The following is a 41,122-nucleotide window of genomic DNA, read 5'->3' as shown; positions in this document are numbered from 1 at the left end:
TTCTGGACGCAGTACCGCCACGCCGAACCCCACGCCTAACCCCACGCCGAACCCCACGCCTTCCGCCACGCCTACCAGCACGAACCTAAAGGGAACGTTTACAGCCTGAAAAAATAGACCTACAGCTAGAGGTGTAACTACTGTTAAAACTAATCCTTGGAAAACCAACTGACGTTGAATAGCATTTTGACGTAATAACTCCCATCGCTTCCGCCAATTCATTTCCCTTTTAGGAATATACCTACCGCCAAATCTGTCCACATACCACCGCAAAGCCTGGGGAAAGAAAAACACCCAGTACAAAAGGCGCAGATAATCTAAGGGGTTCCACAGCGAGAGAGGACGCCTCAACTTGGGCGCTAAGTCTAGGCGGGGTACAGGGGTCATTATTCAACCTCCATCATCACCCGCGAAGAACCTAACCCCCCAGCCCCCTTCCCTATGAGGGAAGGGGGAGTAGGAGTAATCTTGCTCCCCTCCCCTCGTAGGGGAGGGGTTGGGGGAGAGGTCAAAGTGGTGTTATTCATTGCACACCCTCCACATACCGCGAATAAGTTCGATAACACAATTGCATCAGTTTGCGAGGATGTCCGCCACTTTCTTGGATGAGTTGGATGATTTCCTCCTCAGTAAAACTCACAGAATTGTTAGCCAAACGGCTGGTAATAAAAGCACGGGCGCTGATTTCATCCCAAGGTTTCATATTTTCTTCTTGGCAAATACCTGCCAGTGGAGATGTTTTGCCGTTATCCTGACTGTCGTTAAATAGCTTGTCCAGAGGTTCGCTAGCAGCTAAAATCAGCCGCAAAGAAGCATCACGCCCTTCGGCTAAACCACGCAGTTGATCTCTTACTTGGCGAGTGAATCCGTCCCAGGTAAACTTTCCTAAATTATCTATAGCCAATAGCACTCTTTTATCTCGTAAGTTACGAGTTAGCTGATAGCCTTTACTCTCAGGTATACCTACCTTGTCGCACAAAGCCATATAGAATTCATCTTCATTATGAACTCCATCATTTAAGTCTAGAAAAACTGGTTGACGTGCTGATTGCAGGTGATTGTTCGCTTGTTGGTAAATCACCCATAACAAAGATGACTTGCCCATTCCCTCTTCTCCTATAAGAGCCACACTGCTACCACTGTTAAGAACTTCAAATACCCACTGGATTTCGCGTTCCCGTCCAAAAAACTGTTGCGGATTTTCTATTCTGCCGTTTTGGGGCATGAAGGGATTATGATTTTGCTGTGATAGATAAGGTGACTGTGATTCCTCCCGTTCTGCTGGATTGGTTAGTTCTGCAATTGGTTTTTGGGAAGGTGAAACTTGTACCGAATACTGTTGATATCGGTATTCTATTGGATTTTTAAAATTTTTCTTACTAACTATTATTTCTAAATCTTCTGTGATTTTTTTACATAAATTCGCGCCGGCTTCTCTCACATATTGATCGCTGTGATGAGTTTGAGCAACAATTTGTGAGTAAGTTTGATCTGCCCATATCCCTAAAAAGAGCTTTTCTTCTAATTCATTTAAAACTTGCTTTCTATTTTCCGCAAGCAGTCTATTGATGAATGCTAACGCTTCTTGTGAGTTCATTCAGTGTAATTGAATTGGCAGAGTAAATTTTAAAATTAGCTATTAGTGTAATACTTTACCCTACAAACCTACATTTGCCTACTTTCCCCTACAACAATTTAATCACTCAAGCTTCCTACTAACGCCTACCTATAGAACCTGTGTCTCAAGTGATTATGGTGTTACAGCAAAAAAGTTAAGGAGTTTGAGAAATGAAAACAACTTTTAGACAACAGCTTATACTTGCTCTTATCGCTGCCACTGCCACCATAGCAACTGTCGGAGTGCCTGCCATAATGGGGCGTGACAACAAGCCTTCTTCAGAACCAAAGCCCTCTTTTACTCTCACTTCTACAACATGTGACAAAGTTATTGCCGCTAAAGTATGCGTTGATAATCTCACGGTGCAGGTTAATAGTGATGAACCTAAAGTAGTGACAAATCGCGATCGCATACCTCTAAAAGCTAAAGATACTCTAAGATTATCAAACCTCAGCTATTGCATACCATCTCAAGCTCTAGTCAATCGAATAGAAGTAAAAGCGTATCTGTTTAAAAATGGAATTGAGAGTTATGAAAATGGCCTTTTCACTTCTAGTAACTTCCCGATTAATGCTAGTTGTCATAATATTGGGAACTTCCAAAAAAGCTGAAAGCTTGAACCAGGACAGCACCGAGTCAACATACCCATTATCAAATATGTTGGCAGCAACAGAATTGTTGACAATACTTTCTACTTTATCTTGGATGTTGGGCAGTAATTTCAGTTGCCTGTACACACAAGTCATCGAATCAAAACAAAAACCTCACCCTGTCAAGAAAGGACATCCCTCTCCTTAGTAAGGAGAGGGACAGGTTTTGCGTAGCATAACCAGGGTGAGGTTTTTGATTACTGAATCGATGCTCTAATATCGAATTCGTGGATCTACATAGGCATTTAAAATATCAATCAAAATGCTGGCACTCACGACGATCGCACCAAAAAAGACTAGCACTCCTTGGACTGTGGGATAATCGCGATCGGCGATCGCTTGATACAATCTATTCGCTAACCCAGGCCAAGAAAATGTTACCTCTGTCAAAATCGCCCCACCCAACAGAGACGCAAAAGTTAATCCTAAGACTGTAATTACTGGAATTAGGGCATTTTTTAAGGCATGGGAGGCTAAAATCTTATTTTCACCAATACCTCTGGCTCTAGCTGCTTCTACATAATCTGCTTGCAAGGTTTGCTTTAAGTTCACTCGTACAATTCGCTCAAAAATCCCACTGAGCAAAATTCCTAGTGTGAGACTCGGTAGAGCAAGATGGTGCAAAGATGTGAAAAACTGGGTGAAATTTCCACCGAGTAAGCTATCAATTGTATACAATCCAGTCACAGGCGTGGGAGCCGGAAGATTAGGCGGAAAGCGGTTGGAATTAGGAAACCAACCCAATTGGACTGAGAAAATCAACTGCAAAAGCATTCCCGCCCAAAACATGGGGAGTGCATAGGTGATGATCCCAAATAAGCGCCCACCGACATCGAAATATGTTCCAGGACGAGAAGCCGAAAGAGTCCCAACCGCAATTCCGATGATGAGTGCAACCGCCATACTACATACTGCTAACTCCACCGTCGCCGGAAAATATTGTCCAATTATGTCCCAAACATTCTCTCCCCGACTCAACAAAGAACTTCCCAAGTCAAAACGCAGTATGCTTCCCAAATAATTGAGGTACTGTAACCACAAAGGAAGGTTTAAACCAAGTTGTTTTCGCAATTCTTCTTTAGCTGCTTCTGGCGCACGTCCACCAAGAATTGCATCTGCTGGATCTCCTGGTGTTGCTCTCAGTAAGAGAAATACAATGGTGATAATCGTTAATAGCTGAAGTGGTGCGAGAAGCAACCGAGAAACAATGTAATATTGTAAAGCTTTAGAGCGAGACATAAGCAATTCAAAATTCAAAATTCAAAATGCAATTTTTGAAAGGATCTTGGCTATTGACCGGATGCGAAACATATTTACTTAAAAACCAAAAGTCAAAATTAAAAATATTGAACATAACCCTTTCAAAGTGACTTATAAAATCTCTTTATTCTCTCTGCGCTCTCTGCGTCTCTGTGGTTAAAACGTAATTAAATTAACTACAAAGGCGCAGAGAACACAGAGGTTAAAGGTTAAAGAGTAATTTCTTATCCCCTTGACTTTTTAACTACTTTTTAATTGTCTGGTAAATCAAAATTTGGGTGGGGTTAAGTTGTATGCTGTTCACACCTTTTTGGGCAAATACATAGTCTTTGCTTTGCCATAAGGGAACGTAAGGTACATCGCTAGTTACTTGCGTTTGAATTTCTGTAAAAATTTTCTGACGCGCTTCGGGGTTTTGTTCTTTGCGTTGCTGATCAATCAGTTTATTTATGGCTTCGCTATAGTAAAATGAACCCTGAGTTTGACTGCCTCCATCTTCGCATCCTTTAGCAGCTGAACCTTTGTCACAAGACAAAAATGGTTGGACGTAATTATCTGGATCTAAAAAGTCTGGATACCAATCAAGTAAAGCTGCCGGATACAAACCCTTAGCAATATCTTTAAAGAAGGCTGGCCCTTCGGCGGGGGTGACTTCAAATTGTAGGATTCCATCCATCTTGACATCGACAAGCGATTTAAGTGTCTGTGCTGCCAAAGTACGAGTAGGTGAACTAGAAGGATACCAAATTTGTACTTTTGCGGGATTTTCTTTGGAGAAACTAGCAGAAGTTAACAATTTTTTCGCTTGATCAAAGTTAGCATCACCATACTTATCTTTAAATAATGGTTGGGAAACATTGAACGTCGTGGGAATCATACTATAAAGCGGATCTGCTTGACCAAGCAACGCCCGCTCATTTAAAAGTGGACGGTCAATTATTGACGCGATCGCTTGTCTTACCTCTAATTTATCTAAAGGCTTTTGATTTCGATTTAATACCAGATAACTTACTACACTACCTTCAGCTGCGATCGCTTGCCAATCCCCTTTTTTACCACCTTCTTCCAAGCTGCGATTTTGATCTGGCTGTAGTGACAGATAAGCTACATCGACTGCGCCTGTACGGAAAGCATTAAACAAATTAACCGGACTAGTTTGAATTTGGAGGTTAACACCCTTGTTAGCTGGTTTTTCTCCCCAATACTTATCAAACGGATCAAATCGGATTGAATCAGTACCATACTGTCCTAATTTGTAAGGGCCAGTCCCCACAAAAATATTCGGCTTAAATTTACCAGCACCGAGTTCGTAAGCTTTTGGTGAAACTGCACATACCCCAGGAAACGCCAACAGTGAGGGAAACGCTGCAAAGGGCTTTTTCAGCTTAATTGTTAACTCATACTCGCTTGTAGTTTTTACCGAATCTACTATATCAGCTAGTAAAAATGAGGGTTTTCCTTTATTTTCAATAAAGCGCTGGATTGTAAACGCCATTGCTTGGGCATTGAAGGGAGTCCCATCATGAAAAACCACTCCTTGACGTAAGGGGATGGTATAAGTTAAGCCATCTTGACTGACTTTGGGTAATGCTGTAGCTAGCTGCGGCTTAATTTCCGTACTTCCTGATTCGTAGGTGTAGAGGCGATCGCTCATATTAAACACCAAACCTAAGGATGCTAACTCATAAGCATCAGCCGGATCAAGGGTTCTCGGCTTTGCTGTTGTACCTATAGTAATACGACCATCACCTGTAGGGCTATTTACAGAACCGGATGGCGGCGTAGAAAGCTTAGGACGAGGAGCGCAACTAACAACTAAAAATAAACATAGACAGAACAAAGATAGGAATTGTGTAATCCGACCCCACCGTTTCACGGACAAGGAAAACCAGGTCATGGCAATAATATTTTTGAGATCAGCGGTCAGTAATTTTACTACATTTGTGACTATTTTGCTGAATCTTCATAAATATAGTGGTTCTCGGTTCTCGTACCCTGCCTTAAGCCGCTACGCGTCTATGGATGGAACACCCGCTTTGGTTGGCAATGCCGATGGCTAAGTATATACGTATAAAAAAACAGAACTTACACACTCAAGTGAGAGAAAACTTGTTCTACATTATGACTCTGTAACCTTCTAAATCAAAAATTTGTGGCGGATGCTCAACTTCATGGTTAAAGGACTGACAAAAAATAAATTATCCAAAATTATTTGTACATTTCTAATAGGAGCGCAAGGTCTTGCGCCCCTACTATGGGATGTTTTTTAACTGGAAGTCCCTAAATTTATTGCTACTGTGCGATGTCTACGATGGTCACTGAGCGGCTGGTGAGCGCACTTGTACTGAGCGCAGCCGTAAAGCCTGCGGCATAGCTACGCCCTAAGCGCCAGCCTCTCGCAGAGAAGTAGTTAAACCATGTCGTTGGCGCAGCGTCTCGTAGAGAAATGCGGGCTACTTGGCGTCGCACTATTTGTGACAAAAAATCATTGACAAAATACAGAAATTTACATTTGTTAAGTACTGAAAAATTTTTATTTAATTAAGATTTTAAACATTGGCTGAATTTGTCGTAAATTCATAGTTACTAGCGAATAGATTTGTTAAGCTTTGACCTTAGTCCAAGTAATGTACATTAAGACGGGAGCATGTTACCGCTTGGACATAACTACCTGTTGAGCGATTTTTCATAGAGATTGGGTGCATGGTTTTACTTAACAAATCTAGTGTTTATACATTAGCGAAATCAAGCGATCGCGATATCGTGAACAGCAGATTGAAAGTCTAATAGTGAGACTAAGACCGTGAAGTATTTCTTTCTATCTGAAGGATGGGCAGTTGCTAGAGTCTGGGCATCTGATGGACTCTGGCAAATAACTGCATGGCGACGCCAACCAGATATTCAGCGAATGAATATTTGCATAGTGGAACAAAACGAATTGCTATGGCTTTATCGAGTTGAAGAAGCCGTTTTAACCGTGGAAGTTAAACCAACAACACCAGCAATCGCCAGTAGGACTATAGGTCAAGTAGTACTCAAGCGTTTGATGAGCGCTGAACAGGTAATTGAACGCCTGGGTACGGCTGAGACGAAATGTCAACTGCAAAACATCCAATTGGTGGTTCAGTAGGATAGGCATTGGGCATTGGGTAAATACTTACTGCAACTTTTCCTCTGCCCTGTGCCCGCTCATCTCACCTCGTAAAGAAAAGATAAGCAAATTTAATCTATGATGGGTATTGGTAGCGAAAAAACTTGGAGATGCTACGCGATCGCATCAATTTACACGCTTGCAAACAATTCCATCAATAGTTACACTTTTTAAAACATTCTCATTTTTGCTTGGCGGTGGCTACCCTACAAGGTAAACCTCCCGAAGCGAGTAAGCATTGCCTCATCTCCCACGCTGTCTGACTTATAAGACTAAGCTATGGTAGAACTCTGGCTCTGGCAATAACAAAAAACAAGAGAGAGTTTTCTGAGTGGCGACTTTCGTTTCTCAGAATCTCAGTAAGAAAATTGCTTTGTAAACTAACTCATCGAGGAGGAGCGTAGTCAATGGGACTACCCTGGTACCGAGTACATACAGTCGTTCTGAATGATCCAGGGCGGCTGATTTCTGTACACCTGATGCACACAGCCTTAGTAGCAGGCTGGGCTGGTTCGATGGCACTCTACGAACTAGCTGTTTTTGACCCTAGCGATCCAATTCTCAACCCGATGTGGCGTCAAGGGATGTTTGTCCTGCCCTTCATGTCACGTTTGGGCGTCACCCAATCTTGGGGTGGTTGGAACGTTACTGGTGGTCCAGCAACTGATCCTGGCTTCTGGTCATTTGAAGGCGTTGCTGCGGCTCACATTGTTCTTTCAGGTCTATTGTTCCTAGCCGCCGTATGGCACTGGGTTTACTGGGATTTGGAACTCTTTAGAGATCCCCGCACTGGTGAACCCGCCCTAGACTTGCCAAAAATGTTTGGCATTCACCTGTTCTTATCTGGTCTACTTTGTTTTGGCTTTGGTGCTTTTCACGTCACCGGACTATTTGGGCCGGGGATTTGGGTTTCTGACGCTTATGGAATAACTGGGGCTGCCCAAGGAGTAGCACCGGAATGGGGTCCAGATGGTTTTAACCCATATAACCCTGGTGGGATTGCGGCTCACCACATTGCTGCTGGTGTTGTCGGTATTATTGCAGGCTTATTCCACCTCACAGTCAGACCCCCTGAACGGCTCTACAAAGCCCTACGGATGGGGAACATTGAAACAGTACTTTCTAGCAGTATTGCAGCAGTCTTCTTTGCTGCTTTCGTTGTTGCTGGTACTATGTGGTACGGTAACGCCGCCACTCCGATCGAATTGTTTGGCCCTACCCGCTACCAATGGGATCAGAATTACTTCCGTCAAGAAATTCAGCGCCGCGTCCAAACAAACGTTGCCCAAGGTGCAACCCTTGACCAAGCTTGGTCGGGGATTCCCGAAAAGCTGGCTTTCTATGATTACGTCGGTAATAGCCCCGCTAAAGGCGGTCTATTCCGTACAGGGCCTATGGTCAAGGGTGATGGTATTGCCCAGTCTTGGCAAGGTCACGGCGTATTCAAAGATTCTGAAGGACGGGAATTGACCGTGCGTCGTCTCCCCAACTTCTTTGAAACCTTCCCAGTGATTTTGACCGATGCAGATGGAATTGTCCGCGCTGACATTCCCTTCCGTCGGGCAGAATCTAAGTACAGCTTTGAGCAATCTGGTGTCACTGTCAGTTTCTACGGTGGTGATCTAAACGGTAAGACCTTTACAGAACCAGCTGATGTGAAGAAGTATGCCCGTAAGGCTCAAGGCGGTGAAATCTTTGAATTTGACCGGGAAACCTTGAACTCTGATGGTGTATTCCGCACCAGTCCTAGAGGTTGGTTTACCTTTGGACACGCCGTATTTGCCCTATTGTTCTTCTTTGGTCATCTCTGGCATGGCGCTCGGACAATCTACCGAGACGTATTTGCTGGTGTTGATGCGGATCTAGAAGAGCAAGTTGAGTGGGGTCTGTTCCAGAAAGTGGGTGACAAATCAACCCGCCGCAAGGAAGCCCTTTAATTTCAGTGCTGAGTTATGAGTCCACAGTTTTGAGTTAAGGCTCTGACTCAGCACTAAGAACTTTAATTACTGGCTCGATAGGCAGGAACTTATAAATATGGAAAGCGTTGCGTACATCTTGATTTTTACTCTGTGTATAGGTACTCTATTCTTTGCGATCGCATTTCGCGAACCACCTCGCTTTGAGAAACCAAAAGATAAGTAGAGCCTATTACTAGACCTGGAAGCGAATTTAATGTTAGTATCCGTTGTTACTAATTGTGGTAGCAACGGATATTATTGTTTTTGTCCTTTGTTGGTTTTAACTACTAAGTAAATGACCAACCATTTTAATATTGTGATATAATTCCCAATCTTGGGAGGAGATATGTGTTAATACTAGCTTTTCTGCGCTAGGATGAAAAAGGATGTGTTATGTAAGCTGCCATAAAACTGCTTGTGTAACATACATCGCGCTTGTGGCACAACCTTTACGGAGACTAGAACCGGGAACAAATAAGCATGGTCAATCAGAATTTAACCGCTACAGAAATTGGATTCACTCACGAAGATTTCGCTGCTCTACTTGACAAATACGACTATCATTTTAGCCCTGGTGATGTTGTCCCAGGAACAGTTTTCAGTATAGAGCCGCGCGGCGCTCTGATTGACATTGGTGCTAAAACCGCAGCATATATACCTATACAAGAAATGTCTATTAACCGGGTAGATAGCCCGGAAGAAGTCTTACAGTCAAACGAAACGCGAGAATTTTTCATTCTTACCGATGAAAACGAAGATGGTCAATTAACTCTTTCCATTCGCCGTATTGAATATATGCGGGCTTGGGAGCGCGTGCGACAGCTGCAAGCAGAAGATGCTACTGTCCGTTCTGGTGTGTTTGCAACCAATCGTGGCGGAGCATTAGTACGGATTGAGGGATTACGTGGCTTTATCCCTGGTTCCCACATCAGTACCCGCAAACCTAAAGAAGAATTGGTAGGCGAAGATTTGCCATTGAAATTCTTAGAGGTGGACGAAGAACGTAACCGCCTAGTTCTATCTCACCGTCGGGCGCTGGTTGAGCGGAAGATGAACCGCTTAGAAGTTGGTGAAGTAGTAATTGGTACAGTTCGTGGCATCAAACCCTACGGTGCTTTCATCGACATTGGCGGCGTCAGTGGCCTACTGCACATTTCTGAGATTTCCCACGAACATATTGACACACCTCATAGCGTGTTCAATGTCAATGATGAAGTGAAAGTTATGATCATTGACTTGGATGCAGAAAGGGGTCGGATTTCCCTATCTACCAAGCAACTAGAACCCGAACCCGGAGACATGATTAAAAACCGGGATTTGGTCTACGATAAGGCAGAAGAAATGGCTGCTAAGTATCGTGAACAGCTCTTAGCCAAGCAACAAGGTGCTACTGCTGCGCCTGCTGCAACTGTAGAAGTTGTTGCAGAAGAAGATATTCCACCAGCTGCGGAACTTGAAGAAGAGATTCCACCAGCTGTAGAACTTGAAGAAGAGATTCCACCAGCGACGGAAACTGAAGAGGAAATTCCAGCAGCTGCAGAACTTGAAGAAGAGATTCCACCAGCGACGGAAACTGAAGAGGAAATTCCAGCAGCGATTGAACAATAATACATTTATAGTTTTACTTGTCTTTAAGTAAGAGTATTAAATCATTATATAAAGAGGGTTTTTCCCTCTTTTTTTATGTGGAGAATTGGCCAAAGTTAGGAATAAAAACTCATAACTAAATAAGTAGGGTGAAATATTGTGGCAACTATTAAATGTGGAAATATCACTTTTGATAATATCCAGGCAATTATATTTGACAAAAATGGTACTCTAGAAGATTCAGAAACGTATTTGCGATCGCTCGCACAAAGGGCAGCGAGGCTGATAGATGCTCAAGTTCCCGGTATTGGGGAACCGCTATTAATGGCATTTGGCGTCAATGGTAGTAGCCTAAATCCAGCAGGTTTGATAGCGGTGGCGAGTCGCCGCGAAACAGAAGTTGCATGTGCGGCATATATTGCCGAAACTGGAAGAGGATGGTTTGAGTCCTTAAAAATAGCCACTCAAGCTTTGGATGAAGCAGAGAAATACATTGAACAAACTCCTTCACCGCTGTTTGTGGGTAGCTTAGACTTATTGAAATACTTACGGGAAGGGGGTTTGAAACTTGGCATCCTCTCAGCTGCGACAACTGAAGAAGTACATAACTTTGTAGCGAATCACCAATTAAATGATTATATCCAATTGGAAATGGGAGTAGATGAGGGGCCGAGTAAACCAGATCCAGTACTATTTTTGCAAGCTTGTCAAGCCTTGGAAGTAGAACCAGGCGCTACATTGATGGTGGGTGATTCAGTTGGTGATATGCAAATGGCACGTAATGCTAAAGCCGCAGGTTGTATTGGTATCACTTGGGTGGGTAAATCGGATAACATCCGAGGTGCGGATGTGGTGATTAATCAACTTGATGAAATCCAGATTTTAGAAGATTAATTTATAACTGTTTTTATATTGCGTGAAGTACAGCAATTTATAGGGTAGCACAGCTGTCCTACCCTACTAGAGCAAAATATCTTGTTTATATCATACTATTTATGGCGTATTAATTGCTCCTCACAGTTGCTAAAGCCATGCAAAACACAAAAACGACGTTAAAATTTTGCCTGTGGACAGTAGAGGAATACCACTGGATTGCTGAGGCTGGGATTTTTGGTGCAGAGCGCTGTCTCACCGCTATGCGTCTACGTACTTTCTTACAAGAATTTGTCAAAATTTGCGAAATATCTATCTTTGGATAGATAGAATATACTTCTCAGGTGACATACTGTAATTATCGACACATTATTTTTGTAGCAATTCTCAATTGAAGAAAAATTCAGAAGTCAGAATTTAGGAGTCAGAATCAATTAATGTGGGATTCAAACCCACCACTTTTTTGTTGATCGCTAAATCGTTCGCGTAGCGTCTTCAAAGGAGAAGATTTAGTGGGGGTCTTAAACCCATTTATTCATCTGCCAGTCGTACAGAATTCAAGTGGAGAATTCTGACTTCTGACTCCTAAATTTATTTCTGATAAGTGAAATATGCTGATAAATAATTTCAGAGCCAGAAATTCATTGTTTTTTACTATTTTCTGTCTCCTTTAACCAGAGCATATTGCACACAACTAAGAATTGCTATAAATCCCCAAACCCCAAAGAGACTGCTGGGTAAAATTCCTTTGTTTAAAAATATCTTAGGAATTTGAAATTGCAGCTAATGTACACAGTAGATTACACGTTTTTGCGGAGTCCTTACTATGAAGAAAATTTTAACTGGTCTGATTTCCAGCTTGACGCTACTAAGTTTAAATGTTGTGGGTTTATCTCAGGTACAGGCTCAAACAGAAGGATTTACATTTCAAAAAGTTCCAGTAACTCTTTTTGGAAATGGTTGCCCAAAGGGAACAGCAGAGGGAATTTTGGTTGGAGATACTCTTTCAGTAACATTTTCCGAATTTGAAGCTAAAGCTGAACCTCCTAAGGTTGTATCAGCATCCTGCAATCTGCGGATCGGTCTGAATGTACCTTCTGGAATAAACGTTCAGCCGATTAACGTCAAGTATCTTGGCTTTGCAGATGTGCCTAAAGGAGGCAGTGCAAACCTGAATGTTAGAATACTATTTCAAGGTCAAATAGTTCCAACTACCAATAATCCAAACGCAACGTTTCCAGCTGGCTTCTCAGATGTTTGGAACAAAGATGTAGGTATTACATTAGGCACAATAAATGCATGCAAGAAGCCAGTGAGTTCGATTTTTGGTATCAATACAAATCTGACGGCAAGAGCTAAAGATGTATCAACTAAACCTGAAGGTCTAGAAACCCAAATCCAAATTGATACAATCGACACAACAATCGGCCCTGTATTGTACCAAATCAAGTTTGCTTTTACTCCTTGTTAAGTTTTTTTAAATGCATAATCTGCATTGAATTTTTTACAAAAGCTGATGCCTCTAAGAGGATGTTTTAAAAGTCCCGGTGGCTCAGGTCAACTGCGACGAAAAAAATAAGGTTTCAACCATGTCCTGAGATAATTACCCGTGCTTTATCAGGAGAGCAAAATACCGTTTTTAAACATCCTCTAAAGTTGCTTTACCAAACTTATACAAAGATTTCTTCCAATCGCCTTGAAGAAATCTTTGGCTCTCTGTTTGGAAAAATAGTATTGGTAATAAAATGGCAATTCTTAAATAAATGAATACGCTGATAAATAATTTTACAGCCAGAAATTCATTATTTTATCCTATTTCTGTCTGCCTTAATCAGAGCGTATTGCAAACAATTAAGAACTGCTATGATTCGCCAAACCCTAAAGAGGATGGTGGGTAAAATTCCTTTGTAGTAGAAGTATCTTAGGGAATTTTAAGTTGCAGCTAATTTGTACAAGAAATTACACGTTTTCGCGGAGTCTAAAAATATGAAAATTTTAACTGGCCTTATTTCTAGCTTGACGCTACTGAGTTTAAATGTCGTGGGTTTATCTCAGGTACAGGCTCAAACAGAAGGATTTACGTTTCAAAATGTTCCAGTAACTCTTTCGGGAAATGGTTGTCCAAAAGGAACAGCAGAGGGAGTTTTAAATGGAGACACCCTTTCAATAACATTTTCTGAATTTGAAGCTAAAGCTACACGTCCTAATGTTATATCAAAATCCTGCAATTTGCGGATCGGTCTGAATGTACCTTCTGGATTTAACGTTCAGCCGATTAACGTCAAGTATCTTGGTTTTGCAGATGTGCCTAAAGGAGGCAGTGCTGACCTGAACGTGAAACTACTCTTTCAAGGTCAAGTAATTCCAACCGACGATAATCCAAACCGAACGTTTCCGGCTAGCTTCTCAGATGTTTGGAGCAAAGATGTAGGTGTTACATTAGGCACAATAAATGCATGTAATAACCCAGTGAGTTCGGTTTTTGGTATTAATTCAACTCTGACGGCAAAAGCTTCAGGTGTACCAAGTAAACCTAAAGGTCTAGAAACCCAAATCCGAATTGATACAATCGATACAACAATTGGGCCTGTATTGTTCCAAATCAAGTTTGCTTTTAATCCTTGTTAGGTTTTTAAATGCATAGTTAGTTTTGCATTTAATTTTCCTAAAAGCTACTCACTCTAAAGCTGCTTTACCAATTTATCGAAAGATTTATTCTCATCTCTCTGAATAAATCTTTGACTCTCTGTCTTGATAAATAGTTAGGTCAAATCAAAGTAGCTGATAAATCTAACTAAATCACAATTTGCAAAACATCTGTCTTTGGATAGGTAAAATATATTTGTCTGTGATTTATAGTGTTCTCAAAACTTATCGTAAGGGCAATTCTCAATTGAAAAAGAATTCCGAAGTAAGAATTCAGAAGTAAGAATTCAGGAGTCAGAATCAATCAGTGGAAGGTTTAGTCCCATTATTATATTGTTGAACACTAAATCGAACGCGAGTGCATCTAAAAAGGAGAAGATTTAGTGGGGTCTTAAACCAATTTATTTATCCCCTTGTAGACTCGCTACCGCTGCGCTATCCGCTAGTAGCACAGAATTCAATTCTGAATTCTAAGTCCTGACTCCTGAATTATTTTCTGATAACTGAAATCCTCTGATAAATAATTTCTGAGTCAGAAATTGATTGTTTTATCCTATTTCTGTCTCCCTGAACCAGAGCGAATTACATACATTTTATGGCTGCTATAAATCCCCAAACCCCAAAGAGGCTGCCAAGTAAAATTTTTTTGTCTAGAAGTATTTTAGGAGTTTTACATTCCATCTAATATTTATAGGAGATAGAAGTTCCAATTATTGATAATCCAAACGCAACGTTTGGGCTGGATTCTCAGGTACTTGGAGCAAAGATGTAGGTATTGTATTAGGCACAATAAATGCATGTGAAAACCCAGTAAGTTCGATTTTTGGTATCAATTCAACTCTGACGGCAAGAGCTAGAGGTATACCTGCAAATCAAGAAACCCAAATCCGAATTGATAAAATAAACACAGCAATCGGTCCTGTATTGTTCCAAATAAAGTTTGCTTTTAATAGTTGTTAGATTTTTTAAATGCATATTCGGTTTTGCATTTAATTTTTCACAAAAGCTGAACTCTCTAAAGCTGTTTTATCAACTTATAGAAATATTTCTTCCAATCGGTCTGAAGAATTTTTTACTCTGTGTCTTGAGACATAAGTATTGACAACAAACCTGATAAGCTCTCCTTATTTGAGATGAAAGATATGAAAGTTTTAACTGCTCTTATTTCCAGTTTGACGCTACTGAGTTTAAATGTTGTGGGTTTGTCTCAGGTACAGGCCCAACCACAAGGATTTCAGTTTGAAAGTGTTCCAGTAACTGTTTTTGGAAATGGCTGCCCCTCGGGAAATGCCCAAACAAGTTTGAAAGCAGATACTCTGTTTGTAACTTTACCTTCATTTGAGGCTGTAGCTGTATATCCTAAGGTTGTATCAAAATCTTGCAATCTGAGAATTGGGCTTAATGTGCCTAAGGGGTACAAAGTTAAGCCCATTAACATCAAGTATGTTGGCTTTGCAAATGTGCCTAAGGGAGGCAGTGCTGACCTAAAAGTTAGATTAGTGTTTCAAGGCAAAGATGTTCCAAATTCTAGTAATAATCCAAACGCAAACTTTCCGTCTGGCTTTTTAAATGGATGGGTAAAAAATGTAGCTATTACACCAGATACAATAAACGCGTGTGCTAACCCAGTGAATTCGGTTTTCGGTATCAACACGAATTTGATAGCGCGTGCCAGAGATGCAGCAGCAGGGCAGCAAACCAAAGTTAGAATCGATCAGGGCTATCAAATTAAGTTTACTTTTACTCGTTGTTAGTAAGGGCAGATATAGCGGTGCGATGTAGAAAGTCAAATGTTAGAGGATTAAATAAATCCTCACAATAAATGAGTGAAAAGCCAGCGCACCAGCTTCAGCATCGTACTGTCCTGGTGCTTGGGTATATGCTTGTGCAACTATCTGATCAGCATCTACGATTACACAGCCTAGTGGTACATTCGGCAAACATTCTGGCAAGGCTTTTCTGCTGGAAGCTAAAGTAGTAAGCATAAATACTTACATATTGTCAATTAAATTGAATAAGACAGTGGAAAAGACTTCGCATCCTTTGGCTTCACATACACTCGCTGTTTGGCTTCTAACTCTAAGTCATTAAAGCGATCGCGTGTTAAATGCGCCGTCACTACTTGTCCATCATCGAAAGTTAATTCCACCTGAATTTCCCAACCCAAATGTACCAACCGGCTCACTGTCGCAGGTGTAGTGGTACCGTTGGCAACTTTTTCCAAAATCACATCTTGCGGGCGCAAAAATACTTGTGGGTGTGGCGTATCAAACCCGCTACTTTGAAAAATCTTCGAGGTGCTAGGTAATACATTCACTGGGCCAATGAAGCTCATTACAAATGCGGTGGCAGGATTATCGTAAATTTCTGCTGGTGTCCCCACCTGTTCCACACGCCCTTTATTCATGACCACAACTTCATCGGAGACTTCCATTGCTTCCTCTTGGTCGTGGGTGACGAAAACCGTGGTAACATGAACTTCATCATGGAGGCGGCGTAACCATGCCCGTAAGTCTTTGCGAACTTTAGCATCAAGTGCGCCAAAGGGTTCATCTAGCAGTAATACTTCTGGTTCCACTGCCAATGCCCTTGCTAATGCTACCCGTTGTCTTTGACCACCAGAAAGTTGTGATGGATAGCGATCGCCTAGTCCAGTCAATTGCACCAATTCTAGTAACTGTTCTACCCTTCCCTTAATCCTCTTTGGCTGTGCCTTGCGAATTTCCAAGCCAAAGGCAATATTCTGCCTGACGGTCAGATGCTTGAATAGAGCATAGTGCTGAAACACAAAGCCAATATTCCGCTGTTGCACGCTTTGGTATGTAGCGTCCTTACCGGTAAGCAGGATTTTGCCGCTATCTGGCATTTCTAAACCTGAAATTAACCGTAGTAGCGTAGATTTACCTGATCCCGATGGCCCGAGCAACGCAACTAGCGAACCACTTTTAATTTCCAGACTGACCTGATCAACTGCCTTGAAACTCCCGAATTGTTTGGAGACGTTCTCAACTACTATGCCCACACTCTACCTCTGCAACTAAATCTACAGATCCTTGCTAGGATTACTGTGTCTTACATATACCATACATAATTATTTATAGATGAACAAGATTTAGCTACCGCAGCTACCGCGATCAAGGAAGCTACAATGATGAGCAAAGTGTGAGGAGCCTTGGGGTTGAAGAAATTCCCTAACCTGTTTCCCAAAGACTCGCCAAGAATCATCCAAAGATCGCGGCTTGTTCTTAAGCAAGGAAAATGGCGAGAGGTTAGATACAAAGGCGAAGAACGCACCGCATCAGGAGTCTATAATTTTATTGTCACTCTAGAAGGAATAGTATTTATTCGTAGAGCCAGCGCTAGGGTTGCAGATAGAGCAATTGGTCATATAGATTTAGCAAAGGGAGAGGATGTAAAATACGCTGGTCGGCTTTACTTTTCAGGACGCACTAATAGAGGAATCCTCCGCAAGTGGACTAATGAATCTGGACATTATCGACCTGGTGCTGAATCGATGAGTAACGCAGATTTACTACCTCAAGAACTTTTTCAGCCAGGTCAATTCAAAAGTCTAATTAGTCTCAATTTAATCACTGGTAATGATTAAGACACAACAGCCTCTCCCATGATAGATAGAAGATGGCATTTGGTAACATTGGGGTGTAATTAAATCGGATCATAAATATTATCAGATATTAATAGGTATAAAGAATATGGTTAGCCGATTTATTACTGATAAAGATTTTGAAGACCATAAATCTTTACAAAAGAAGCTGATGAGTTTACCAGAAGAAGCTCAGTTCGATGAGATCAACGCTATCTTAGATCGAGATTCTGTCATCGGTCTAAAGTTAGCTAATGCCATACTGAAGAATAAAAGATACTTTGAGATTCTGCTTGAGCGAGGAGTAGCAGAAGCAAATGCTAGTGAAGTAGAACTTTGGGTAAAGTATTTACTCCCGCGTCTTGGCTTCCGACGTTTTATGGCCATCCTATCTGACAAGTTATCAGAACATCCTCAGGAAGTACGTAAAGCTTCATACTGGTTACCAAAATTTTTACCAAAAGGTAATGTTCAGGCTGCAAGATTGCTCAAAGAGCTTTTGAATAAGGAGAAACAGATGTTAGGTGAAGAGTACAAAGCTGTTAGGACTTCAGGGCAAGTTTACAAGTTAATTTTAAAAATCAAGAATACAGGTGAATATGCAGTTTTTGGTGGATATCAATTAGGTAGTCAGGGTTCTAAAATAATCGTTGAAATTCTAAATCCAGAAGACTTATATCCAACTGGTGGACTGAGGGAAGTATCACCTGGTGATATAGAGATTCTCGATCCACAACCTTACAACGATTAATACTAAGGGTAGTAATTGGGCTGGGTTACAAAAATTATACCTGTAAATCTTCCACTAACCAAATTCTCCATTCCCCATCTCGCTTTTCGTATCGAAACATTAAGGAATATTGCATTTCAGGAGAAACCTGAAGGTAAAGCGCCAAATCACTAGAAAGACCGTGGTAGTATGCTCTCGGTAAATGTGAAGATTGGGAGAAAGACCTTTGACACTACGGGTTGCTGTTATTGGGTCAGGCCCTGCTGGTTCATCTGCCGCAGAAACACTGGCAGCCTCTGGGATTGAAACCTACTTGTTTGAGCGGAAGCTAGACAATGCAAAGCCTTGCGGGGGTGCAATTCCCCTCTGTATGGTGAGTGAATTTGACTTACCACCAGAGATTATCGATCGCCGGGTACGGAAGATGAAAATGATTTCGCCTTCCAATCGCGAGGTTGATATCAATCTGGTAAATGAAGAAGAATATATAGGAATGTGCCGCCGGGAAGTGCTGGATGGCTTTTTGCGGGATCGGGCGGCAAAAGTAGGCGCAAATTTAATAAATGCCACTGTTCATAAACTTGATATACCAGGAAACAATACTGACCCCTATACCATTCATTACGTTGAGCATACAGAAGGTATATCACAGGGTATTGCCAAAACCCTGAAGGTGGATCTAATTATTGGGGCGGATGGGGCTAATTCCCGCGTTGCCAAAGAAATGGACGCTGGGGATTACAATTATGCGATCGCTTTCCAAGAGCGAATTCGCTTACCCGAAGACAAAATGGCCTACTATAACGACCTCGCCGAAATGTATGTCGGCGATGACGTTTCTACTGACTTCTACGCTTGGGTTTTCCCCAAATATGACCACGTAGCTGTCGGTACTGGCACAATGCAGGTTAATAAAGCCAGCATCAAACAGTTACAAGCTGGTATCCGCGCCCGTGCTTCCGAGAAACTCGCAGGCGGTAAAATCATCAAAGTAGAAGCCCACCCCATTCCTGAACATCCCCGTCCCCGTCGTGTTGTTGGTCGCATCGCTTTGGTGGGAGATGCTGCTGGTTACGTTACCAAGTCCTCTGGTGAAGGTATTTATTTTGCCGCTAAATCTGGGCGGATGTGTGCCGAAACCATTGTAGAAGCGTCTAACAGTGGTAGCCGTATTCCTACAGAAAATGACCTCAAGGTTTATCTGAAGCGTTGGGATAAAAGATACGGACTCACTTACAAAGTGCTGGACATTCTGCAAACTGTGTTCTATCGTTCCAACGCCACCCGCGAGGCGTTTGTAGAAATGTGCGATGACCTCGATGTCCAACGGCTAACATTCGATAGCTATCTGTATAAGACGGTTGTCCCAGCTAATCCCATCACCCAACTGAAAATTACTGCCAAAACTATTGGTAGTCTAATTCGGGGTAATGCCCTTGCACCTTAATTGCGTGCAAAGGACTGGAAATTACTTTTGTGGGGTGGACATTCTGCACGCTCATGAATCAGGGCGGGCAAGATGCCCACCCCACAATATATATTTTTATCATTTGATAAGCTGTCGCGTCTTTACTTTTGCAAAGCATTCTTGATTTATCAAGAGTTACGGTGTCCAAAAAGTGCAACTTGTAGGCGCGACAGCTTAGTACAGCTTTGTGTAAAATCGTAGCGTTTTTAATGCAAGGGGACGCATTGGCATTGTCAGGCGATGCATTGGCATTGTCAGGCGATGCATTGGCACTGTCAGGCGATGCGTTGGCATTGTCAGGCGATGCATTGGCATTGTCAGGCGATACGTTGGCATTGTCAGTCGATACGTTGGCATTGTCAGTCGATGCGTTGGCATTGCAGGGTATTACCCCTAAAACGAATACTCATTCACCTCGACGAAGAAGTAAGCATAATAAAGCGATCGCTCCCGGCTGTTAAAGTCAGGTGAGCCACAGGTCTAGCGGTCGCTGTCAGGACAATTTAGGTATGCTGTATTCTTAACTTCAGCGATAAATTGCTTTTTGAATAAATGCTTAATCTTATTTCCTATTTGTTTTTGGCTCAAGCATCGCCTTCTTTTGCACCTGCACCGCAGGAAATCTTCGTTCCCCAACAAACAAGACCTTTAACAGGACATCTTGACAAAGTACCAGTATTTAACAGTAATAACCCAGAAGTAGTTAAGAGTGAAGGAATTCTGCTGTCTACATTTCCTCCTCAAGGCAAAAGAGTGCCCAGCGCCCACTTGAACTTTCCATTTCAGGGACGATTTGATTTATTTTCTCACCATATTGCTAGAGCAATTGAGACTCCAAATGATTTGCGGACTCTTTATTTGGGGGTAATTGTTTACAATCCAAGCGATCGCCCTACAACTGTCAACATATTGCAAGCAGCTAGTTATGTTAGTCAACCTGATGCACCTTTTATCAAACTTCCCCCCATGCAAGAAAATAATTCGGGAAACATTTATGCTGGGCCTGGCGATCGCGTCATGAATGATGTCCTACGAGTCAGACGGCAGTCAGGATGGCCAGCTCAGTTGGTAATTCCAGCAAAACAAAGCCGGATGTTAATGAATCATCCAATTCCAGTGCGGACTTTAACACCGCCATTGAATGGACGTTCTACTTTGTTGCATTTGTATAGTGATAGTCCAGTTTATCTGGCGAACCTGGCCATGTTTGCTAAACCCAATCCCGATGGTAGTGAACGAGCGCCCACTTTAGAAGAATGGGAGAACTTGTTAGAAAATGGTGATTTTGCAGGACCCCGTGAACCTGCCCCCAGTCCTCCAAATCACCTTGCAGGGGCAACAGAAATTTACGGACGGGTAGCGGGGGTAGCTGTTGGCTCTCGTTGGCAAGCACTAGTTACCGACTCTAATAGTTCATACCTGACAATTCCTGAATCAGGACAAGCTTTTTCCTACGGTTTAAGTACCCTTTTAGCAGGCAAAATGGGTACTGGACAAAACCAAACTGCTAAACTAGTAGCGCGTTATCCTGGTACTGCTTACGAAGCTCACGGCAACTATGGTATTGAATACAACATCTCTCTACCATTAATCAACAATACGGATAAGCCGCAAACTATAAATGTGCTTTTCCAAACACCTATCAAAGAAGATGAGTTAAGTAAACCAGGGCTTCGCTTTTCTTCACCACCCCAATCATCCGTCTTATTCCGAGGCACAGTTCGTATTCGCTACAATGACGATAATGGCTTACCCAGAACCCAATACTGGCATTTAGTTCAACAAGAGGGACAGATGGGAGAACCGCTTGCTCAATTAAAAATATCTCCTGGCCAGCGGCGAATGGTAGAAGTGGATTTTCTCTACCCACCTGATGCTGCCCCCCCTCAAATGCTGACAATTCAAACTGTAAACCAAACATCAGGCAGAGGGCAAATGGGAACAAAAAAGTTTCTCGAAAAACGTTTACCAGCGCGAGTTTCTCCGTTAAGTTAATACAGATGATCTGCTGTGGTTCCCTTAGAAATTGCGTGAAGTACACACAATTGAAAACTGTTAAATTTAGCATTTCTCATCTGCATAGAATACAGGCTTTTCGTTTTGGCTTTAGTGCAATTTCTGATAAAACAGATGTTGAACTAAATGTGCTGGGGCAAAATAGAAAACATGACGATTGAATCCGATTCCTCTAATCTACCAACCCCAGAACCAGTCCCGGAAAACGACTTGCAACCAGATGACTTTGACGGTGGTACAACTGAGAAGAACCTAACCTCAGAAACACTAGCGACACAACAAGCCCAAGCGGCGATCGCATTTTTGAAATCTCCGCAATATACAACTGCTCTTCAACTAGCCCGTTCTGACCTCCAACAACCCACTACCAAGCAATTCACTGTTAAGCCGAGGGCATTGCTAATTACTCTAATAGCGATCGCTGTTACTTTTATTGGAGTTATCCTGAATAACTGGCTCATCGGCATTGTTGGAACACTGATAACTTTGCTGTTATCCCTAGCGATACTATTGCCTTGGTTGCAAAAAGCCTTAGATGAGTGGTTTTCACCCGAAGAACGCACCCTGTTTGTTGCCTTTTTGGGACTGATAGTAGCCATTATCGGCTTGATCAAGTTTACAGGTGTGGGCGATCGCTTACTGCTTTGGGGACACCAGATTGACTGGGACATTGCTGGAACCCTAGCAGACTGGTTTGGCGCTTTGGGGCAAATTCTCATCGCCGTCATTGCTGTTTACGTGGCGTGGCGACAATATGTAATTTCCAAAGACTTGACAATTCAGCAAAACCTGCTCACAGTTCAGCAAAATATTATCACCCAGCAACAGACAATTGATTCGTATTTCCAAGGCGTTTCAGACTTAGTATTAGATGAAGAAGGATTATTAGAAGATTGGCCCCAAGAGAGAGCGATCGCTGAAGGACGGACTGCGGCAATTTTAAGTAGTGTCGATGGCAGTGGTAAAGCGAAAATTCTCCGCTTTCTCTCACGTTCCAAGTTGCTCTCACCCCTAAAACGCGATCGGCTATTAGGTCGAGCCATTCTCGACGGGACTGGCGGATATGCAGAAGACCGCCTGGAAGGTGTGCGTGTCATCGATTTAGGCGTCATGCTAGCCGCAGCAGACCTTTCTGGTACTGATTTGCGTTGGACTGACCTGAGCGAAGCTAATCTTGTCCGCGCTAATTTGGTCGGTTGTGACTTAGTAAAAGCCAATCTTTCTCGCACAATTTTATATAATGCTAATCTCAGTGGTGCTGACATCAACGGGATTCGCTTATTCTATGGTGTAGTAGATAAAGCATCACCCCGCAGTCGCACCCAAGCACCAGATTATGAAACCGGCGAACAAACTGGCGCTGTGGTGGAAAATGCCGATTTCAGCAATGTGCAGCGGATATCTGAGTCTGCACGTAACTACTGTTGCACTTGGGGTGGCGAAAAAACTAGAGGTACTATTCCCGGCGGTTGTGAAGGTATTCCGAATAAGTTGGGAAGATAGTTATAAGACTAGATAAAAAATTAGTTAGCCGCATTAAAAATCTGCTGTGCAGTTAAATTTAATTGGGGAAAGGTAGGTGATGAAATCGCTGTATTATCTTGAAACGGTGTCATTTGATATTCACCATCAACTAATTCGCATACAAAAATAGTGGGTTGTTTGGGATTGCCAATGAACTTTCTTCCACCCAATGCAGCATAATCAGCGATCCAATATTCAGGAATACCCATCTCTTCATAATCCCTAAGTTTATTGTAGTAATCATCTCGCCAGTTAGTGGAAACAACTTCAATAACTATTGGAACCGATGCTGCCTGGCTTACTGTTGACTGTTTTTGAAAAAGCGGTTCATTATTGAGATTATCAAGATTTAGCAGCAACACATCAGGCGAATAAGTGGATTCAGCAGAAGGAGTTTTGACTAATGCGGTTTTGGGTATAGTGTAGGGAAGGTTCAGGCGATCGAACTCGACAGTTAACTTACGGGCTATAAATCCGACAACTTTTTCATGCGAACCGGTTGGAGGCGGCATTTCAATAATTACTCCTTTGTGCAACTCATAGCGTTTTCCATCGTTGGGATACCATTCGATAAATTCATTAAAGGTTAGTAATTTGGGCAACGCTTGGGTCATAATCTTACCTCCATATATGTTTTACTTGATCGTGCAATAAATGTTGATTTTTAGTTGACAAAATTTGCACTTTTGTTTTTTCTTACCTTTAATAAGTGTAAATATTTATCCCCAAATAGCGCCACATGTTCCTCAATCTTTAAGAGGATGTTTGAAAAGTATTATTGCTAACATTAAAACCTCAGAAATCTAACCCACCGAGCAAGCCTTCCCTACAAGGGAATAGGCGTTTCAAAGCCTCTCTCCGCTTGCCTAACGGCAGGCTGACGCCAACGGGGAGAGGAATGGAAGCGGGGTTTTTGCCTACTTTACGACTTTTCAAACATCCTCTAACTATAGTGACCCGCGACAAATATCTGTTCTGCGGTCAAATTCAGGTCTGGAAATGTTTGGGAGATGAGGCGTTCTGTTCCCCTAAACTGTTGTCCTTGATAAGTTCCATCGACTAACTGATAAATCGTGATTACAGGTTGTTTGGATGAGCCGATGTAGCGTTTGCCTCCTAGCCCTAGATAATCTGCGATCCAATACTCCCCAATACCTAAGGCTTCGTAGTCTTCCACTTTCCGGGCATAGTCATTCTGCCAATTAGTACTGACAACCTCCACGACCAATTTAACAGACTTGCCTAGTGTAATCACTGGCTCAGTTTTCCATAATGGCTTATTCGCCAAACCCGTCTGATCAAGAATCACAACATCGGGTCTAAAGGCTGAATTTTGACCTAATGGTTTAATTAGGCATTTCATGGGAATAAACCAAGGCAAGTTGAGCAGATCAATTGCTACGTTGAGCTTACGATTAATTAACCCAGTTACCTGTTCATGAAGTCCAGTGGGTTCCAAGTCGATTAGTTCTCCGTCGATTAACTCGTAGCGGACATCATCCAGATATCCAGCAACGAATGCCTCACAGTTAAGAGTACCTGTATTAATAGTGGCTGAGACCATAGAGATTTGTCCTTCCAGGTTCAGAACTAGAGCAGGTATTGCTGCTCTAATTATTTTAACTACTTTTGATCAGGCAAAAATAAAAAGAAAAAATTGAATTCGGAAAAGTTTTCTGAGAATTAATTCTCTACTTTAGATTTTTAAATTTAACTTACGGCAGCCTCTATAGAGGGCGTTGCCAAGGTGAAGCAAACTGGCGATAACCGACATCTTGAAAGGCTCTAATCATTGGTGCATTGAGGACATCTGTATCACAAAATATCTGCCAAACACCAATTTTTTGCAGAACATGGGTGCCTTGGCACAGAAGGTCGTAAATGTAACGCTTCCCTCGCTGCTTGGGGACAACACCAATATAGTAGATTGTGCCTTCTTCCAGATTCTCTTTACGACATCCGCGATATATTACTGGTTGGATAAACCCGACTAGTTCACCTATATTGTTATAGCCAAGTTGCCACCATTGTGGTTCATAATCAAAGTCATTGCTGACTTGTGCCATTAACTTTGCCGCCGCCTCATCTGCTCCCAATTCTCTAACTGTCTTTTGATCGCTTCGGTCTAATGATGAACTGATAGCACAGCTGACGGCAGCAGTAAAATCTTCTATACTGACATCGTTGAGCGAACGAAATATAAGTCTTTCAGAGATTTGGACTACTGGCTTTGGTTGTTCCCAAATGAAAGGAATTTTTTCATAGTATGTTGTCATACAGCCCAGTAATTCTCACCTTCAGGTAGAGTGAGGATTTCAACGCCATCTTCAGTTACAGCTAAGGTATGCTCACATTGAGCAGAAAGCTTGCGATCGCGCGTTACCGCAGTCCACTTATCGCCCAGAACCTCGACTTCGTAAGTGCCTTCATTAATCATTGGCTCAATCGTAAAAACCATCCCTGGTCTGAGGCGCTTGCCCTTGCCGCGTGTGCCATAGTGGGGAACATCCGGTGCAGTATGGAAAATGTTACTGATGCCGTGTCCAACGAAATCTCGCACTACAGAAAAGCCTTGTCCTTCAGCATACTCTTGAATAGCTGCACCAATGTCGCCAATGCGTCCCCCAGGTTTAACTTCAGCAATACCCAGGCGTAAACATTCCTCTGTCACTTCAACCAGCTTTCTCGTTTTTGGCGAAGGAGTACCGACGAAAAATGTCTTCGATGTATCACCGTGATAACCCTCAACAATCGGTGTCACATCAATATTAATAATGTCACCTTCTTTGAGAATTTGCTTGGCATTGGGAATGCCGTGACAGATTACCTCATTTACACTGGTGCAAATCGATTTTGGATAACCTTTATAACCAAGAGGTGCGCTTTTTGCTCCATGAGCTTGTGTCCAACGTTCGGCTTCATCATTTAGTTCAAGGGTGCTAACCCCTGGCTTCACGAACGGTTCTAGATGCTGAAGAAGTTTAGCTGCTAAACGCCCAGCTTGACGCATTTTGTCTAATTCTCGTTGGGATAAAATAACAATTAGTTCGGTTTTCATTAACTTTTATCTAAAGTATCTTTCATAAACACAGTTAACCCTGTCTGTGCAGATCTTTGGGCAGCATCAGCAACCTTTAGGGTATACAAGCTCTCCTCTGGGGTAACGTACAAAGGAGTGCCATCAAAAAGATGGTCTAATACCATACTGGTGTCTTTGGCGAACAAACCGCGCCGAGGGCCAACCTCTATAGATGTTGTTTCCTCTGGCTGGATAAACAATCCTGTGTCGCCATCAAAAATTAAACCACCTTTTTCACCGTGAACTTCAAACTTGCGTTCTGATTGCCAAAGATTTTCACCTTTGCCATAGACTACTTGGCCTAAAAGTCCACTGTTAAAGCACAGTTCGCTAGTGCAGAAACAGGTTTGGTAGTATTCCGGTTCTATTTCCCAATATCGCTGGTGACAGTTAACAGTAAATACTTTACCAAATAAATCGATGAGACGATGTAGGCGAGACAGGGCACCAATTAAGGGAAAACCGAACAACTCGTGGTTATAAGTCCATTTGCGGGGTGCAGGATTCTGGGGGTTAATGGTGCTGTAGCGAACATAAAACACCTCACCAATTTTGGCTAAGTTTTGCTTCAAGGCTTGATGCAAACCACCCAAAAGTTCCAGGTGTTCAACGTGCAGGAGTTTTTGTTGTGCTTTGGCTAAGGCAATCAGTTCCTCAGCTTCTACTACATCCAACGAAAGAGGATACTCTACAATCAGATGTTTGCCGTTGGTAAGTGCTGCACGAGCGATCGCCCCATGATCTCGATTAATAGTGGAAATTATTACTAAATCTATATCTTCCCGCTCTACTAGCTCTTGCCAAGAACTCAACGTTTCAATCTGGTACTCTTTGGCAAAAGTTTCTGTTTTTTCTGCGGTATGACCAACAACTGCTATTAACTGCGATCGCTCATCATGGAGCAATGCCTCAGCGCGAAACTTTGCCGCATACCCAGTACCTACCAAACCTACACGCACTCTTGCTTTTTCCAAAGCTGCTTCTGAATTATACATGATCCTCCTAGTTCTATTTTCGATCCTCCCACACTTCTAGTGGTAGGATTCTTTTTTCATTCCCGTAAAACAAAGGCACTCTTTCCAAGCGCCTAAGGCAAAAAATCAGGTGATTAAAAAATCTAATTGGATAATTCTTAGGGCGATAGCGAACGCGAACAGCGTCTCGCACAGAAGCACAGAATGCACTTAAATTTTCGGAGTTGTTGCAGGAATTTTTTGATTACCAACTTACCCAAATTTCTTGAGCATTATCTTGACAAAAATAAATTTTTATGATAATCACACACTTAATTAAACATTAATTTTAATGATGTTTATTTCATATAAGATAGTTTTTGTTAATCACAAGCTGACTAGGGCAGTAAATCTATAAATAAAACTTATCTGGATTAAGCAACTAAATTTCATTACTAATCGGGTTCAATTTCCAGTTACATCGTTTAATTTTTCTCGTAGTATCAGAATTGAAGCAAATTTAAACTAGCGGCTAATCCCACGGAACAGCCGTGACCTTTGCCTTAGAATAACTTATACTGCCGTTTCCAAAAGAGAGGATTATTCAATGGCTACTTTTAAAGTGACACTAATCAACGAGTCCGAAGGGCTGAACAAAACACTTGACGTTGAGGACGACACCTATATTCTAGACGCTGCTGAAGAAGCTGGTCTTGACCTGCCCTACTCTTGCCGCGCTGGTGCTTGCTCGACCTGTGCAGGTAAACTCCTAAAGGGTACCGTTGATCAGGGTGACCAGTCATTCTTAGATGACGATCAAATAGAAGCTGGGTATGTACTAACCTGTGTCGCTTACCCAACCTCTGACGTGACAATCGAAACTCACAAAGAAGAAGAACTCTATTAAGAGTTAGACACCTCAACAATAAACCTCTTGCAAGAGTTAATCATGTTGACAAAATAGAAGCAGGGCATCTAGGGTCAACACCCTTTCAATGCCGTGTGTACCTCTTAAAACGACTTTGACAAAAAGCCTAATTTCGTGTTAAGTAGGAACACAAATTTTCTGTGTTCCTGCTTAATTTTTCAGTATGGAGTTTCCCCTCTGCGACTGCCTCTGGCCTCTTTTGTTAAAGCTTAATTTCTTTACTAAGAATTTTAATCTGAGTACCAGGATAATAGAATTGGAGAATTTTTGGACTCGACCAACCTAGTTTTGCTAAATTTTGAGCGCCAGTTTGACTCAAGCCGACTCCATGTCCTAATCCACCACCAATAAAAGCGTATCCCCACAGTTCTGGTTTGCCTTTATTCAGAGGTTCTATATAAAATAGCGTACTCATAGGAGCAGCAAAGGCACTGCGAACTTCGTCTTTGTGGAGAATAAAGGTGCTGTTATCGGTTTTAACTGCGAGTTCAAGGATGCGTCCACTCTGGCTTCGCTTCACTACTGCCATAGCCTGAATTGTCTTAAATTTGGCATAGGGACTGTTTTTCACCTGCAAAAATTTCTGCAAGTCCTTGATAATATCCTTTAAAGGGGTTTCCTTGTGCCAACGAAACATATCCCACTTGCTTTCATTAAATCCTTGTTGGATATTAATAAATTTCTGGAAGTTATTTTCATCTGCCAAACTCTGCTTAGACAAGTTCCAAAAATTAGTCGCAGCATCTAGTACAGGGCGCAGATAGGGACGATCATCGCCATTCCAGACATCGCTGAAGGAGGCGGTAACACCACCAGTAGTGGAAGAATACAGGGCATCTACTAGTTCGTTTTTATAAGTTACTACCTTACCTCTGGTGGAAGCGATCGCTCGGTCTGTTTTGGCAGCAGCTCCATTCAGCCCATAATAAACTTGGCAATGAGTATCAGCACACAACTGATAGTTATCTGCAACAAACCTGCGTAAATTTCTCAAGGCATAAGTCCGGGCGATAATTGCTTGGGCTTCCAGCGCTGCTGTTGGTGCATCTGTACCTATTTCGTAAGGCAGAACGCCACGCAAATAAGTTTCTAAGGGTACTTGGTTAACTAGAGTGTATGTGCCGTATGCATTTGGCTGCAAATTCAGTCGTCCAGCATAAAGACGAGCAAACTCTTGTTTTTCGCTTTTATTCACCCGAATCAAGTTTTTATCAGTACTGATTTCCAAATCATTTGGGCTATAGCGTTTACCATCTACCACCCAACTAGCTCGCGGCACTTGTTTAATAATCTTAGTATCAAGATATACTTTTTGTTTGGTAGAAGCTTGGATGTTCTGCAATAACAAGCGTCGCAGTAAAGGAGTGCTATAAACATCTCGTTTCGCCCAAACCTGCCAGCGTTCTGGCTGGGCTATTTCCACTTCCATTCCCTGAGAACGCCATTTATTAGCACTGTCTTCCGCAGTTTCAAAGGTACGGTATGTGCCTAAAACTACCACTTCTTCAACTGCTGACTGGGGTAAAGCTTGCATGACTGTTTCCAGCTTTACAGGTTTATTGGTAACCAGTATTTGCTGCTTGTTGCCTGCAAGAAATTTTAGCTTTAAGCGATCGCCTTTTGTGGGTTCCAGTTGCAGCTTGGCTGTGGGTTGTGAGCCAAATCGCTGCACAATCCCTATTTTCAGTTCCATACCCTGGATGTTGCTCTCAGGGCCTGATGCAGCAGTCAGTCCCAATAGACAAAATGTTGTCAGCACAGTGTGGGAAAAACGCCAAAACGAAAATTTCATGGCTACCTGATAGCGAAGCGATAGCGAGTCTTCTCCCAAAGAGAGACGCCAAAGGCGATAGCGCAGCTTTAGCGAGTCACCGAGCGTCACGAGTGTCTTCTGCCCCTTAATACGGCGTTGGAGCTGATTTTCCAATTGCTTTGTAGCACGGTCTTTTTGTCGCATGAGTGCTCCAATGATACCATTACCAGTTTTGCCCCAAATACTAGTTGCAAAACAAAGTCATAATGACTATGATTTATTTAGAGACACAAAACAGAACTAGTTGGATAAACTTCTTATGGTTAGAGTCCAAGAAATTCCATTGAATCAGATAAAAAGGCCGTTGCCCCGTGCAAACGATCCAAATAAAGTACAAGCCTTAATGGAATCGATTGCGGAGATTGGGCAGCAAGAACCTATTGATGTCCTAGAAGTAGATGGACAATATTATGGCTTTTCTGGTTGCCATCGGTATGAAGCTTGCCAGCGTTTAGGCAAAGAAACCGTTTTAGCCAGAGTCCGTAAAGCACCCCGCAGCGTTTTGAAGATGCACTTGGCATAGAGACTTGAGTTTGGGGCAGGGGCATGGGGCATGGAGATTTAATTTTCTTGCCAATGCCCAATATCCAATCCCCAATTACATATAACCTAATTAGGAAAAAATTATGTCATCGAAAGTAACAGTCAAAAATGTAAATATCGGCATTGACGAGCCAAGTAGGGCTAAAATTGCCGAGGGTTTATCTCGCCTGTTGGCTGACACTTATACACTGTATCTGAAAACTCATAACTTCCATTGGAATGTAACCGGGCCGATGTTCCAAACATTGCATTTGATGTTTGAGACCCAGTATACAGAATTAGCCTTAGCAGTTGATTTAATAGCCGAGAGAATTAGAGCGCTTGGCTATCCCGCACCAGGAACCTACAGCGAATATGCCAAACTGAGTTCGATTCCAGAAACTCCCGGAGTTCCTAAAGCTGTGGAGATGATTCGCTTATTAGTGGAAGGACAAGAAGCCGTAGTCAGAACTGCACGGTCTATTTTCCCCGTGGTAGAGGAAGTTAACGACGAACCTACTGCCGATTTATTGACTCAGCGGATGCAAGTACATGAAAAGACAGCTTGGATGTTGAGAAGTTTACTGGAAGAATAGGAATGGGGCATAGGGCATAGGGAATAGGGAATAGAGAATAAAGAAAAAACTTAATCGCCAATGCCCGATGACGCCAGTTGCTTCTCAATACAGGAGACGCTCTTGCTAGCAAGATCCCCGTAGGGGTATAAGTAGGGCATTGCCCGCCCAACGCACTGGCTCCCCAATGCCTAATACCTAATACCCTGTTTGGCCAATGCCTAATACCCAATGCCTAATACCCAATACCCAAAAGTTGCAAGATTTAATGCAACAGGTGGGTATTTCTAGTTTTAAAGCGCTGAGTCGCGCTGCTGGTGTCTCAGAGCGTCAACTTTTGCGGTTACGCCAAGGAAAGCTAGAGCAGATGCGGGTAGAAGTGCTGCTCAAGCTGTCGCCAGTGCTACAGATGCCATTGAGTGAATTAGTCACAACTTTTTCAACCGTAAAGTTATTACAAGAGAAAACAGCGCCTACTCAGGAATTGTTACAAGAGATTGCAGATTTAAGAACAGAGTACGATCGCTCGCAGCAACAAATAGAACAACAGCAAGAGATATTACTACAAGAACTCCAGCAGTCGAGTTTGCAACTGCTAGAGTCTTTATTATTGCAATGGCCAACCGCAGCACAGAAAGCGCAAGAAAATCCCCAGCTAGCAGCAGTTAAAATAGTACCGTTGGTGCAGAAACCCCTGGAAAAGCTTTTACAGGCGTGGGGAGTGGAAGCGATCGCACCCGTGGGAGCAGAATTACCTTATGACCCCCAACTGCACCAATTGATGGAGGGTACAGCACAACCTGGAGAAAAAGTTAAGGTGCGCTACACTGGCTACCTTCAAGGTGAAAAGCTGCTTTATAGAGCCAAAGTCAGTGCTGTTTGAGGGAGTTAAAAATTAGTTAGTAAGGGGTTAGAAATTCATAACTCTTTACTTTTTGTGTTATTTGTTGATAAATCAGAGATATTGGGAATACTAAAATAGCCGAGGCAATGACCTCTGAGAACTTCTGTTAGAGCGTTGGTGTGCGTTTGAGCTTGCTTGGCGCTGTTGAAAGCGAGATTTTTGGCTCTAGAGCGGTAGTCCAGAGGTAAATTATTTCAATTATGTAAGTAATTGGACATAAATAAATGTAGATCCTAGTTACTATCATAAATACTCAGTAGTCAAGAGATGGTTATATGTACTAATGATTCTGATGTGAAACCCCGATAGTTGAGTAATTTTCATAGTATTTTTGCTTATAGTGCTGAATTGGGGGCTAGAGACTGAGAAAATTTGGTGGGTGATGCAGATCCGTCGCCAAATTGGAGAATAATCTATACTTACCACCCAGTATCCAGGTAGAGGAACGCCGCTGCTAGACTCGGTTTAGCTGCACTATCGCTGCAACCCCTTGAATTTTGAATTGTTTAATTACGGCTATCATCATGAGGTTTATTCGAGAATCTCAGTTTTGCAAAAATATTTGGTAAATAATCTGAAAAGCAGTAACTTCAGGTTGTAGATCAGTATATACCTACATTAATCAGATGCAAGCAAGTTGGCGTTAAAAATCAACATCTGTGACGAAACATCAAAGCAGCAAACAGCTTATAAATCGCTCATTCCAACATTTTTACAAAACTAAACATATATAATTTTTATCGTGCCGACTCACTTACCTGGTTTATTTCTAATTGGTCTGTTACTAGTAGCAAAGCTATACTTAGTTAATAATATGTTTTTTGTAATTTCAAAAAAATCAGATTAAAATATTTATAATTAATCTTTATCTATGATGATTAATTATCAATGATTACTCAATATGTAATCTTAGCTTTTATTTCACAAGCATTTTTGAATGTTATATAATAGCGAAATAAGAGCATCATTTACACAAATCAGCGTGACATAATTATGAGAGAAGAAGTAAAAGTTATTAAGCTCACTGGTAATTTAAACGCCACAACTTCACAAGACTTTCGACAAAATATCACTAATATTCTAGAAACTGGTGCGAAAATTGTGTTAGTTGATTTTAAAGATGTAACATTTATGGATAGTTCAGGTTTGGGAGCTTTAGTCTTAGCTTTCAAAACCCTGCGAGCAGCAGATAGTAAGCTTGTTCTTTGCTCAATTAGTGAGCAAGTCAGGATATTATTTGAACTGACTAATATGGATAAAGTATTTGAAATATTCCCCAGTCAAGACGCATTTAATCAGGTTTTAGTCTCCAATACGTAATTAATCAAACTTCATTTGCAAAATAGATAAATCATCATCAAAAGCATCTTTGGAGTTCAGAGCGATTAAATAACTCAGTATGCGCTCGAGTTGGCAGTCAACAGGATCTTGCAGACTAACCAGTAGCTGAATAAAAGCATCCAAACTCCAAAGTATGCCATCTGATTTATTTATTTCATAAGCGCCATCACTAAAAATATAAAGGGTACTGAATTTTTCAATATTGCAAAACCCATCAACATATTTTGCCTCTGGAAACATGCCAACTGGCATACCGGGGGTTTTTAAAAGTTTAACTTCAGACTTCCTGGGAGATGTACCGGTTACTAAAACTGCTGGTGGATGACCTGCACTAGCATAAATTAACTGGCGGTTGATTCGGTTGTAAACTCCATACCAAATCGTAAAGTATTTGTCATTTTGATAATTCATCTGAAAGGTATCATTCAAAGCCTTTAATACATCACTAGGTTGATGGTAATTCAGACTTTTGAGCGCACGGGAACGCAGCAGATTTAGGACTGAAACAGAGGGAAGAGTAGCTTTGAGTCCATGTCCGGCAGTATCGAGTAAGTAAATTGCCAAATAATCAGCATCGAGCCAATAGTAATCGAAGCAATCACCGCCGAGTTGCCGCGAGGGAATGAATCGGAAATTTATATTGAAGGGTTCCGTCATAGAAAGAGGCAGTAGCGATCGCACATATTCTGCGGCTTCTGACATTTCTGATTCTAAAAGCAACTTTTGAGCCTGCAAATCTCTACTCAACTGATGCAGGCGTAATCCCGCTCTTACCCGTGCTTGTAATTCATTGTGCTCAATAGGTTTGGAGATAAAATCATCAGCACCAGCATCTAGACCTTTGACGCAATCGGCAACGGAATCTAAGGATGTTAATAAAATAAAGAATGTGGTATAAAATTTGGGGTCTGCCTTAATGCGGTGGCAAACTTCCAATCCAGTCAACCCTGGCATGATCCAATCACAAATAATTAGTGCTGGACGGTAAGCTAGTGCCTTTTCTATTCCTTCCTCGCCGCTACTGGCAGTAACTACTTCATAACCCTGTTTTTCCAACATCCTTTTCAGAAGTATTTTTATTGAATAGTCATCATCAATTATTAGTATTTGAAACATAGAAAGTTGTAGGAAACACTCATTAAAAACTTGCTGTTAAAATAGAAAATAAAAATATGGTATCGGCTAATAAGCTAGTAGTATCTATATAGATATACTACTAACTCATTTATATTTTTCCGTCGAATTTATGACTTTTTAACGTCATAAAACATTATGGGGGGGCAAGAGGATTCACCCACAAGAGGATGGAACTTTTTAGCTGGTTTAAATCGCGGTATGCTTCTTGCTTGAACCATTGCCCTAAGGCATCAAAGGGGCTGAAAGATGTTCCAGTTTGCCATTTAATGTCTTGACCTAGAGGTGTTGTGTGAGTTCCTGGTAAGGTTTGTGCTGTCACCATCTCATCAAAACGTTCTTGTAGGATTTTGGTTAAAGCTGCTGATTGATCAATGGTGTCATTGCTAAATTTTATTAATAAATTGCGCCGGATATTGTAACGCTCTTGGACAAGCTTATTGGTTTCCAACGGTGAAGGGGTAAACTCGATTTTCAAAGTAGAATTGAATTGTTCTACTAAGGGGATAGCTTCTTTAGCGGCGTAGTTGTTGAAGGATATTAAAATATTGCCTGCACGTTCTACTTGAAAGAGGCTACCAATCAGTAAGTGAAGTTTGCAGCCCATACTGTGTCCAACGCCGTAGATGGGAAAGTAAAGCTTGCATAATGCCCCAGAATCATGTAAGCGTTCGAGGGTGCGGTCAAAGTTTAACAGCACGGATTTTGCGATCGCAGTATGATCCAATGTATTAACGAAAGGCGTAGCAATTACAACATAACCTTTACTCGCAAGTTGTTCGAGTAACCAGCGATAAGTGATGTGCGGTGCAGTGGCGACAAATGCACCTCCTAAAAAATGGATGATCCCTATGGGATTTCGGGGAATGATTACCCAGTTACCTCTGATTTCTTTCCAGTCCATGCCAATGAGCGATCGCTTTAGGAATATTCTTTATGTTAGACCGGGGATCGCAACCGTGGGAAGGATTATCTAAAAAGCCATTGAGCATATCTGGCAAAGAGATTGGAAACCAACCCACCCAGCAGCATCTACGCATTCTCCAACTCACTTCTGTTACGCACGGTCGCCCTGAGTATTGGTTTTAACGCTGAGTCTGTAATCTTTTCATTTCGTGTTGCACATCTAATGCAATCTGTAATGCTTCATTGAGTAACCTTCCATGCTCAGTAGCCTGTTCATTTACTTGCATGGCTGTTAAAGTTGCTAAATTGTTGACGAATAGCTCTGTATTACTAAGGATAAAGCTCTTATTTTCTCTCAAAATCTTTTCTGTTTTCAAAGCGCGAACTAAATCGGCTTTGGTGAGCTTAAGCGCTGCCAGAACATTCTCTCTTTCTTTTATAAGTACTTCTGGATTACCAGCTTCTTCTATTTGGTCATTAATATCTATTGCTCTAATAACACTATTATATCTTTCAACATCATTTAACAGGATTTGCAGAGAATTTGTCATGTTTAGTTTGACAACTTTACTTTTACTTTTCCAGATTAAATATAAGATAGTTTGCGTAAGACCGCCAACCCAAAGACCTAAGATAATTAATACTATCCAAGATGGAATTGTTATCCATGATAAAAATACTTTTATAATTATATCAAAGAAAAGATAGCCAAATACAAATGTAGCAAACCCAATAAAAATTACAGTTGCTCCTTCCGAACTTTTAATTTTTTGGATGTATAGTTTTGCTAATTTTTGCAGAGGTTTTGTAATGATTAAAAGTTGATCATTGACAGGTAAATTAGTCAGCTTTTGCAGTTCATCCTGACTAATTTCCAAGCCCTGTAAATCATCCCGCACTGCTTTTTAATCCTTGCCAGAATAGTTATTTAATCTAATATAGCAATCAAATTTCTGGAATGCTGGCATTTTGTCTAAACTTTTTTAAGCAAGTTAATATTTCTAGGCAATATCAAAATTTTTTGTACAGTATGATACTCTTTTGCTAAGAGAACTATTTGTACTATAGCAATCTTATTTGAGTTGTGAAAACTATCGAACCGCCAACTCTTGGAGAGGCTTTGCCAACGCGCAGGGTCTCGCACAGAAGCCGCCAACTCTTGGAGAGGCTTTGCCAACGCCAACGCGCAGCGTCTCGTAGAGAAAAGCGCCAAGAGGAGAAACAGAAAAGTTCATAAATCATTTAGGACTGCTATATAACAGTAAGGAGAACAAAAATAAATCAATTGCTTGTAAATGTGATGAAAATGCAACAGGTTATTGTCGTGGTAAACAGTTATTTGCAACTAGAAGAAATAATAATATAAAAGTCTGCAAAAACAGACTTTTTTGTTGATTTATAAATAATCGCGTCTCACTTATTACATTAACTTCGCTTTGGATAAGATTGTTTCTGTTTTGAAACGCCACATTGAGAATTTAAAAATGGGGGGATGGGACAGTCTAGCGTCATGGCGATCGCTCTTAGTAAATCTGCTTCTGAATCTGTAACTTTGTTATCTAATAATACTGTGTGGGCGTAGGCATCAACAATAGCTTGCTTGAGTTTGGGACTGGCAAGGCGGAGGCGCTCAATACTCTTCTTTAGTTCAGTGAAATTACAGATAAATGGCGTGTGTGGTTTTTTTAGCTTTCCGGCTTTGGGAAATCGAAAAACTCCAGAACGAAAAACATAGGTTATATTTTCACTGGACGCATCGGGTTGGGACTGTCTGACACGTGTAATTACGGATATAACTAAGAGACTATCTGGCCAAATCTGTTCTATGAAGGTAAATTATACCGTTGTAGCCGACAGAAAATTTCTACTAGGTCGGAGACGATGCCACAGTATTAACTGCAACACAAAAGAGCAATTGCTTTTCCCCCGCCCGGAGACGAAAAATTTTATATATACTTGCTAGAGCGATGTCTACGACGGGCTACGCCTACGCAATTATTGTAATTCCAGCCACGTAGAGAAATAATCCTGGATGCCAGCAAATATGAGGAGCCATACGGAACAGAAACAAGGTAGCAATATAAATCGCAATAATCATGACTGCGATCGACAGGGCAAATAACCCGATTAACTGTTGCGTATTTCGGTGTGCTTTATCCTGATGTTCAAAGAAATTCATAAATACCTAAAAAGAGACGTGGGGAGCAGTTTTCATTTCAGGAATGGCTTCTGGCAGTAATTCGGCAGCAGTAAAGTTAAAAGTATTGGTTACCAAATTGGTAGGGAAAGATTCACTCTTGGTGTTGTAAAGTGTCACCGCATCATTAAAAGCCTGACGTGCAAAAGCAATCCGGTTTTCGATGGAAGATAATTCCTCCATTACTTGGCTCATGGCGCGATCGGCTTTGAATTCTGGATAAGATTCCGAAAGTACCATCAAGCGACTTAACGCACCCGTCAGCGCCCCTTCAGCATTACCCAACTGCTGCATTGCTCGGGGATCACCGGGATTTTGCACGGCACGACTGCTAACATTCATTGCAGAATTCCGGGCGGTAATAACTGCTTCTATGGTTTCTCGCTCATGTTTCATGTACCCTTTGGCAGTTTCCACTAAGTTGGGAATTAAGTCATAGCGGCGCTGTAATTGAACATCGATTTGAGAATAAGCATTTTTGTAACGGTTGCGATAGTTGACCAAATCGTTGTAGCCATCAATGATAATTACAGCAATCATAGTAACTAAAACAACAGAAAATATTAAAAGCCCCATATTTTTAGATTATTCTCATCAGGTACTTACTTTTTTGCAGATTAACCAATCACGGTAATCTTTATATCCAGCAAAATTTGTCTGGATATAAAGATGAGTCTACTTTTAGCAAGTTGCCTTCGTCGTCTGTAAAATTAGTTACGCAAATTTACTGACACTGCACGAGATCCCCGACAACTTTTACGAAATTGGGGATCTAAACCTTGCGATTTTCACGGCTCAGATAAAATTGTTATATATTATTAGATAAGTTACCTATAAATCTGGGTGAATAGGGAATAACCGCTGACAGCAAAAATAAAAAGGATGGCAGCAGGAAAAATTACTACATCCCTGACAATAAATAAAATCCAATCTTTTCTTAGTTCTTGTTTAAATTTGAATTCTCGTAGTTTTCGCTCCACTTCTAAGTCTTCTTGTGACTGCAAGTTTACAGTTGAGATAATTAGTGGGTTATCGCCTTTGCTGGCAATTATTTTTGATAAATCTGTTCTATCTGTCATGCTGTTTAGATACCAATAATTTCAGTTTCAAGATTTTGGTTATCATCTACAATCCAAATATGCTTGCCTTTTTGCTTGGCTTCTACGGCTACTTCTAAGAGTGCGATCGCTTTTAGCAACACCTCAGTATTATCTCCATTAATCTGTTGTGCCAGATTGTTTAGTGTCTCATAAACTTCTGGCGATAAATCTAAATTTATTTTAATTCGTTGATTTTGTCCTTGTGCAGTCATTTCTATTTTATTTAATATTTTTAAGGTGAAATCCAGTTTTCCAACTGTAAATTAGAAATCCGGCTGTAATGACGAGTATTGTTTGTGACTAAAGTGTAATTTTCTGCAACTGCAACACTAGCAATTAGTAAATCAAACTCAGCAATTGTTTGTCCAAGTCTACGGAGTTCTGCCTTTAATTCACCATACTTTCTGAGAGCAGGATCAGTTAAAGGTACGACGGGTAAGTTTTGAATAAATTCTTCTGCACGATTTAAATTTTCCATTACTCGTTGAGAGTTATAAGCACCGAAATACAACTCAGCAACCGTGATACTGCAAATACAAATTTGCTCCCATCCTATTTCTCTAACTTTAGTTCTGACTAAATTAATATCTTTAATCCAATAAATGCAAGTATCGGTATCAAGTAAATAAGTCATAGACTAATGTCATTGTTAGAAATAGTACGGCTATCATAAATATCTTTGACTATTTCCTCAGCAGTACGTTCATCTTCCCAAGGGCCAAGCCTTTCCATAAACGTGTCTAGTGGATGCGGTTTTGGCTGCTGTTCAGATGAGAGAATGATTTCATTCACTATCAATTGATTTGCTTCTGTAACTCCTAATTTTTTGGTTTCTTCTTTAGCTATAACCATAATTTGCATCAAGGTTATAGCCTGACGCAGAACATCACTTTTACTTACGCCTATTTTCTCTGCTAGTTCGTCTAGTATCTGATTTAGTTCAGGTGACAAATCTAAGTTGAAGCGAACCATCTTTTGAGTGTTAGTCATGGTTCCATCCTTGTGTAAAATATTAAGTATATTATAGTTGACTGAAGCTGTAAGATTGATAGCGATGATTCAAGAACTTGATAGGGTTATTCTGACTAGTGATATCGCAGAATATAGTTTAGAAGAGGGTGATATAGGTACAGTTGTTTTAGTACATCAGGGTGGCAAAGGATATGAGGTTGAATTTGTCACATTAGATGGCAAGACTGTGGCAATTGTTTCACTCCACAGCATACAAGTACGTCCGATTGGTAGAAGATAAATTGCGCGATCGCGGCTGATGAATTAATGTGATCATTACATGTATTTACTCTAAAGCAATAGTGCGATCGCACTTGTTAAACTTGTATTTTTGAGTGCCGGACGACTGAAGTCGCACCTACAAGAACAAAACCTGTCTACGCAAGTTTCAATCCAGAAAAATTGCTTACTTATACAAATTATTATTTACTACTGTAATTTGCTTGCCTCTGATATTTCACGCCAAAAATCGAGGGCTGATTGAGTTCGGAATTCAAGACGTCTACGCAATGATCTTGCTATTGCTGTACTATACGGCGAAGAAAGACTCTCTGCTATTTGGCGGGGCTTTCCATCCAAGATTTCTTCACAAGTAAATTGTGGAATTTCACCAAGAAGTAAACTTAATAGTAATAACCCTGTATGGTATATATCTACCTGTTTTCCAATTAGTCCATATTTTGCTGGAGCCAGATATTCTGGCGGTAACATCCATTCTGCAAGTATTGTATTAAATACGTCGATATCTTTCTCTAATCTAGTTATTCCTAAATCACCAATTTTGAACATAAAAATTGGATCATTACTTGGATTCATTTTATCCTGTAACAATGACAAAAAAACATTTCCATGATGGATATCTTTGTGAACATAGCCTGCATTATGTATAAAATCAATTCCTTGTAATACTTCTCGCGCAACATGTGGTAGCCAAACTTCTCCTTGTGAAATTGGTAACTGAAGCAAGTCATTGAGTGTAAAATGACAGCGTTCTATAATAAGATAAAAAGTATTACGATGTTCAAAAGCAGCATATACAAAGGTAATCTTTTGATGGCGAAGTAACAATAGCTTGTTTAGTTCTTCTAGCCACTGTTCTCGAACTTCTTCGTATGTTTGATTTCGAGGGACAAGCACTTTAGCGACAAGTTCATTGCCCCACTCATCTTCACATTTATATACTTTTCCATGGTATCCTTGACTAATAACTTCACCAATCAAGTATCGCATTCCATTGTAATAAATAGAATGACCTTCTTCTGGTGGCTGAAAATTTGGTGGATTAATCACTTGTGTATTTAGCCTAATTATCAAAATCCCATAATAGCAAACCCCCAACCAGGAAAACACTGAGACGGGGGTATTATAATACATTATATCTATCTAGCTTAATACACTAACCCGATCGCACCTTTCGTCAAGCCTCCACAGTCAATCCATTAAACGCCATCAACTCAGTAACACTGACGTAGTTTTCCCACGCTTGCAAGCGAATGTGTCACATTTGTTTGTAAATCAAGTTTTGAACTTCTAAATCGAGTTTTGAACTTCTAAATCGAGTTTTGAACTTCTAA

Annotated in this window: 45 protein-coding genes and 1 pseudogene; 22 read left to right on the top strand and 24 right to left on the bottom strand. The window is 41.3% G+C overall.

Annotated features, from left to right (window positions below):
* Both Q0541_RS24175 and Q0541_RS24170 read right to left on the bottom strand, forming a co-directional pair.
* Positions 1–387 (bottom strand): annotated as a pseudogene (locus tag Q0541_RS24175) (ATP-binding protein); the annotation flags it as partial.
* Positions 388–523: 136 nt separating this feature from the next.
* Positions 524–1,597, bottom strand: coding sequence for an ATP-binding protein (locus tag Q0541_RS24170; protein WP_298916605.1), 1,074 nt, complete (start codon positions 1,595–1,597; stop codon positions 524–526).
* 191 nt (positions 1,598–1,788) lie between these two features.
* Between Q0541_RS24170 and Q0541_RS24165 the strand changes: the two genes are divergently transcribed.
* Entirely contained in the window at positions 1,789–2,229 is a 441-nt protein-coding gene (locus tag Q0541_RS24165) for a hypothetical protein (protein ID WP_298916602.1), read from the top strand.
* Between the two features lie 252 nt (positions 2,230–2,481).
* Here Q0541_RS24165 and Q0541_RS24160 read toward each other — a convergent pair whose 3' ends face one another.
* The 3 genes from Q0541_RS24160 to Q0541_RS24150 form a co-directional block, all read right to left on the bottom strand.
* Positions 2,482–3,507: an ABC transporter permease gene (locus Q0541_RS24160; RefSeq protein WP_298916598.1), complete on the bottom strand. Its 1,026-nt coding sequence runs from the start codon at positions 3,505–3,507 to the stop codon at positions 2,482–2,484.
* A 265-nt stretch (positions 3,508–3,772) separates the two neighbouring features.
* Positions 3,773–5,425: an ABC transporter substrate-binding protein gene (locus Q0541_RS24155; RefSeq protein WP_298916592.1), complete on the bottom strand. Its 1,653-nt coding sequence runs from the start codon at positions 5,423–5,425 to the stop codon at positions 3,773–3,775.
* Between the two features lie 395 nt (positions 5,426–5,820).
* A complete protein-coding gene (locus Q0541_RS24150) occupies positions 5,821–6,009 on the bottom strand; it encodes a hypothetical protein (RefSeq protein ID WP_298916589.1) in 189 nt (62 codons plus the stop codon).
* A gap of 322 nt (positions 6,010–6,331) precedes the next feature.
* On the opposite strand from Q0541_RS24150, the gene Q0541_RS24145 reads away from it, so the two are divergent.
* The 9 genes from Q0541_RS24145 to Q0541_RS24105 all read left to right on the top strand — a co-directional run bounded on the left by Q0541_RS24145 (position 6,332) and on the right by Q0541_RS24105 (position 15,497).
* Positions 6,332–6,658 carry a hypothetical protein gene (locus tag Q0541_RS24145; protein ID WP_298916586.1) on the top strand — a complete coding sequence of 109 codons (327 nt, stop codon included), beginning with the start codon at positions 6,332–6,334 and terminating at the stop codon, positions 6,656–6,658.
* A gap of 428 nt (positions 6,659–7,086) precedes the next feature.
* The gene (psbB, locus tag Q0541_RS24140; protein WP_298916583.1) at positions 7,087–8,616 is read left to right on the top strand and encodes a photosystem II chlorophyll-binding protein CP47; all 1,530 of its coding nucleotides are present in this window, start codon (positions 7,087–7,089) and stop codon (positions 8,614–8,616) included.
* A 97-nt stretch (positions 8,617–8,713) separates the two neighbouring features.
* A complete protein-coding gene (locus Q0541_RS24135; protein WP_084227385.1) occupies positions 8,714–8,821 on the top strand; it encodes a photosystem II reaction center protein T in 108 nt (35 codons plus the stop codon).
* 296 nt (positions 8,822–9,117) lie between these two features.
* Positions 9,118–10,245, top strand: coding sequence for a S1 RNA-binding domain-containing protein (locus Q0541_RS24130; RefSeq protein WP_298916570.1), 1,128 nt, complete (start codon positions 9,118–9,120; stop codon positions 10,243–10,245).
* A 138-nt stretch (positions 10,246–10,383) separates the two neighbouring features.
* Positions 10,384–11,118, top strand: a complete 735-nt coding sequence (locus Q0541_RS24125) for an HAD family hydrolase (protein WP_298916567.1) — start codon at positions 10,384–10,386, stop codon at positions 11,116–11,118.
* 137 nt (positions 11,119–11,255) lie between these two features.
* Positions 11,256–11,423 carry a hypothetical protein gene (locus Q0541_RS24120; RefSeq protein ID WP_298916564.1) on the top strand — a complete coding sequence of 56 codons (168 nt, stop codon included), beginning with the start codon at positions 11,256–11,258 and terminating at the stop codon, positions 11,421–11,423.
* 500 nt (positions 11,424–11,923) lie between these two features.
* The gene (locus tag Q0541_RS24115) at positions 11,924–12,568 is read left to right on the top strand and encodes a DUF4360 domain-containing protein (RefSeq protein ID WP_298916559.1); all 645 of its coding nucleotides are present in this window, start codon (positions 11,924–11,926) and stop codon (positions 12,566–12,568) included.
* A 515-nt stretch (positions 12,569–13,083) separates the two neighbouring features.
* Positions 13,084–13,725 (top strand): DUF4360 domain-containing protein, encoded by a 642-nt coding sequence (locus Q0541_RS24110; protein WP_298916556.1) that lies wholly within the window; start codon positions 13,084–13,086, stop codon positions 13,723–13,725.
* Between the two features lie 1,160 nt (positions 13,726–14,885).
* Complete coding sequence (locus Q0541_RS24105) at positions 14,886–15,497, top strand: DUF4360 domain-containing protein (RefSeq protein WP_298916553.1); 612 nt, start codon at positions 14,886–14,888, stop codon at positions 15,495–15,497.
* 39 nt (positions 15,498–15,536) lie between these two features.
* Here the strand turns inward: Q0541_RS24105 and Q0541_RS24100 are convergent, their stop codons facing one another.
* A complete protein-coding gene (locus tag Q0541_RS24100) occupies positions 15,537–15,728 on the bottom strand; it encodes a hypothetical protein (RefSeq protein WP_298916551.1) in 192 nt (63 codons plus the stop codon).
* 20 nt (positions 15,729–15,748) lie between these two features.
* On the bottom strand, positions 15,749–16,765 hold the full coding sequence (locus tag Q0541_RS24095) for a sulfate/molybdate ABC transporter ATP-binding protein (RefSeq protein ID WP_298916548.1): 1,017 nt from the start codon (positions 16,763–16,765) through the stop codon (positions 15,749–15,751).
* A 156-nt stretch (positions 16,766–16,921) separates the two neighbouring features.
* On the opposite strand from Q0541_RS24095, the gene Q0541_RS24090 reads away from it, so the two are divergent.
* The 6 genes from Q0541_RS24090 (at position 16,922) to Q0541_RS24065 (ending at position 23,064) form a co-directional block, all read left to right on the top strand.
* Entirely contained in the window at positions 16,922–17,350 is a 429-nt protein-coding gene (locus tag Q0541_RS24090) for a hypothetical protein (protein WP_298916545.1), read from the top strand.
* Between the two features lie 106 nt (positions 17,351–17,456).
* Complete coding sequence (locus tag Q0541_RS24085; RefSeq protein WP_298916543.1) at positions 17,457–18,098, top strand: hypothetical protein; 642 nt, start codon at positions 17,457–17,459, stop codon at positions 18,096–18,098.
* Between the two features lie 205 nt (positions 18,099–18,303).
* A complete protein-coding gene (gene chlP / locus Q0541_RS24080; RefSeq protein ID WP_298916541.1) occupies positions 18,304–19,524 on the top strand; it encodes a geranylgeranyl reductase in 1,221 nt (406 codons plus the stop codon).
* 230 nt (positions 19,525–19,754) lie between these two features.
* The gene (locus Q0541_RS24075; RefSeq protein WP_298916538.1) at positions 19,755–20,006 is read left to right on the top strand and encodes a hypothetical protein; all 252 of its coding nucleotides are present in this window, start codon (positions 19,755–19,757) and stop codon (positions 20,004–20,006) included.
* Between the two features lie 91 nt (positions 20,007–20,097).
* On the top strand, positions 20,098–21,540 hold the full coding sequence (locus Q0541_RS24070) for a DUF3370 domain-containing protein (RefSeq protein ID WP_298916535.1): 1,443 nt from the start codon (positions 20,098–20,100) through the stop codon (positions 21,538–21,540).
* A gap of 171 nt (positions 21,541–21,711) precedes the next feature.
* The gene (locus tag Q0541_RS24065) at positions 21,712–23,064 is read left to right on the top strand and encodes a pentapeptide repeat-containing protein (RefSeq protein ID WP_298916532.1); all 1,353 of its coding nucleotides are present in this window, start codon (positions 21,712–21,714) and stop codon (positions 23,062–23,064) included.
* A gap of 20 nt (positions 23,065–23,084) precedes the next feature.
* On the opposite strand, the gene Q0541_RS24060 is transcribed toward Q0541_RS24065, so the two are convergent.
* From Q0541_RS24060 to Q0541_RS24040, 5 genes are all read right to left on the bottom strand, one after another.
* Positions 23,085–23,699, bottom strand: coding sequence for a Uma2 family endonuclease (locus tag Q0541_RS24060; RefSeq protein ID WP_298916529.1), 615 nt, complete (start codon positions 23,697–23,699; stop codon positions 23,085–23,087).
* Positions 23,700–24,028: 329 nt separating this feature from the next.
* Positions 24,029–24,649 carry a Uma2 family endonuclease gene (locus Q0541_RS24055; protein ID WP_298916526.1) on the bottom strand — a complete coding sequence of 207 codons (621 nt, stop codon included), beginning with the start codon at positions 24,647–24,649 and terminating at the stop codon, positions 24,029–24,031.
* A gap of 163 nt (positions 24,650–24,812) precedes the next feature.
* Positions 24,813–25,361, bottom strand: coding sequence for a GNAT family N-acetyltransferase (locus tag Q0541_RS24050; protein WP_298916523.1), 549 nt, complete (start codon positions 25,359–25,361; stop codon positions 24,813–24,815).
* Entirely contained in the window at positions 25,358–26,143 is a 786-nt protein-coding gene (gene map / locus Q0541_RS24045; protein ID WP_298916520.1) for a type I methionyl aminopeptidase, read from the bottom strand. The genes Q0541_RS24050 and map overlap by 4 nt, the downstream gene beginning before the upstream one ends.
* Complete coding sequence (locus tag Q0541_RS24040; protein WP_298916517.1) at positions 26,143–27,159, bottom strand: Gfo/Idh/MocA family oxidoreductase; 1,017 nt, start codon at positions 27,157–27,159, stop codon at positions 26,143–26,145. Before Q0541_RS24040 ends, map begins: the two co-directional genes overlap by 1 nt.
* Positions 27,160–27,724: 565 nt before the next feature.
* On the opposite strand from Q0541_RS24040, the gene Q0541_RS24035 reads away from it, so the two are divergent.
* Complete coding sequence (locus tag Q0541_RS24035; RefSeq protein ID WP_273763405.1) at positions 27,725–28,024, top strand: ferredoxin; 300 nt, start codon at positions 27,725–27,727, stop codon at positions 28,022–28,024.
* Positions 28,025–28,247: 223 nt separating this feature from the next.
* Here Q0541_RS24035 and Q0541_RS24030 read toward each other — a convergent pair whose 3' ends face one another.
* Positions 28,248–29,837, bottom strand: coding sequence for a SpoIID/LytB domain-containing protein (locus Q0541_RS24030; RefSeq protein WP_298916607.1), 1,590 nt, complete (start codon positions 29,835–29,837; stop codon positions 28,248–28,250).
* A 280-nt stretch (positions 29,838–30,117) separates the two neighbouring features.
* On the opposite strand from Q0541_RS24030, the gene Q0541_RS24025 reads away from it, so the two are divergent.
* The 4 genes from Q0541_RS24025 (at position 30,118) to Q0541_RS24010 (ending at position 33,179) form a co-directional block, all read left to right on the top strand.
* Entirely contained in the window at positions 30,118–30,381 is a 264-nt protein-coding gene (locus tag Q0541_RS24025) for a ParB N-terminal domain-containing protein (protein WP_012410090.1), read from the top strand.
* A 103-nt stretch (positions 30,382–30,484) separates the two neighbouring features.
* Entirely contained in the window at positions 30,485–30,976 is a 492-nt protein-coding gene (locus Q0541_RS24020; RefSeq protein WP_298916505.1) for a Dps family protein, read from the top strand.
* A gap of 196 nt (positions 30,977–31,172) precedes the next feature.
* The gene (gene grpE, locus Q0541_RS24015; RefSeq protein WP_298916502.1) at positions 31,173–31,838 is read left to right on the top strand and encodes a nucleotide exchange factor GrpE; all 666 of its coding nucleotides are present in this window, start codon (positions 31,173–31,175) and stop codon (positions 31,836–31,838) included.
* 1,014 nt (positions 31,839–32,852) lie between these two features.
* The gene (locus Q0541_RS24010) at positions 32,853–33,179 is read left to right on the top strand and encodes an STAS domain-containing protein (protein WP_298916499.1); all 327 of its coding nucleotides are present in this window, start codon (positions 32,853–32,855) and stop codon (positions 33,177–33,179) included.
* On the opposite strand, the gene Q0541_RS24005 is transcribed toward Q0541_RS24010, so the two are convergent.
* From Q0541_RS24005 to Q0541_RS23960, 10 genes are all read right to left on the bottom strand, one after another.
* On the bottom strand, positions 33,180–34,316 hold the full coding sequence (locus Q0541_RS24005) for a SpoIIE family protein phosphatase (RefSeq protein WP_298916496.1): 1,137 nt from the start codon (positions 34,314–34,316) through the stop codon (positions 33,180–33,182). It lies immediately after the preceding gene.
* Between the two features lie 154 nt (positions 34,317–34,470).
* Positions 34,471–35,238 (bottom strand): DUF1350 family protein, encoded by a 768-nt coding sequence (locus Q0541_RS24000; RefSeq protein WP_298916493.1) that lies wholly within the window; start codon positions 35,236–35,238, stop codon positions 34,471–34,473.
* A complete protein-coding gene (locus tag Q0541_RS23995; protein ID WP_298916490.1) occupies positions 35,213–35,356 on the bottom strand; it encodes a hypothetical protein in 144 nt (47 codons plus the stop codon). The genes Q0541_RS24000 and Q0541_RS23995 overlap by 26 nt, the downstream gene beginning before the upstream one ends.
* Before the next feature lie 63 nt (positions 35,357–35,419).
* Positions 35,420–36,139 carry a hypothetical protein gene (locus Q0541_RS23990; protein ID WP_298916487.1) on the bottom strand — a complete coding sequence of 240 codons (720 nt, stop codon included), beginning with the start codon at positions 36,137–36,139 and terminating at the stop codon, positions 35,420–35,422.
* Positions 36,140–37,227: 1,088 nt separating this feature from the next.
* Positions 37,228–37,419, bottom strand: a complete 192-nt coding sequence (locus Q0541_RS23985; RefSeq protein WP_298916484.1) for a hypothetical protein — start codon at positions 37,417–37,419, stop codon at positions 37,228–37,230.
* Positions 37,420–37,425: 6 nt separating this feature from the next.
* Positions 37,426–38,013: a LemA family protein gene (locus Q0541_RS23980; RefSeq protein ID WP_298916481.1), complete on the bottom strand. Its 588-nt coding sequence runs from the start codon at positions 38,011–38,013 to the stop codon at positions 37,426–37,428.
* 251 nt (positions 38,014–38,264) lie between these two features.
* Positions 38,265–38,516: a hypothetical protein gene (locus Q0541_RS23975; protein WP_298916478.1), complete on the bottom strand. Its 252-nt coding sequence runs from the start codon at positions 38,514–38,516 to the stop codon at positions 38,265–38,267.
* A 5-nt stretch (positions 38,517–38,521) separates the two neighbouring features.
* On the bottom strand, positions 38,522–38,749 hold the full coding sequence (locus tag Q0541_RS23970; RefSeq protein WP_298916475.1) for a DNA-binding protein: 228 nt from the start codon (positions 38,747–38,749) through the stop codon (positions 38,522–38,524).
* A gap of 20 nt (positions 38,750–38,769) precedes the next feature.
* Positions 38,770–39,171, bottom strand: a complete 402-nt coding sequence (locus tag Q0541_RS23965) for a type II toxin-antitoxin system VapC family toxin (protein WP_298916472.1) — start codon at positions 39,169–39,171, stop codon at positions 38,770–38,772.
* Entirely contained in the window at positions 39,168–39,527 is a 360-nt protein-coding gene (locus Q0541_RS23960; protein WP_298916469.1) for a CopG family transcriptional regulator, read from the bottom strand. The genes Q0541_RS23965 and Q0541_RS23960 overlap by 4 nt, the downstream gene beginning before the upstream one ends.
* A gap of 64 nt (positions 39,528–39,591) precedes the next feature.
* On the opposite strand from Q0541_RS23960, the gene Q0541_RS23955 reads away from it, so the two are divergent.
* Entirely contained in the window at positions 39,592–39,789 is a 198-nt protein-coding gene (locus tag Q0541_RS23955; protein ID WP_298916466.1) for a DUF4926 domain-containing protein, read from the top strand.
* A 188-nt stretch (positions 39,790–39,977) separates the two neighbouring features.
* Here Q0541_RS23955 and Q0541_RS23950 read toward each other — a convergent pair whose 3' ends face one another.
* Positions 39,978–40,838 (bottom strand): protein kinase, encoded by an 861-nt coding sequence (locus tag Q0541_RS23950; protein WP_298916463.1) that lies wholly within the window; start codon positions 40,836–40,838, stop codon positions 39,978–39,980.
* Between the last annotated feature and the right edge of the window lie 284 nt (positions 40,839–41,122).

The organism is uncultured Nostoc sp., from assembly GCF_937863485.1.
Taxonomy (GTDB): Bacteria; Cyanobacteriota; Cyanobacteriia; order Cyanobacteriales; family Nostocaceae; genus Nostoc.
Note: the sequence above shows the minus strand (reverse complement) of the source record. Positions and strands in the feature narration are given on the sequence as shown.

What these genes read in the sequence shown, in the direction of transcription:
- psbB (WP_298916583.1), top strand. Translation starts at nt 7,087, where the DNA reads ATGGGACTACCCTGGTACCGAGTACATACAGTCGTTCTGAATGATCCA.
- Q0541_RS23980 (WP_298916481.1), bottom strand. Translation starts at nt 38,013, where the DNA reads ATGGGGCTTTTAATATTTTCTGTTGTTTTAGTTACTATGATTGCTGTA.
- Q0541_RS24005 (WP_298916496.1), bottom strand. Translation starts at nt 34,316, where the DNA reads ATGTTTCAAATACTAATAATTGATGATGACTATTCAATAAAAATACTT.
- Q0541_RS24155 (WP_298916592.1), bottom strand. Translation starts at nt 5,425, where the DNA reads ATGACCTGGTTTTCCTTGTCCGTGAAACGGTGGGGTCGGATTACACAA.
- Q0541_RS24050 (WP_298916523.1), bottom strand. Translation starts at nt 25,361, where the DNA reads ATGACAACATACTATGAAAAAATTCCTTTCATTTGGGAACAACCAAAG.
- Q0541_RS24075 (WP_298916538.1), top strand. Translation starts at nt 19,755, where the DNA reads ATGCAAGGGGACGCATTGGCATTGTCAGGCGATGCATTGGCATTGTCA.
- Q0541_RS24100 (WP_298916551.1), bottom strand. Translation starts at nt 15,728, where the DNA reads ATGCTTACTACTTTAGCTTCCAGCAGAAAAGCCTTGCCAGAATGTTTG.
- Q0541_RS24065 (WP_298916532.1), top strand. Translation starts at nt 21,712, where the DNA reads ATGACGATTGAATCCGATTCCTCTAATCTACCAACCCCAGAACCAGTC.
- Q0541_RS23955 (WP_298916466.1), top strand. Translation starts at nt 39,592, where the DNA reads ATGATTCAAGAACTTGATAGGGTTATTCTGACTAGTGATATCGCAGAA.
- Q0541_RS24105 (WP_298916553.1), top strand. Translation starts at nt 14,886, where the DNA reads ATGAAAGTTTTAACTGCTCTTATTTCCAGTTTGACGCTACTGAGTTTA.
- Q0541_RS24020 (WP_298916505.1), top strand. Translation starts at nt 30,485, where the DNA reads ATGTCATCGAAAGTAACAGTCAAAAATGTAAATATCGGCATTGACGAG.
- Q0541_RS24085 (WP_298916543.1), top strand. Translation starts at nt 17,457, where the DNA reads ATGGTTAGCCGATTTATTACTGATAAAGATTTTGAAGACCATAAATCT.
- Q0541_RS24070 (WP_298916535.1), top strand. Translation starts at nt 20,098, where the DNA reads ATGCTTAATCTTATTTCCTATTTGTTTTTGGCTCAAGCATCGCCTTCT.
- Q0541_RS24060 (WP_298916529.1), bottom strand. Translation starts at nt 23,699, where the DNA reads ATGACCCAAGCGTTGCCCAAATTACTAACCTTTAATGAATTTATCGAA.
- Q0541_RS23965 (WP_298916472.1), bottom strand. Translation starts at nt 39,171, where the DNA reads ATGACTTATTTACTTGATACCGATACTTGCATTTATTGGATTAAAGAT.
- Q0541_RS24130 (WP_298916570.1), top strand. Translation starts at nt 9,118, where the DNA reads ATGGTCAATCAGAATTTAACCGCTACAGAAATTGGATTCACTCACGAA.
- Q0541_RS24055 (WP_298916526.1), bottom strand. Translation starts at nt 24,649, where the DNA reads ATGGTCTCAGCCACTATTAATACAGGTACTCTTAACTGTGAGGCATTC.
- Q0541_RS24115 (WP_298916559.1), top strand. Translation starts at nt 11,924, where the DNA reads ATGAAGAAAATTTTAACTGGTCTGATTTCCAGCTTGACGCTACTAAGT.
- Q0541_RS24160 (WP_298916598.1), bottom strand. Translation starts at nt 3,507, where the DNA reads ATGTCTCGCTCTAAAGCTTTACAATATTACATTGTTTCTCGGTTGCTT.
- Q0541_RS23985 (WP_298916484.1), bottom strand. Translation starts at nt 37,419, where the DNA reads ATGAATTTCTTTGAACATCAGGATAAAGCACACCGAAATACGCAACAG.
- Q0541_RS24025 (WP_012410090.1), top strand. Translation starts at nt 30,118, where the DNA reads ATGGTTAGAGTCCAAGAAATTCCATTGAATCAGATAAAAAGGCCGTTG.
- Q0541_RS24035 (WP_273763405.1), top strand. Translation starts at nt 27,725, where the DNA reads ATGGCTACTTTTAAAGTGACACTAATCAACGAGTCCGAAGGGCTGAAC.
- Q0541_RS24030 (WP_298916607.1), bottom strand. Translation starts at nt 29,837, where the DNA reads ATGAAATTTTCGTTTTGGCGTTTTTCCCACACTGTGCTGACAACATTT.
- Q0541_RS24165 (WP_298916602.1), top strand. Translation starts at nt 1,789, where the DNA reads ATGAAAACAACTTTTAGACAACAGCTTATACTTGCTCTTATCGCTGCC.
- Q0541_RS23970 (WP_298916475.1), bottom strand. Translation starts at nt 38,749, where the DNA reads ATGACTGCACAAGGACAAAATCAACGAATTAAAATAAATTTAGATTTA.
- Q0541_RS24135 (WP_084227385.1), top strand. Translation starts at nt 8,714, where the DNA reads ATGGAAAGCGTTGCGTACATCTTGATTTTTACTCTGTGTATAGGTACT.
- Q0541_RS23975 (WP_298916478.1), bottom strand. Translation starts at nt 38,516, where the DNA reads ATGACAGATAGAACAGATTTATCAAAAATAATTGCCAGCAAAGGCGAT.
- Q0541_RS24000 (WP_298916493.1), bottom strand. Translation starts at nt 35,238, where the DNA reads ATGGACTGGAAAGAAATCAGAGGTAACTGGGTAATCATTCCCCGAAAT.
- Q0541_RS24040 (WP_298916517.1), bottom strand. Translation starts at nt 27,159, where the DNA reads ATGTATAATTCAGAAGCAGCTTTGGAAAAAGCAAGAGTGCGTGTAGGT.
- grpE (WP_298916502.1), top strand. Translation starts at nt 31,173, where the DNA reads ATGCCTAATACCCAATGCCTAATACCCAATACCCAAAAGTTGCAAGAT.
- Q0541_RS24010 (WP_298916499.1), top strand. Translation starts at nt 32,853, where the DNA reads ATGAGAGAAGAAGTAAAAGTTATTAAGCTCACTGGTAATTTAAACGCC.
- map (WP_298916520.1), bottom strand. Translation starts at nt 26,143, where the DNA reads ATGAAAACCGAACTAATTGTTATTTTATCCCAACGAGAATTAGACAAA.
- Q0541_RS24110 (WP_298916556.1), top strand. Translation starts at nt 13,084, where the DNA reads ATGAAAATTTTAACTGGCCTTATTTCTAGCTTGACGCTACTGAGTTTA.
- Q0541_RS24120 (WP_298916564.1), top strand. Translation starts at nt 11,256, where the DNA reads ATGCAAAACACAAAAACGACGTTAAAATTTTGCCTGTGGACAGTAGAG.
- Q0541_RS23960 (WP_298916469.1), bottom strand. Translation starts at nt 39,527, where the DNA reads ATGACTAACACTCAAAAGATGGTTCGCTTCAACTTAGATTTGTCACCT.
- Q0541_RS24170 (WP_298916605.1), bottom strand. Translation starts at nt 1,597, where the DNA reads ATGAACTCACAAGAAGCGTTAGCATTCATCAATAGACTGCTTGCGGAA.